The sequence below is a fragment of the Pseudomonas sp. BP11-1-1 genome (genome assembly GCF_052112105.1).
GTDB lineage: Bacteria > Pseudomonadota > Gammaproteobacteria > Pseudomonadales > Pseudomonadaceae > Aquipseudomonas > Aquipseudomonas alvandae.
Window position 1 is genome coordinate 623,877 of sequence record NZ_JAUTYU010000002.1, and the last position, 57,671, is coordinate 681,547.

At 60.8% G+C, this 57,671-nt stretch carries 51 protein-coding genes and 1 tRNA gene (2 of these 52 cut by a window edge); 21 read left to right on the forward strand and 31 right to left on the reverse strand.

Features of this window, described 5'->3' with window-relative positions; genetic code table 11:
- From Q7C33_RS06435 to Q7C33_RS06495, 13 genes are all read right to left on the reverse strand, one after another.
- A protein-coding gene (locus Q7C33_RS06435) for an alpha/beta hydrolase family protein (protein ID WP_407683024.1) crosses the window boundary here: on the reverse strand, positions 1–284 show its 5' end (the start). Its footprint begins 1,543 nt before the window's first position; only the first 284 of its 1,827 coding nucleotides appear in the window; the start codon lies at positions 282–284; the stop codon falls past the left edge of the window.
- Positions 250–1,380 (reverse strand): pyrroloquinoline quinone biosynthesis protein PqqE, encoded by a 1,131-nt coding sequence (gene pqqE, locus Q7C33_RS06440; protein WP_085987043.1) that lies wholly within the window; start codon positions 1,378–1,380, stop codon positions 250–252. Before pqqE ends, Q7C33_RS06435 begins: the two co-directional genes overlap by 35 nt.
- A complete protein-coding gene (gene pqqD, locus Q7C33_RS06445; RefSeq protein WP_030139251.1) occupies positions 1,373–1,648 on the reverse strand; it encodes a pyrroloquinoline quinone biosynthesis peptide chaperone PqqD in 276 nt (91 codons plus the stop codon). The genes pqqE and pqqD overlap by 8 nt, the downstream gene beginning before the upstream one ends.
- A complete protein-coding gene (gene pqqC, locus Q7C33_RS06450; RefSeq protein ID WP_030139250.1) occupies positions 1,645–2,397 on the reverse strand; it encodes a pyrroloquinoline-quinone synthase PqqC in 753 nt (250 codons plus the stop codon). The genes pqqD and pqqC overlap by 4 nt, the downstream gene beginning before the upstream one ends.
- Before the next feature lie 176 nt (positions 2,398–2,573).
- Positions 2,574–3,485 (reverse strand): pyrroloquinoline quinone biosynthesis protein PqqB, encoded by a 912-nt coding sequence (pqqB, locus tag Q7C33_RS06455; RefSeq protein ID WP_030139249.1) that lies wholly within the window; start codon positions 3,483–3,485, stop codon positions 2,574–2,576.
- A 79-nt stretch (positions 3,486–3,564) separates the two neighbouring features.
- Positions 3,565–3,639 (reverse strand): pyrroloquinoline quinone precursor peptide PqqA, encoded by a 75-nt coding sequence (pqqA, locus tag Q7C33_RS06460; protein ID WP_003177660.1) that lies wholly within the window; start codon positions 3,637–3,639, stop codon positions 3,565–3,567.
- A gap of 170 nt (positions 3,640–3,809) precedes the next feature.
- The gene (gene pqqF / locus Q7C33_RS06465) at positions 3,810–6,251 is read right to left on the reverse strand and encodes a pyrroloquinoline quinone biosynthesis protein PqqF (protein WP_407683025.1); all 2,442 of its coding nucleotides are present in this window, start codon (positions 6,249–6,251) and stop codon (positions 3,810–3,812) included.
- Positions 6,252–6,299: 48 nt separating this feature from the next.
- A complete protein-coding gene (locus tag Q7C33_RS06470; RefSeq protein ID WP_198797839.1) occupies positions 6,300–7,094 on the reverse strand; it encodes a carbon-nitrogen hydrolase family protein in 795 nt (264 codons plus the stop codon).
- 12 nt (positions 7,095–7,106) lie between these two features.
- The gene (locus tag Q7C33_RS06475; protein ID WP_198797838.1) at positions 7,107–8,789 is read right to left on the reverse strand and encodes a flavin monoamine oxidase family protein; all 1,683 of its coding nucleotides are present in this window, start codon (positions 8,787–8,789) and stop codon (positions 7,107–7,109) included.
- A gap of 276 nt (positions 8,790–9,065) precedes the next feature.
- Complete coding sequence (locus tag Q7C33_RS06480) at positions 9,066–9,527, reverse strand: Lrp/AsnC family transcriptional regulator (RefSeq protein ID WP_018607342.1); 462 nt, start codon at positions 9,525–9,527, stop codon at positions 9,066–9,068.
- A 35-nt stretch (positions 9,528–9,562) separates the two neighbouring features.
- Positions 9,563–11,992: a hypothetical protein gene (locus Q7C33_RS06485; protein ID WP_407683039.1), complete on the reverse strand. Its 2,430-nt coding sequence runs from the start codon at positions 11,990–11,992 to the stop codon at positions 9,563–9,565.
- 102 nt (positions 11,993–12,094) lie between these two features.
- Positions 12,095–12,736: a DUF1109 domain-containing protein gene (locus Q7C33_RS06490; protein ID WP_407683026.1), complete on the reverse strand. Its 642-nt coding sequence runs from the start codon at positions 12,734–12,736 to the stop codon at positions 12,095–12,097.
- Positions 12,733–13,305 (reverse strand): sigma-70 family RNA polymerase sigma factor, encoded by a 573-nt coding sequence (locus Q7C33_RS06495; protein WP_030139243.1) that lies wholly within the window; start codon positions 13,303–13,305, stop codon positions 12,733–12,735. The genes Q7C33_RS06490 and Q7C33_RS06495 overlap by 4 nt, the downstream gene beginning before the upstream one ends.
- A gap of 222 nt (positions 13,306–13,527) precedes the next feature.
- Here Q7C33_RS06495 and Q7C33_RS06500 point away from each other — a divergent pair, with 222 nt between their 5' ends.
- The 4 genes from Q7C33_RS06500 to Q7C33_RS06515 are packed head-to-tail and all read left to right on the forward strand — an operon-like array spanning position 13,528 to position 15,934.
- Positions 13,528–13,800: a BufA1 family periplasmic bufferin-type metallophore gene (locus tag Q7C33_RS06500; RefSeq protein ID WP_407683027.1), complete on the forward strand. Its 273-nt coding sequence runs from the start codon at positions 13,528–13,530 to the stop codon at positions 13,798–13,800.
- Between the two features lie 27 nt (positions 13,801–13,827).
- On the forward strand, positions 13,828–14,682 hold the full coding sequence (bufB, locus tag Q7C33_RS06505) for an MNIO family bufferin maturase (RefSeq protein ID WP_258648417.1): 855 nt from the start codon (positions 13,828–13,830) through the stop codon (positions 14,680–14,682).
- Positions 14,679–15,434 carry an HvfC/BufC family peptide modification chaperone gene (locus tag Q7C33_RS06510; protein ID WP_407683028.1) on the forward strand — a complete coding sequence of 252 codons (756 nt, stop codon included), beginning with the start codon at positions 14,679–14,681 and terminating at the stop codon, positions 15,432–15,434. Before bufB ends, Q7C33_RS06510 begins: the two co-directional genes overlap by 4 nt.
- Positions 15,435–15,460: 26 nt before the next feature.
- Positions 15,461–15,934, forward strand: coding sequence for a DoxX family protein (locus tag Q7C33_RS06515; protein WP_407683029.1), 474 nt, complete (start codon positions 15,461–15,463; stop codon positions 15,932–15,934).
- 59 nt (positions 15,935–15,993) lie between these two features.
- Here the strand turns inward: Q7C33_RS06515 and Q7C33_RS06520 are convergent.
- The 5 genes from Q7C33_RS06520 to rpsU all read right to left on the reverse strand — a co-directional run bounded on the left by Q7C33_RS06520 (position 15,994) and on the right by rpsU (position 24,520).
- Positions 15,994–16,070, reverse strand: a tRNA-Ile gene (locus Q7C33_RS06520).
- A gap of 15 nt (positions 16,071–16,085) precedes the next feature.
- Positions 16,086–19,829 (reverse strand): bifunctional diguanylate cyclase/phosphodiesterase, encoded by a 3,744-nt coding sequence (locus tag Q7C33_RS06525; RefSeq protein ID WP_217860480.1) that lies wholly within the window; start codon positions 19,827–19,829, stop codon positions 16,086–16,088.
- Positions 19,830–19,951: 122 nt separating this feature from the next.
- Positions 19,952–21,799, reverse strand: coding sequence for an RNA polymerase sigma factor RpoD (rpoD, locus tag Q7C33_RS06530; RefSeq protein ID WP_030139238.1), 1,848 nt, complete (start codon positions 21,797–21,799; stop codon positions 19,952–19,954).
- Between the two features lie 67 nt (positions 21,800–21,866).
- Positions 21,867–23,825: a DNA primase gene (dnaG, locus tag Q7C33_RS06535; RefSeq protein WP_030139237.1), complete on the reverse strand. Its 1,959-nt coding sequence runs from the start codon at positions 23,823–23,825 to the stop codon at positions 21,867–21,869.
- A gap of 479 nt (positions 23,826–24,304) precedes the next feature.
- On the reverse strand, positions 24,305–24,520 hold the full coding sequence (rpsU, locus tag Q7C33_RS06540; protein WP_002551877.1) for a 30S ribosomal protein S21: 216 nt from the start codon (positions 24,518–24,520) through the stop codon (positions 24,305–24,307).
- Between the two features lie 199 nt (positions 24,521–24,719).
- Here rpsU and tsaD point away from each other — a divergent pair, with 199 nt between their 5' ends.
- Positions 24,720–25,745: a tRNA (adenosine(37)-N6)-threonylcarbamoyltransferase complex transferase subunit TsaD gene (gene tsaD / locus Q7C33_RS06545; RefSeq protein WP_264426201.1), complete on the forward strand. Its 1,026-nt coding sequence runs from the start codon at positions 24,720–24,722 to the stop codon at positions 25,743–25,745.
- An 8-nt stretch (positions 25,746–25,753) separates the two neighbouring features.
- On the opposite strand, the gene plsY is transcribed toward tsaD, so the two are convergent.
- Positions 25,754–26,323, reverse strand: coding sequence for a glycerol-3-phosphate 1-O-acyltransferase PlsY (gene plsY, locus Q7C33_RS06550; RefSeq protein ID WP_003206189.1), 570 nt, complete (start codon positions 26,321–26,323; stop codon positions 25,754–25,756).
- Positions 26,324–26,397: 74 nt separating this feature from the next.
- Between plsY and folB the strand changes: the two genes are divergently transcribed.
- A complete protein-coding gene (gene folB / locus Q7C33_RS06555; RefSeq protein WP_030139235.1) occupies positions 26,398–26,751 on the forward strand; it encodes a dihydroneopterin aldolase in 354 nt (117 codons plus the stop codon).
- Positions 26,742–27,260, forward strand: coding sequence for a 2-amino-4-hydroxy-6-hydroxymethyldihydropteridine diphosphokinase (gene folK, locus Q7C33_RS06560; protein ID WP_030139234.1), 519 nt, complete (start codon positions 26,742–26,744; stop codon positions 27,258–27,260). The genes folB and folK overlap by 10 nt, the downstream gene beginning before the upstream one ends.
- A 17-nt stretch (positions 27,261–27,277) precedes the next feature.
- On the opposite strand, the gene Q7C33_RS06565 is transcribed toward folK, so the two are convergent.
- The 11 genes from Q7C33_RS06565 to Q7C33_RS06615 form a co-directional block, all read right to left on the reverse strand.
- Complete coding sequence (locus Q7C33_RS06565) at positions 27,278–28,504, reverse strand: multifunctional CCA addition/repair protein (protein ID WP_323154461.1); 1,227 nt, start codon at positions 28,502–28,504, stop codon at positions 27,278–27,280.
- Positions 28,505–28,568: 64 nt separating this feature from the next.
- On the reverse strand, positions 28,569–30,134 hold the full coding sequence (locus Q7C33_RS06570) for a SpoVR family protein (protein WP_030139232.1): 1,566 nt from the start codon (positions 30,132–30,134) through the stop codon (positions 28,569–28,571).
- On the reverse strand, positions 30,131–31,402 hold the full coding sequence (locus Q7C33_RS06575) for a YeaH/YhbH family protein (RefSeq protein WP_030139231.1): 1,272 nt from the start codon (positions 31,400–31,402) through the stop codon (positions 30,131–30,133). Before Q7C33_RS06575 ends, Q7C33_RS06570 begins: the two co-directional genes overlap by 4 nt.
- 103 nt (positions 31,403–31,505) lie before the next feature.
- Entirely contained in the window at positions 31,506–33,428 is a 1,923-nt protein-coding gene (locus Q7C33_RS06580) for a PrkA family serine protein kinase (RefSeq protein ID WP_030139230.1), read from the reverse strand.
- A 300-nt stretch (positions 33,429–33,728) separates the two neighbouring features.
- Positions 33,729–34,058 (reverse strand): thiosulfate sulfurtransferase GlpE, encoded by a 330-nt coding sequence (gene glpE / locus Q7C33_RS06585; RefSeq protein ID WP_030139229.1) that lies wholly within the window; start codon positions 34,056–34,058, stop codon positions 33,729–33,731.
- A gap of 33 nt (positions 34,059–34,091) precedes the next feature.
- Entirely contained in the window at positions 34,092–34,967 is an 876-nt protein-coding gene (locus Q7C33_RS06590; protein ID WP_030139228.1) for a symmetrical bis(5'-nucleosyl)-tetraphosphatase, read from the reverse strand.
- Positions 34,967–35,347, reverse strand: coding sequence for a Co2+/Mg2+ efflux protein ApaG (apaG, locus tag Q7C33_RS06595; protein ID WP_030139227.1), 381 nt, complete (start codon positions 35,345–35,347; stop codon positions 34,967–34,969). Before apaG ends, Q7C33_RS06590 begins: the two co-directional genes overlap by 1 nt.
- A 107-nt stretch (positions 35,348–35,454) precedes the next feature.
- Positions 35,455–36,273, reverse strand: coding sequence for a 16S rRNA (adenine(1518)-N(6)/adenine(1519)-N(6))-dimethyltransferase RsmA (gene rsmA / locus Q7C33_RS06600; RefSeq protein ID WP_323154463.1), 819 nt, complete (start codon positions 36,271–36,273; stop codon positions 35,455–35,457).
- Complete coding sequence (gene pdxA, locus Q7C33_RS06605) at positions 36,270–37,259, reverse strand: 4-hydroxythreonine-4-phosphate dehydrogenase PdxA (RefSeq protein ID WP_323154464.1); 990 nt, start codon at positions 37,257–37,259, stop codon at positions 36,270–36,272. The genes rsmA and pdxA overlap by 4 nt, the downstream gene beginning before the upstream one ends.
- Positions 37,256–38,572 (reverse strand): peptidylprolyl isomerase SurA, encoded by a 1,317-nt coding sequence (gene surA, locus Q7C33_RS06610; RefSeq protein ID WP_033864455.1) that lies wholly within the window; start codon positions 38,570–38,572, stop codon positions 37,256–37,258. Before surA ends, pdxA begins: the two co-directional genes overlap by 4 nt.
- Positions 38,553–41,351: an LPS-assembly protein LptD gene (locus tag Q7C33_RS06615; RefSeq protein ID WP_198797831.1), complete on the reverse strand. Its 2,799-nt coding sequence runs from the start codon at positions 41,349–41,351 to the stop codon at positions 38,553–38,555. The genes surA and Q7C33_RS06615 overlap by 20 nt, the downstream gene beginning before the upstream one ends.
- 130 nt (positions 41,352–41,481) lie before the next feature.
- Here Q7C33_RS06615 and Q7C33_RS06620 point away from each other — a divergent pair, with 130 nt between their 5' ends.
- Genes Q7C33_RS06620 through Q7C33_RS06630 form a run of 3 tightly spaced genes read left to right on the forward strand, consistent with a single transcriptional unit; the run spans position 41,482 to position 43,944 of the window.
- Positions 41,482–42,507, forward strand: a complete 1,026-nt coding sequence (locus Q7C33_RS06620; protein WP_030139222.1) for an aminoglycoside phosphotransferase family protein — start codon at positions 41,482–41,484, stop codon at positions 42,505–42,507.
- Positions 42,504–43,175: an N-acetylmuramate alpha-1-phosphate uridylyltransferase MurU gene (gene murU / locus Q7C33_RS06625; RefSeq protein WP_030139221.1), complete on the forward strand. Its 672-nt coding sequence runs from the start codon at positions 42,504–42,506 to the stop codon at positions 43,173–43,175. The genes Q7C33_RS06620 and murU overlap by 4 nt, the downstream gene beginning before the upstream one ends.
- A gap of 1 nt (position 43,176) precedes the next feature.
- Positions 43,177–43,944, forward strand: a complete 768-nt coding sequence (locus Q7C33_RS06630; RefSeq protein ID WP_030139220.1) for a TerB family tellurite resistance protein — start codon at positions 43,177–43,179, stop codon at positions 43,942–43,944.
- Positions 43,945–44,109: 165 nt separating this feature from the next.
- On the opposite strand, the gene Q7C33_RS06635 is transcribed toward Q7C33_RS06630, so the two are convergent.
- Positions 44,110–45,099, reverse strand: coding sequence for an alpha/beta hydrolase family protein (locus Q7C33_RS06635; RefSeq protein ID WP_030139219.1), 990 nt, complete (start codon positions 45,097–45,099; stop codon positions 44,110–44,112).
- Positions 45,100–45,173: 74 nt separating this feature from the next.
- Between Q7C33_RS06635 and Q7C33_RS06640 the strand changes: the two genes are divergently transcribed.
- From Q7C33_RS06640 to Q7C33_RS06690, 11 genes are all read left to right on the forward strand, one after another.
- Entirely contained in the window at positions 45,174–47,570 is a 2,397-nt protein-coding gene (locus Q7C33_RS06640; RefSeq protein ID WP_258648397.1) for a PAS domain-containing sensor histidine kinase, read from the forward strand.
- A gap of 62 nt (positions 47,571–47,632) precedes the next feature.
- Positions 47,633–48,262, forward strand: coding sequence for a response regulator (locus tag Q7C33_RS06645; protein ID WP_030139217.1), 630 nt, complete (start codon positions 47,633–47,635; stop codon positions 48,260–48,262).
- Between the two features lie 344 nt (positions 48,263–48,606).
- The gene (locus Q7C33_RS06650; RefSeq protein WP_030139216.1) at positions 48,607–49,731 is read left to right on the forward strand and encodes an ABC transporter ATP-binding protein; all 1,125 of its coding nucleotides are present in this window, start codon (positions 48,607–48,609) and stop codon (positions 49,729–49,731) included.
- A 49-nt stretch (positions 49,732–49,780) separates the two neighbouring features.
- Complete coding sequence (locus Q7C33_RS06655; protein ID WP_003206153.1) at positions 49,781–50,824, forward strand: ABC transporter substrate-binding protein; 1,044 nt, start codon at positions 49,781–49,783, stop codon at positions 50,822–50,824.
- Positions 50,825–51,027: 203 nt separating this feature from the next.
- Entirely contained in the window at positions 51,028–52,275 is a 1,248-nt protein-coding gene (locus Q7C33_RS06660; RefSeq protein ID WP_334598423.1) for an ABC transporter permease, read from the forward strand.
- A gap of 13 nt (positions 52,276–52,288) precedes the next feature.
- Entirely contained in the window at positions 52,289–53,113 is an 825-nt protein-coding gene (locus tag Q7C33_RS06665; protein WP_030139214.1) for an ABC transporter permease, read from the forward strand.
- 198 nt (positions 53,114–53,311) lie between these two features.
- Positions 53,312–54,460 (forward strand): iron-containing alcohol dehydrogenase, encoded by a 1,149-nt coding sequence (locus Q7C33_RS06670; RefSeq protein WP_202334997.1) that lies wholly within the window; start codon positions 53,312–53,314, stop codon positions 54,458–54,460.
- Positions 54,461–54,538: 78 nt separating this feature from the next.
- Positions 54,539–55,213, forward strand: coding sequence for a ribulose-phosphate 3-epimerase (gene rpe, locus Q7C33_RS06675; protein WP_202334998.1), 675 nt, complete (start codon positions 54,539–54,541; stop codon positions 55,211–55,213).
- On the forward strand, positions 55,210–56,028 hold the full coding sequence (locus tag Q7C33_RS06680) for a phosphoglycolate phosphatase (protein ID WP_030139211.1): 819 nt from the start codon (positions 55,210–55,212) through the stop codon (positions 56,026–56,028). Before rpe ends, Q7C33_RS06680 begins: the two co-directional genes overlap by 4 nt.
- 70 nt (positions 56,029–56,098) lie before the next feature.
- Positions 56,099–57,580, forward strand: coding sequence for an anthranilate synthase component I (gene trpE, locus Q7C33_RS06685; RefSeq protein ID WP_030139210.1), 1,482 nt, complete (start codon positions 56,099–56,101; stop codon positions 57,578–57,580).
- 85 nt (positions 57,581–57,665) lie between these two features.
- Positions 57,666–57,671, forward strand: the 5' portion of a protein-coding gene (locus Q7C33_RS06690; protein WP_407683030.1) for an aminodeoxychorismate/anthranilate synthase component II. 588 nt of this gene lie beyond the right edge of the window; the window shows 6 of its 594 coding nt (coding positions 1–6); it begins with the start codon at positions 57,666–57,668; the stop codon falls past the right edge of the window.

Here is a 57,671-nt window from a genome sequence, read left to right on the forward strand (position 1 = left end):
TGGTCGGCCTCGTTGACAAACAGCACGCCGTCATCGCTCAGGCAGAACGACCCGCCGCCATACTCATAGACCCGGCTGCGCACGCTGAAGCCATCCGGGGTCAGGCAATGCGCCTGGCCATCTCGCCAATGCCAGATCCGACAGGCTCCGTCCGCGGGGCGGTATTCATTCCAGAACAGACCTAGGGGCCCGAGTTGCAGTTCGGCAAAATCGATGCCTGCCGCGACAGCCTGGGCGGCGCTGAGCGGATCAGCCTTTAACGATGAGGCGTGAGTTTCGTTCATTGCGAAAGGCCAGTTGCTCGATGGTTTGCGTGGCGTGCTCGGCGTCTTCGCGAGCCTGGAGAATTATCCCATGGTGTTCGGATTTGCTGCACACCGGGTCGGCATTGCTGGCATCGCCCGTGAGCATGAACGCCTGGCAACGGCAGCCGCCAAAGTCCTTTTCCTTCTCATCGCACGAGCGGCAGGGCTCGGGCATCCAGTCGTAACCGCGGAAACGGTTGAAGCCGAACGAGTCGTACCAGATGTGCTGCATGCTGTGGTCGCGCACATTCGGGAACTGCACCGGCATCTGCCGGGCGCCGTGACACGGCAATGCCGTGCCGTCCGGCGTGACGGTGAGAAAAATGCTGCCCCAGCCATTCATGCAGCCTTTGGGGCGTTCTTCATAGTAGTCCGGCGTGACAAAGATCAGTTTGCACGGGTTGCCTTCGGCTTCCAGCTTGGCCCGGTATTCGTTAGTGATGCGCTCGGCCCGCACCAGCTGTTCCCGGGTCGGCAGCAGGCCGACGCGGTTGAGCTGCGCCCAGCCGTAGAACTGGCACGTGGCGAGTTCGACGAAGTCAGCTTCGAGGGCGATGCACAGCTCGATGATACGGTCGATCTTGTCGATGTTGTGCCGATGGGTCACGAAGTTCAGCACCATGGGATAGCCGTGGGCTTTCACCGCCCGGGCCATTTCGAGTTTTTGCGCGAAGGCTTTCTTCGAGCCGGCCAGCAGGTTGTTCACCTGCTCGTCGCTGGCCTGGAAACTGATCTGGATGTGGTCCAGGCCAGCCTTCTTGAAGTCGCTGATCTTCTGTTCGGTCAGGCCGATGCCTGAGGTGATCAGGTTGGTGTAGAAACCCAGCTTGCGCGCCTCGCCGATCAGCTCGGCCAGGTCCTGGCGCACCAGCGGCTCGCCGCCGGAAAAGCCCAATTGCGCGGCGCCCATTTCTCGCGCCTCGCGGAACACCTTGAACCACTGCTCCGTGCTGAGCTCCTTGCCTTGCTCGGCAAAGTCCAGCGGGTTGGAGCAGTACGGGCATTGCAGCGGGCAGCGATAGGTCAGCTCGGCCAGCAGCCACAACGGCAGGCCAACGGCGGGCTTCTCAGGCAAGGGTGATCCAGTGCTGTGCACGGGCGACCTCCATGAATTGCTCGATGTCGTCACCGAGCTCAGGCACACCGGGAAATTGTTTATCCAGCTCAGCGATGATTGCCGCCACATCGCGTTCGCCATCGATCAGGCCACCGATCAGCGCAGCGCTGTCGTTCAGCTTGATCATGCCTTCAGGATAGAGCAGCACGTGGCCTTTCTGGGCCGGTTCGTACTGGAAGCGATAGCCGGGGCGCCAGTTGGGGGTTTGGCTGCGATCGAAACTCATAGGGTAATTCCTTTATGCCAAACCCGTTGGTCGGTCACGGTGTGATAGGGCGGGCGATTCAGTTCGTAGGCCATGCTCATGGCGTCGAGCATGCTCCAGAGAATGTCCAGTTTGAACTGGAGGATTTCCAGCATGCGGTCCTGGCCAGCGCGCGTGGTGTAGTGCTGCAACGTGATCGCCAAGCCATGCTCCACGTCGCGCCGGGCCTGGCCCAGGCGGGTGCGGAAGTATTCGTAGCCGGTCGGGTCGATCCACGGGTAATGCTGGGGCCAGCTGTCGAGGCGCGACTGGTGGATCTGCGGGGCGAACAGTTCGGTCAACGAGCTGCTCGCGGCTTCCTGCCAATTGGCCCGGCGGGCGAAGTTGACGTAGGCGTCCACCGCGAAGCGCACGCCCGGCAGTACCAGTTCCTGGGAACGCAGTTGATCGGGGTTCAGCCCCACCGCTTGGCCCAGCCGTAGCCAGGCTTCGATGCCGCCGTCTTCGCCCGGGGCGCCATCATGGTCGAGCAGGCGCTGGATCCACTCGCGGCGGATCTCCCGGTCCGGGCAGTTGGCCAGGATCGCGGCATCCTTGAGCGGGATGTTTACCTGATAGTAAAAGCGGTTCGCGACCCAACCCTGGATCTGCTCGCGAGTGGCGCGGCCTTCATACATCGCCACGTGATAAGGATGATGGATGTGGTAATAGGCGCCCTTGGCACGCAGGGCCGCTTCGAACTCGGCGGGGGACAGGGGGGTGTCAGTCATTTTGGTTCTCCGGGAAATACCCGCGGGTTCTGTGGTGTCAGGGCAGGCCCCATCGCGAGCGCGCTCGCTCCCACACTGGTTGTGCTGTGAATCCAATATCAGTACGACTCGGACAACTGTGGGAGCGAGCTTGCTCGCGATGAGGCCCGCTGGTCCCCGCAGTCGTTCAGCCCTTCCTACAACTCGATACTCATCCCGTCGAAAGCCACTTCAACGTTCCTGCGCACCAGCTCGGCCCGCTCGGGCGAATCTTCGTCAAGGATCGGGTTGGTGTTGTTGATATGGATAAGGACCTTGCGCTGCTCGGGCAGTTGCTCCAGCACTTCGAGCATGCCGCCCGGACCATTCTGGGCCAGGTGGCCCATTTCCCGACCGGTACGGGTGCCGACGCCACGGCGCTGCATTTCATCGTCGTCCCACATCGTACCGTCCACCAACAGGCAATCGCTGCCGGCCATGATCTGTAGCAACGACTCGTCGACCTTGCCCAGGCCTGGGGCGTAGAACAGCTTGCCGCCGGTGCGCAGGTCTTCGACGATCAGCCCGATGTTGTCGCCCGGATGCGGGTCGAAGCGGTGCGGGGAATAGGGCGGGGCGGCGCTGCGCAGGGGCAGTGGCGTAAAGCGCAGGTTCGGGCAGGCGGCGATGGTGAAGCTCTGGTCGAGTTCAATGCGATTCCAACTCAACCCGCCGTTCCAGTGGGTCAGCATGTTGAACAGCGGGAAGCCGGTGCTCAGGTCTTCATGGACCATGTCGGTACACCAGACTTGGTGCGGGCAGCCTTCACGCAGGCTGAGCAGGCCGGTGGTGTGGTCGATCTGGCTGTCCATCAGGATGATCGCGCCAATGCCCGTGTCGCGCAGGGCCCGGCCAGGCTGCATAGGGGCGAAACCCTGGAGTTGGGCGCGGATGTCCGGTGAGGCGTTGCACAACACCCAGCTCACGCCGTCATCGGAAATCGCGATGGACGACTGGGTACGCGCCTGGGCCCGCAGGCTGCCGTTGCGAAAACCTGCGCAGTTGGCGCAGTTGCAGTTCCACTGGGGGAAACCGCCGCCGGCGGCGGAACCTAGAATCTGGACGAACATGGCCGCTCCATCTGCAAACCGAAATAAAAAACGCCCCGGATGACCGAGGCGTGGTGTTGCTTACTACCGCCTGCAGCTATCAACGGCTGGCGAAGTACATGGTGACTTCGAAGCCGATACGCAGATCGATATATGCGGGTTTGGACCAGGACATGGGAATACTCCTTTGGTTGGGATGCTTCGGTTAGATGGTACAGGTGGAGCCTATACATATAGTCCACCTCCGCAGGGAGATGTTCAGATGCTTAGGCGGCTATGTTACTAAATCTGACAAATTCGTTCGCCGCGATTCTTTGAGAAAGCTCGTTGCACGGTCCGTAACGATCAATGCCCCGCTTGCCAAGGCATTCCCGGACACGGCGCGTTGCTCAGGCAATACCGTCCGCCATGGGCGTCGGCCAGGCGCTGGGCCGCGTCTATCAAGTGTCTGCGCGTGATAGCTGTTATGGCGTCGGGTAACTGTTGAAGGTAGTCCGATGGACGACCGGCCAGCTTGCCTTGCCAGAGCACTTCGGCGACCTGGGCAACCGGCAGCACGGTACTTTGCAGCTGGCTGCCCAGGGCTTGTCGATGGCTGGCCAGGGTCGCATCGTCAATCTGCTCGATCAGCTCCACCAAGCCGTCCAGGAACTGCTCCATGTGCTCGACCAACTGCGCCGCCGACGCCGTGGGGGATTGCGCGCCCAGCAACAAGCCGGTCCGGCCGTCGATCTGTTTCAAGCCACTGAACACCGCATAGCCCAACTGCAACTCGACCCGCAGGCGTTGGTAGTACGGGGCTTGGCACAGATGGGCCAGCAGGCGCCACGCGGCTTCGTCGGCCAAATCCAGGGTGGGCGTGGGACAGAACAGCAGCACGGCCTGTTCGTCGCCTTGGGTCTGGAGCGAATGCCAGCGACGCATCGGCGCAGGCACGCTCGTTGTCGGGGCTTCCTCTCGGGCGATGCCAGGGACTCGCGCCAATACGGGACCGATGGCGGCCTGGGTGGCTGCCGACAGACCGACGGCCAAACCGTCCCAGTGGGCGTTTGCCCAGGCGCCTTGATCGCTGTCGGGTAAAGGTTGCGAGGATGGCCGTGGGGTTTGCTGACAATGATTCGGCAATTCGCGCAACAGCTGTCGGATCGGTATCAGCGGCGTGTCGTCCCGGGCCGGGCCGGGCGGCAGTGGCTGTCCCAGCTTCGTCAGCAAGTGCTCAAGGACCAACGGCATCGGTGCCTGCAAGCCGAGCAGTTTCAATAGCCATTGCTGGCCGCTGGGTTCAAAGGCGATGTCGACACCGGCCTGCCGGGCATCTTCCTGCAAGTCCGCCAACTGCCGATCAAGCCTGGATTTCAGACTGAGCGGGGTTTGTGCCGGCAATTGCCAGCGCAGATACACCGCACCCTCAGGTGAGGTGTCCGGCAATGCCTGGCTGAACTGCATGGGCGAGCGTTCCCGGCGGCCCCGGCTGCGGTCCTGGGCAAATGTGCGCAAGCCACGGTGGGCGCTGGTCTGGCCGCGGATCAAACCGGCGCGGGGTGGTTCACTGATGGTTTGCAGAAATGGGTTGGGCGCTGGCACGTGCCATTGTCCGGCGACGTTCTCCACGGGGTGCAGTTGCCTGAGGATTTCCCTGAGGCGTATCAAGTCTTTTTCCGACAGCGGACCTTCGCGTTCTTCGCAGTCCCAGCGGGCCAGTTGCAAGGCGGTCGCTGTTTCTTGCTGACGTTGCCGAAGCGAGGTGTATGCCTGGCGCAGTGACGCCCAGTCGTCCTGGGCGGTAAAAAAGCCCAGCCAGTCGCGCAGCAACGGCCGGCTATCGACGGGTGTTTCTCCGCTGTCGAGCTTGAGTTCGATATGCAGCAGCGCTTGGCCGGCAAATTCATACAACGCGGTGGCCTTGAGGCTGTCAGCCAGGCCTTGCTGGCGCAGTGTCGCGAGCAAGCCGCCAGGCTTAGGGTTGTTCAGCCAATGGCACAGGAAATCCAAGGCTCGGGGCGAGGCGGCGGGCAGCTGTTCGAAGGCGAACAGCAAATCGAGGCCGCCTTCCCGCGTCTGCTGATAACTGGCGTCGGCGGACGCCATGAGCCTCGGCGGTGCCTGCCGGAGCGCTGTTTCATGGGTGGGCACGTGCTCGCTGAATTGGATGGCCAGGGTCCGCAAGGCTTCGATGTCCTGCGGGCCAGCCAGGCTCAGGGTCATTTGGCCGCCCTGATAGAAACGCTGGTAGAAATCCCGCAGTGCCGTTTGGAATTCCTGCTGCGATACGCCAAGGCTGTCGCGATTGCCCGCATGAAACCCCAGTAGCGGGTGATTCGCCGCCAAACCTTCGTACAGGGCCATTTGTTGTTGGGCCGCTGCGTCCTGGGACCAGGCAATGAATTCAGCGTGGAGGACCTCACGTTCGCGTAATTGATCGTTTTGGTCCAGGCGCGGATGGACGAGCATATCGGCCAGCCGTTCCAGTCCGCCGGGCAGGGCTGCCGGTGGCAACTCCAGGAAAAAGTCGGTGGTGCGTTCGCTGGTGCGCGCATTGATTTGCCCGCCGTGACCTTGCACGTAGGCCATCAGGTGCTGTCCGGTAGGAAAGCGTTCTGTCCCCAGGAAGAAAAGATGCTCGAGGAAATGCGCCAGGCCCGGCCAAGCCTCGGGCGCATCGTGGCTGCCAGCCGCCACCCGCAACACAGCGGCGCAGCGCTTGAGGCCGGGAACATGACGCAATGTCACCTGCAGGCCGTTGGCCAGGGGTTCAATGTGGGGGCGGAGGGGATCGGGGACCGGCATGAGCGCTTCCAGGATGGGGATGCGCTCATGCTAGCGGATTAGGCCGGATCAGTGTTTAGGCAAGTCGCCATAAAGCGCGGGGCGACGGTCGTGCAGGTAGTTGTAGGCCGCGCGGGAGTCATCGATCAGCTGTCGATCGAGATCGCCCACGATCAATGCTTCGTCCAGGCCCGCCAACGCCGGCCGACTGCCGTCCGGTGCGGCGATGCTGCTCTGGCCGCAATACTGCAATTCGCCTTCGTGGCCGCAATAATTGGCGTAGGCGACGAAGCACTGGTTCTCGATCGCCCGTGCGCGCACGGTGACATCGGCGATGAACTCGTAGGGTTGCATGTTGGCGGTCGGCACCAGGATCAGTTCGGCGCCGGCCAAGGCCAGGCGCCGCGCGTTTTCCGGGAACTCCAGGTCATAGCAGATCAGGAAACCGAGCTTCCAGCCGTTGAGTTCCACGATCGGCAACGCCGCGTCGCCGGCGCTGAACATCGTGTGGTCCAAGTCACCGAACAGGTGGCTCTTGCGGTAGTTGGCCAGGCGTTCACCGTGGGCATCGATCAGTTGGACAGCGTTGTAGATCTGCCCGTCTTCACTGCGTTCAGGGTAGCCATAGAGAATCGCCAGGCCGGCCGCCTTGGCGATACGGCCGATCTGCTGCGCCCATTCACCGTTGTAGACCTCCGCCAGGACATTCACCGCGTCGACCCCGATGTTGTAGCCGGTGAGGAACATTTCCGGCACCACCAGCACATCCGCGCCCCTGGCTTCCAGCGCGATTTGATGCAGGCGCTGCAGGTTGCCGGCCGGGTCCATGGGCAACGGTGGGCATTGGTAAAGGGCTACGCGCATCGACAACTCCTTTTATTCGGGCAGGGCGATCGGACCGATTTCGTCGAACACATCACCTGGACCCGGGTTCTCGGGGTGAGTCTCACCGCCGAAGTGTTTCATGATTCCCCACACGGCGTTGAGCGAGGTCTGTACCGCCCCTTCAACCCAGGCGGGTGTCCATGAGACGTCGTCGCCGGCGATAAAGATCCCTTTTTGTTCGGCGGGCATGTCGTCCTGCATGAAATGCGCGTACATGCGCTGGTTATAGCGATAGTGGCCCGGCAAGGCGCCCTTGAATGCGCCGAGGAAGTAAGGGTCCGCTTCCCAGGACACGGTGATCGGTTCGCCGATGATCCGCGCGGCGATGTCCACCTTCGGATAAATCTTCTTCAGGGCATCGAGGGCCAGCTTCACCCGTTTTTCCACCGGATAAGGCAGCATTTTCAGCGCATCGCTCATCCACGAATAGGACAGGCAGATCACGCCCGGCTTGTCGTCGCCATTGTCGAACAGGTAGGTGCCGCGGGTGAGGCGGTCGGTGAGCGTCATGCTCATCAGGTCGCGCCCGGTTTCCGGGTCCTTGTCCTTCCAGAATGGCCGGTCGACCATCACGAAGGTCTTCGACGACTGCATGTAGCGGGTGCGGTCCAAGGCCATCCACAGTTTCTGCGAGAACAGCGCCTCTTCGCATTCGATCTGGGTAGTCAACAGCCATGTCTGGCAGGTGACCAGCACGGCGGCATATTCGCGCGTGTCGCCCCAGACGTCGGTGACGCTGAACCGGTCATTATCGGCCCGAGCGATGCGTTTCACACCGGCACGAGGCGCGCCCAGGTGCAGCGAATTGAGGCTGGTGCCTGCTGGCCAGTGTGCGCAACGTTCCGGGACATGTTTCCAGATACCGTGAGGCACCTGTTCCACACCGCCGACGACCAGGTGTTGGTGGTCATCGCAGTTGGTCATCACCACGCGAAAGATTTCCAGCATCGAGTTGGGGAAGTCCGAGTCCCAGCCGCCCGTACCAAAACCGACTTGGCCGAACACTTCGCGGTGCAGGAACGAGAGCTTGGCGAACGCCTTGGAGGTGGCGACGAAATCATAGAAGGTGCGGTCATCCCATAGCGGCACCAGGGTGTTCCACAGTTCCTTGAGACGCGGCACGTCGCGGTCGCGGATCGCTTGCTGGATCTCGCTGAAGCGTGAGCCAGCCTCCAATGCGTCGGCCCAGGCGTCGGCGACTTCCTGGAACAGCGCGGGAAGGTCGGCCATGCTTTCTGCATAGTAAGTCTGGCCTTCCAGGTCAATGACGGTGCTGCCCGAGGCCGAAGTCAACGGGTTGGGAAAGGGTTTGGTCTCCAGGCCCAGCTTGTCGACGTAGTGATAGAACGCCGTGGACGACACCGGGAACCGCATGCCGCCGAGCTCGGCAATGATGCCTTCGGCGCCGTTGAACGCCTGGGAGCGCAGGCGCCCGCCCATTTTCGACGCTTCGTAGACCACGGGCTTGAGGCCCAGCTTCATCAACTCGTACGCCGCCACCAGGCCAGCGATGCCGGCACCGACAATCGCCACTTCGGCGCCGTGATTATGTTCCGGAATGACGCCCAGGCCGGCCGGGTGTTCGATCCAGTCGTCAAAGGCGAACGGAAAATCCGGCCCAAAAATGGTGATGGGTTTCTTGCCGTCTGCTGGGTGGCGATTGTTCTTGTTCATGGCGGACCTTGATGGGCGACTCGACGCGACGTTCGCGTCTGAGTATAGGAAAAGATGCCAGCCATTCTAGAGAGGGAGAAACACGTTAATAAGACGCAATGTGTCGTCGTTTTGCGCTGTTTTTCGTCATTTGTAGCAATCTCGCAATCGTAATGACGAATCCTGGTCCCATGTGGGAGCGAGCCTGCTCGCGAAAGCGGTGGATCAGCCATGAGAATGTTGACTGACACACCGCTATCGCGAGCAAGCCCGCTCCCACAGGTTTTTGGGTTGGCTTTAGACCGGCTGGCCCCGATCGATCTTGCTGCTGAGGATGATCGAGGTGGTGGTTTTCTCCACCCCGTCCACGCTGCCGATCTGGTCCAGCAACTGATCCAGCTGCTCCGGCGAATCCGTGCGCAACCAGGCCACGTAATCGAATTCGCCGCTGACCGCGCATAACTGCTGGACCTGGGCCATCGCGCTCAGGCGTCGCAACACGTCCTTGCCGGAGCGTGGCTGGACCTTGATGCCGACATAAGCCTGCAAACCGCCATCGATCACTCGCTGCCCAAGGCGCACGCCATATCCGGTGATGACCTTGGTTTTCTCCAATCGAGCCAGGCGCGAGGTCACGGTCGTGCGGGCGATGCCCAGTTGCCGGGCCAGCATCGCAACACTTTCCCGCGCGTTGATTTGCAGCGCCGCGATCAGTTGGCGATCGATTTCGTCGAGGACGGGAGGGCGGGTATCAGTCAAGGTCAGCTCCGGCGCATGCATCAATGGCGGGCATGTTACAGGCTCCGGCGTTCGAAGTAGCGGGTGGCAGGCAAGGCCAGCGCTCGCCAAGCCGGGGCGAGGTGCGCCTGGGAAGACCTGAGCCAAAGACCGTCCTGGCCGATCAGAGGCTCGGCCGGCAACTGCAGCAAGTCGCCCATTGAGAACGCCTGCACCGAACCTCGGTCGTCATTGCCTTCAATTTCCCAATCGCGCTTGAAACAGCGTACCTGTAGTTGTTGCTCGTCGAAGCTTTCAAACAACGGCCGATGACCCAGCCACCGCGGGTGTATCCGCAGCGTATGGTCTTGGACATCGAGCAGCAGCAACTGCCAGCCCCGGTAGTTTCCACAGAGTTCTGTCACGTCGGTTGCCATGCAGGTCAACGCCAGATATCGGCTATTGGATGACCAGGCCATCGACGGCGCCAGGTCAACCAATGCACAGCCCGACGCCGTCAACAGGTGCCCGCCGAGGCGAGGCGTACCGGCACGCACCCAACTGTCGGCGTATTCCGTTTCGCTGCCGAATAGCCAGGCGGCATCCTGGTCATTCGGCGCGGGTTGGATGAAGTCGCCGTCGGCGGTGGCCGCTTGGGGGCGGTCCACCAGGCGCCGTGGCTCAACGATGTGGAGCTGCGAATCTTCCGGCTGTAGCTGAACGGTGTTGTAGAACAGCCGGGAGTGTTCATTGGAACGGAAGAACGAAGCGTCACCTCCGACCTGTGGCGCGACGACGTTGAAGCGCATTAATGGGCTGCTTTCCAGATCGTTATCAAGACGACCTTCGACGACCGCCAGGCTCAAGCGGCCATCGCGGAAATCGAGTATGCGCTCCACCCACAGGGCGGGCCCTTGCAGCAGGCGTCGTTCCTGCAAGTCTGCGACCACCGCGTGGGTCGCCACTGTCGTTGCGTGCTCAAAGGGCAGCAGCGCCAGGTAGCGCCCGCAATCGGAGACCCGATGATCAAGCAACCAACTTCCCGGCAAGGACCAATCGCCGATCTGGCAGCGATAACTTCCGAGTCCGTCGGGGTTGTCGCGCATCCAGGTCAGACAAGCGCGTTTGCCGTCCAGCATCGACTGTGTCTCGATGCACGAGTTTCCTCGCCGGCCGCGACTGTCCAGCGGCATGACGATGGACATCCGGGTCAGCTTGAATTCACCAACCAGCACGCGACCCTGGGCGTCGTGACCTGTCTGGGTTTCGGTATCGCTGTGGATGCTGTCCAGGCGATAGCCGTAACGGCCGGAGCTCGGTCGCGGATAGTCGAGGTACGTGCCGATGTGCACACGGTTCGCCTCGAGGCTCAGCAACTCGTGCCAGTAAAAGGAAGGCTCGGCGGCGCTTTTCACCCAGGGCGAGGGCAGGGCGCGCCAGCCATTTTCCGCTTGCCACAACCAATACTGATCGCTGTCCGCATCGTTGGCTTGCTCTCGGGCCAGACACACCAGCGCGGGTTCAGTGGCGCCCCAGACCAAAGGTGCATCGGCTGCCATGACCAGCCCCGACGGCTGCCCGTCGACGCTGATGGCATAGTGCGGGGAATACAGCGGCGCCAATGGCTGGTCCAGATCACGGAAGGTCGCGGGCAGCAATAGATCGCCCTCCAGGCGATGCTGGCCGTCGGCGCTGGGCCGCTCGAAGGTGGGCGCTACATTGTCCGGGTGCCAGCCTGGTTCAAGCCACAGATCCGCGACGGGAACCAGGTCCGCCACCTGTGCGGTTTGCAGCAGATCCTCCAGCCGCGCTTGGCGAGCGCCGTTGTCCACCAGGGGGCTATGACGGCCGATCAGTTCGTCAGGATTGAAAGAATCCAATTCCCAGAACTCGCTTTCGGCGCAGCGGTAGACCTTGCGCTGTTGACGGTCGAGGATGACCAGCCCCCACTCCTGCCGGGACGGCACGGGCGCGGCGAAATAACGGCTGTCGCTGGAAAACATCGCCGAAGAACCAAGCCCTTGCAGAAGCACGCCGTCGGGGAACAGATAATCGCAATGAACAGGGCCGCCCATGGCGATTTCGCTGTGGTTGAACTGCCGGATTGGTTCGCCTTCAGGCGTCAATTGCGGCTCGCTGCCACCCCAGGCGCTTGGCCCTTTGGTGGCAACCAGCGCGAGCCCAAGGCGTCGCTCCCATTTGCTGACGCAGGCAAGGCCGACGATGATCGCGACGATCGCTACAAGGATGCCCCACCACTCGGGCAGCGCCCGGCCCAGGCTGAAGCCCAGGCCAAACACCGCTCCGACTGTCAGCCGGGCAATGCCTCGGCCCATCGGCTGAAAGCCCAGCCGCGCGGCCAGCCCCATCAGCAAACCGAGCAATACCACCGCCAGCAAGGCCAGCGGCGGCGGCAGGATGGTGACGAAGAAGGCTGGCACCACCAGGATGCCGAGTTGCCAGAAGAGTTCGAGGAACAGTCGGGACAGGCTGGGGCTGGTGATGATGGAGGTCTCGGTGGGATGGGGTTTCTTGTCGTAGGTGAACCGACACTAAGTAGAGGCGCGTGGCGTCGCAGTCGTAGGGCCCTGGAAAAACCGAAGGGCCTGCTACCAGCGCAGCCAGCGTCGCCCGAGCAGCGCGCCCAGTATCGTCGGCACCAACATGCCCAACAAGTACCAGACTGCCCAAAATGGGACCTGCATTTCGGGACAATGAAGAGAATAGGCAATCGTCGCCATTGAGCCTGCCAGCAGTCCGCCGCAGGCTCCTGTAAGCGTCAGGTTCGTGGGAGCGAGGCCGCGCAGAGCCCAGAACACCGCGATGAATCCCGGAATCGACAGCAGGGTTATATTGAGCGCGCACACCCGCCAGGTATCGCCCAGAATGACGGCGACGCGATCATCAGGTGCGGTCACCATGAGGACATAGATCGCGCCAACCCACACCGCAGTGACAGCTGCGACGATGAGGATTTTACCGGGTCCCGAGGCCACTCCAGGCCTGGCCAGCCTCATGACCATGCCCAGCGTGCCGATCATCAGGCAGAGCGGAAACGCGATCTTGGCCCAGAAAATCGGTGTCGCCATGACCTGGCCCAAGTCTGGGCGCACGCCTTTCAGTGCGACCACCAGAAAAAGGGCGCCCAGGAGGCCGGCCAGCACCGCGATACTGAATCGCTTGGCGGGCGCCCTTCGATCGACCGGGGTCACGCCCGAGGCGAGCAGGGAAATCAAATCATCAGTCTTCATCGTGCACCTCTCACTCTCGACGCCAGGGCTTTCAGCCCTCGGTGTATCCCTATCTTCACCGCAGACTCGGATAACCCCGTCGTTTGAGCGGCTTCCGTCACAGACAGCCCTTCCAGTTTCACGCGTACGATAGGTAGACGCTGGCGTTCAGGTAGTTGCTCAAGCAACTTGCCCAGGTCGCGACTGGCCTGCGCAGGTTCAAGATGCGGCTCGGCAAACAGCTCTGCCGCATCGTCGAGGGAGTCATTGAACACGTCATGGCGTGATCTCCCACGGAAAAAGTCGATGAGCTTGTAACGCGCAATGGCAAAGACCCATGCCGTCAACGGTTGATCTGCTTGATACGTCTGGCGCGCATTATGAACGGCCAGTAAAACCTCTTGCAGCAGATCTTCGATGTCTCCGGGGCGCTGTTGAAGCCTTGAGCGTAAAAAGCCGCGAAGATGACCGCTTAGCTCCGATAGAAACGTGCGATAAGCCCTTTCGTCTCCATCCAGGCCGGAGAGAAACAAGGCCTGAAGATGGAGCTCTCGGCTGCGCAAAGCATCGTTATCCGTAGTTCGTTCCATCGTTCGCTCTGGTTACACGAAAGGGAAAATTATCTCGTTGCTGCTAATGCCGGCAGCGAATCTTACATGCGGCTTCCCGGCGTGAGGCATTTTTTGCTGGCCCCAAAAATATTTTGTGGTCGCTGTAACCGAATCCGGAACGGCATCGAACTACTTGGTGGATCGCAAACACAATGCCCAAGCATTGATGCAGCGACCAACCCATTTTCTGGAGAGCACATCATGAACAACCTCAAACTTGCCGCCCTCGCCGTTGCCTTCTCTTCGTTCGCCGCCGGTGCCATCGCCGCAGAAACGCCTGCCGCAGTAGGCGCCATGGAAAAATGCTACGGCGTTTCCATGGCCGGCAAGAACGATTGCAAAGCGGGGGCAGGCACGACCTGTGCGGGCACCGCCAAAATGGACTATCAGGCCAATGCCTGGAAAAACGTGCCTGCCGGTACGTGCACCTCCATCAAGACGCCAAAAGGCATGGGCTCTCTTACGCCTATGTAATCGCAGTGCCAAGGGGGTTCACCGATCATGAAAAACGTATTCCAGATGGGGGCCGGACTCGGCCTGAAACCGAACCATTACTCCGATGCGCTTGACTGCGCTGCCGAGGGACTCTGGTTCGAAGTTCATCCGGAAAACTACATGGTTGAAGGTGGCCCCCGTCTCGCGTGGCTGGAGGCAATCGGGAGCCAGCACCCGCTGTCGCTGCACGGTGTTTCACTTTCACTGGCTGCCGATTGCCCACCGGACGAAAGCCATCTGAAGCGTTTCAAGGCACTGGTCGACCGTGTACAGCCTGCATTGATTTCCGAACATCTGGCCTGGTCCGCATGGCGTGGCCAATATCATCCTGATCTGTTGCCATTCCCTCGTACAGTCGAGGCATTGCAGCGCATAGCAAGCAATATCCAACGAACACAAGACGCTCTGGGACGTTCGATTGCCATTGAAAACCCCACTCATTATCTGAGTTTGCCGGGGCATGAATTCAGCGAAATAGAGTTCCTGACCGAACTGAGTACAAGGACTGGCTGCGGGTTGTTGCTGGACATCAATAACGTCCATATCAGCGCGCATAACCTGGGCTTCGATGCGTCGAAGTATCTGGATGCCTTTCCGGCCAAGGCGATCATGGAAATACATTTGGCAGGCCACGCAGTGGATCCGGGGGACACGCAACTACTGATCGATACTCACGATGCGCCCATCGCTGATGATGTCTGGTTGTTGTATCAACGCGTTATCGACCGGATCGGCAGGCGCCCGACCTTGATCGAGCGCGACGACAATATTCCCGGGTTCGATGTCTTGCTGGCTGAACGAGACAGGGCGCAGGGGTTGTTGAGCATCGGCAGCCGGCGTATATCGGAAGTGACGATATGAACACCTCGCTGGCAAGTTTCCAGGATGCGTTCGTCGACGCGTTATATGAGCGACATTCGACTGGAATGACCGCGCTGATCGAACAGCCCGGTTTCATGGTGTACCGCAATACTGTTCTCAAAGGATCGGTGGACGCATTACTGGCGAACTTTCCCACCGTCGAACGCTTGGTCGGTACAGAGTGGCTCAAGGCTGCCGCGACGCTTCATGCCCGGCAGGCGCCCCCGACCGATTCCCGGTTGTTGCATTACGGGGCTGGATTCCCGGATTTTCTCGACGCTTTCGAGCACGCGCGGGAAATGCCTTATCTGGGCGACGTCGCCCGCCTTGATCTGCTCTGGACGCACGTCCATTGCGCCGAAGATGAACCCGACGTCGATCCGAGCGAACTGGCGAAGCTGCCCCCACAGGACTTGGCCCGCAGCCGACTCACACCGAAGGCCGCTTGCCGGTGGGCGTGGTTCCCGGACAACCCCGCCTACACCCTTTGGCGGTTCAATCGTGAAGGGCGGGACATGCCCGATGAACTCGATTGGCGAGGCGAAGGAGCGCTGCTGACGCGCAAGCAAGGCAAGGTTCTTTGGCAGGCCGCCAGTGCTGCCGATTGCAGGTTCCTGGATGCCTGCGCAGCCCATCTACCGCTCGAACAGGCCGCGGAAAAGGCCCTTGAGGTTCAGCCTGACCTGGATTTTTCAGAACTCATTACCCGCTTATTCAGCGCCGACGCGTTCGCCTCTGTAAGCATCCCATAACCGCAACTTAGCCAGCGGAGCAGATCATGGACGCCATAAGAAATCCTTCGTCCACAGCCGACAAATCCTTGCGGGGCATGTGGAACAGCATCGCAGACCGACTTGGCGCGATGCTGGGTGACTCGTTGTTGGTGCTGGTTGCGCGGCTATCCATCGCAGCCATCTTCCTGATGTCAGGGCGTACCAAGGTCAGTGGTTTTCTGACGATCACGCCCAGCACCTACGAGCTGTTTCGCACAGAATACGCACTGCCGCTGGTCACACCGGAACTGGCCGCGCACCTGGCAACCTACAGTGAGCATCTTTTTCCAGTGCTGCTTGTGCTAGGCCTGTTCTCGCGACTGTCGGCATTGGCATTGCTGGGCATGACGTTTGTAATCGAGGTGTTTGTCTACCCTGACGCCTGGGCAACCCACCTTTCCTGGGCAGGCTTGCAATTGCTCATCGTCGCCCGCGGCGGCGGTGCGATCTCGCTGGATCGATCACTTGGCATCAAGTGATTCATTAAATCCTTGTACCCTGGAAACGACGAAAGCCGCGCAATGCGCGGCTTTCAATTTGGTGGGCCCACACGGACTCGAACCGTGGACCAAAGGATTATGAGTCCTCTGCTCTAACCAACTGAGCTATGGGCCCTCAGTAGGCCGCGGATTATAGCGACGGTTTCTCGGCTGTGCTATCCGAAAAATCCGATACGGTCATACGCAGAAACGTTGCGGCGAATTCCTCGGCGCAGAGGGGCAGGCTGACGATGTAGCCCTGGATCTGTTCGCAGCCTTCTTCGGTGAGGAATTGCTGTTGGGCCAGGGTTTCGACGCCTTCGGCGATGATGGTGAACTGCATGCTGCGCCCCAGGGCGATGATTGCTCGCACAATGGCGGCATCGTGGGGGTCGTCAGGCAGACCGCGGACAAATGACTGGTCGATCTTGAGGATGTCCAGCGGCAGTCGCTTGAGATAGCTCAGGGAGGAATAGCCGGTGCCGAAGTCGTCGATGGCCAGTTGCACGCCGAGTTTCTTCAGTTGGTGCAGTACCGTCAGCGCCTCTTCGGCCTGGCTCATGATGAAGTTTTCAGTAATTTCCAGTTGCAATAAGCCAGGCTCAAGCTGGTTTTCCCGCAGCAGTTGCTCGATGCGGCCCAGCAGGTTGGGTTGGCGCAGTTGGGCTCCCGCGAGGTTGACCGACAGCGGGCCGAGGCTTTCATGGTTGCTGTTCCACTCGCAGAGCTGGCGGCATGCGCTTTCCAATACCCAATCGCCGATCTGCAGGATCATGCCGTTTTCTTCCGCCAACGGGATGAAATGTTCGGGCGGCACGTCACCGAAGGTCGGGTGCGTCCAGCGAATGAGCGCTTCGGCGCCCACCAGCCGGTTGTCGGCGAGACTGATTTTCGGCTGGAAGGACAGCGACAGCTCGTTGCGTTCAATGGCCCGTCGCAGTTCGTGTTCCAAGGCGACGCGTTCGCTGGCCTGGGCCGTGAGATCGCGGGTGTAGCTTTCAACCCGGTTGCGACCCTTGGCCTTGGAACGGTACATCGCCGCATCGGCATTCTTGACCAGCGTGGCGACATCGCCGCCGTCTTGCGGATACAGGCTGGTGCCGATGCTGGCGCTGATGAAAAACTCATGTTCGCCGGCCTGGAATGGCGCGGCGAAGCAATTCAAGAGTTTATGCGCGATGTGCTCGGCATCGCTGGGCTGTTGCAGGCCGGGCAACAGGATGATGAATTCGTCACCGCCCAGTCGCGCGACCGTGTCGATATCGCGCAGTTGTTCTCGCAGTCGCACGGCGATGCCCTTGAGGAGCAGGTCGCCGACCGGGTGCCCGAGGCTGTCGTTGATGTGCTTGAAACGGTCCAGGTCGAGAAACAGGACCGCGCCCTGGCCGCCGTTTTCCTGCTGGTTGTTCAGGGCCGTCAGCAGACGGCTTTCGAACAGGGTGCGATTTGGCAGGCCGGTCAGCGGGTCGTGGTGTGCCTGGTAGTCGAGGCGAGCCTGGGCGTGCTTGAGGCTGGAGATGTCAGCGAACACCGCGACGAAGTGCGTGATCTGTTGTTCGCGGTTGCGGACGGCGCTGATCGTCAGCCAGCTGGGGTAGAGTTCGCCGTTCTTGCGGCGGTTGGAGATCTCGCCCTGCCAGTGCCCTTCGGCCGTCAATTGATGCCACATCGCCGCATAGAACGCGCTGTCATGCAGGCCGGACGCGAGCAAGCGAGGCGTATGACCCAAGGCTTCGGTTTCGCTGTAGCCGGTGATCTCGGTGAAGGCGCGGTTCACGGCGCTGATGTGCTGCTGCGTGTCGGTGATCAATACGCCTTCGGCGGTGCTTTCGAAGACCGTGGCGGCCTGTTGCAGTTTTTCCTGCATGAGGTGGCGTTCGGTGATGTCCCGGGCGATGGTCAGCATGCAGTCTTCGTTGCCGATGGGCAGCGGACGGCTGGACACCTCGCAGAGTCGGATCTGCCCGTCGTTGCGGCGGATATGGCAGCTGAAATCCTTGACGAAGCCGTCCCGTTGCAACAGGTCGAGCATCTGCTTGCGTTCGTTGAGGTTGACCCAGATGCCCAGGTCGAGCGTCGAACGGTCCACCGAAAGCGCGCTGTTGAAACCGGTGATACGGCTGAAACCGTCGTTGACCTCGATCAGCAGGCCATCGCTCTGCCGGGACAGTAGCAGGCCATCGGGCGAGGCGTGGAAGGCCTTGGCGAACTTCTCTTCGGAGGTCTGCAACTGTTGCTGGGTTTCCTTGAGCTGGCTGATATCACGGACCACCACGACCAGCGCCGGGGTGGTGTCGAGGTCAAACGGTTCCGCGGAGATCAACCCGGTGAAGACCTGGCCGTTACTGCGCCGAAAGGGCATCTCCAGGTTGCGAATACTTCCGGCTTGCAGACGCTGCAACAGGCTCGGGCCCACACCCTGTATGCCCCATATATCCAGGTCGGTGGCGCTCTTGCCTACCACCTGGTCGGCGCTCAGGCCGATCTGCTCTTCAAAGGCTTTGTTGACTTCCAGCAGGCAGCCGTCCAGCAGCCGGGCGATGACCAGAATGTCCGGGCACTGGCGAAACACCGATCCGAACTTCTGTTCGGACAGGCGCAACGCTTCCTCGGTGTGCTTGGCTTCACTGATATCGATCATCAACCCGCGCATCAATGGCTCATGGCCGTGTTCGATCAGGCTGACGATGTCCCGTACCCACAGGCAGCGACCGTCGGCGGTTATCACCCGGTAGTCGATGCAATGGTCGCGCCCGGCAAGCACCTCGTGGTCGCAATAGGTCTGCGCGCGGATGAGGTCGGCCGGGTGAATGATGTTGCGCCAGAACCCCGGGATGAGCCAATGGCTGAGCGGATAGCCGAGCAATTCTTCGGCGTGGGGCGAGACGTAGCTGTAGGTGAAGTCGCTGACCCGTGCTTCCCAGGCAATCGCCGATAGACTTTCGACCAGTCCGCGATAGTGGTATTCGCTGCTGCGCAGCTCTTGCTCCAGGTCGACTCGCCTGGCTATCTCGGAGCTGAGGCGGCGGTTGATGCGAATCACCACTGCCAGGATACCCACCAGTAGAAGCAGCCCTGGCAGGCCGTACAGCAACAAATCTGACCAGAACTGCCGATAGTCGCGCACGTTGCCGATCCATTTTTCCTGGATTTCGCTGACCTCGGCGGGGGACATGTCCGCCATGACCTTGTCCAGGATACTCACCAGAATCTTGTTTTCCTGCGGGACGGCCATCGCGAGCTGATAACGATAAGGGGTCTCGCCACTGACATAGAGTCCGTCGAGCTTGAGTTGGCGCAAGCTCCAGACGCTGGACGCCAAGTCGCCGACGACGGCATCCACCTCATCGGTTGCCAACGCCTGCAAGGCTGAGCTGACGTTGGGCAGTGCCACCAGGTTCAGGTCGGGGTGGTGATTGCGCAACAGTTCGTGGGGGGCATAGTTCTCCACAACGGCGATTTTCAGACCGTAGAGGTCTTCAAGATTGCGCGGCTGGGCGCCGCCGTGATGGGCCAGGATGACAATCGGAAAGTCCAGGTATGGGCGGGTGAAAGCCAGGTAGTTCTGCCGTTCAGGGGTGGACATGATGCCCGGCAGGAGATCGATCCTGCCCTGTGCGACCTGTTCCAGCACGACGGTCCAACTCACCGGTTCAATGGGCGTCAACGTGACAGCCAGTCGCCGGCGAATGATTTCCACGTAATCGGCGGCCAAGCCCTGGTAGCGGCCCTGATCGTCGCGAAACTCGAACGGTGGCCACGAGGCATCGACGCCCAGGCGCAGGTCGGGGTGGTCCTTGAGCCAGCGGTGCTCTTCATCGGTGAGCGTCAACGCGCCGGCCGTCGCGGTCCAGGTCATCAGTGACAGCAAAAGCACGGCCGTCAGTCTGGGCATCACGGTCTCGTCATGGCTTGGGAGGATGTTTCGAGTGTAGACGGGCAACAGGGCGGGAGGGCAACGAAGGGCGTTTTATCTGCAGATAGCAAAACCCCCGGCAGGGCCGGGGGTTTTGAAGGTCACTCGTCGAGGAAGGAGCGCAGATGCTCGCTTCGCGTCGGGTGGCGCAGTTTGCGCAACGCCTTGGCTTCGATCTGACGAATCCGCTCACGGGTTACATCGAACTGCTTGCCGACTTCCTCAAGGGTGTGGTCGGTATTCATGTCGATGCCGAAGCGCATGCGCAGCACCTTGGCTTCACGGGCAGTGAGGCCGGAAAGTACTTCGCGAGTCGCTTCCTTGAGACTCTCGACAGTGGCGACATCGATCGGAGACTGCATGGTGGAGTCTTCGATGAAGTCACCCAGATGGGAGTCTTCGTCATCACCGATCGGGGTCTCCATGGAGATCGGCTCTTTGGCGATCTTCAGTACCTTGCGGATCTTGTCCTCAGGCATTTCCATGCGTTCGCCCAGCTCTTCCGGCGTCGGTTCGCGACCCATTTCCTGCAACATCTGCCGGGAAATGCGGTTGAGCTTGTTGATGGTCTCGATCATGTGCACCGGAATACGGATGGTGCGAGCCTGGTCGGCGATCGAGCGAGTGATCGCCTGACGGATCCACCAGGTGGCATAAGTCGAGAACTTGTAGCCGCGACGGTATTCGAACTTGTCCACCGCCTTCATCAGGCCGATGTTGCCTTCCTGGATCAGGTCGAGGAATTGCAGGCCGCGGTTGGTGTACTTCTTGGCGATGGAGATCACCAGACGCAAGTTCGCTTCGACCATCTCTTTCTTCGCGCGACGGGCCTTGGCCTCGCCGATCGACATGCGACGGTTGATGTCCTTGATCTCGGCGATGCTCAGGCCAGTCTCGGCCTCCAGCGCGCTCAGCTTCTGCTGGCAACGAACGATGTCCGGTTGCAGGCGGGCAATGGCTTCGGCGTACTTGCTCTTGCCTTTGGCCAATGCATCGGTCCAGCTTTCGTCGACTTCGTGGCCAGGGAACTGGCGCAGGAAGTCTGCACGCGGCATGCGCGCATCACGAACGCACAGCTGCATGATGGCGCGTTCTTGCTGGCGCAGGCGATCCAGGGCGCTACGAACACGCTCCACCAGGCCTTCGAACTGCTTGGGCACCAGCTTGATCGGCATGAACAGCTCGGCCAGCGCCAACAGCTCGGCGATGGCCTGCTTGTTGCTGCGACCATGCTTCTTCAGCGCCTTGCGGGTGATTTCCATCTGGTCGGCCACGGCGCCGAAGCGCTGGGCAGCGATGATGGGATCCGGACCACTTTCGGCTTCTTCTTCGTCGTCGCTGGCTTCGGCGTCTTCGTCATCGGTGTCATCGTCGGCCTTGGCGGCTTTCGAGTCGATCGGTGGCGGCACTTCGGCGGCAGGCGGCGCAATGCCGTCATCCGGGTCGATGTAGCCACTCAGAACGTCGGACAGGCGGCCACCTTCGGTGGTGACGCGGGTGTACTCCGAGAGAATATGGTCAACCGTGCCAGGGAAGTGCGCGATCGCGCCCATCACTTCACGGATACCTTCTTCAATACGCTTGGCGATTTCGATCTCGCCTTCACGTGTGAGGAGCTCTACCGTACCCATTTCACGCATGTACATGCGCACGGGGTCCGTGGTGCGACCAATGTCGGTCTCGACCGCTGCCAACGCTGCGGCCGCTTCTTCAGCGGCCGCCTCGTCGGTATCGGCGTCGGCCAGCATAAGGGCATCCTTATCTGGAGCAACCTCGAATACGTTGATCCCCATGTCGTTGATCATGCGGATGATGTCTTCCACCTGTTCCGGATCTGAAATATCCTCCGGCAGGTGGTCGTTGACCTCCGCGTAAGTCAGGTAGCCCTGCTCACGACCCAATAGGATCAACTCTTTGATACGAGACTGCTGTTGCGCTTTTCCGGACATAACACCCTATCCACTGAAGGTCTTGGCGGGCAAAAAACAAGCCGAGGATTATACCTGAGCTGTGACCTCACGCGCCAGTTGAGGTCGGGTTTGATGCGCAAACATTGCGGCTGAGTAAATCCCGCAATTGGTTTTTCTCTTCGCTGGTCAACTCGCTCTGGCGAGCTTTGCGCAGAAGTTGTTCCAGGTTTCGCTCGCGTTGGCGGGCGGACAAGCTAGTAATGGTGTCGAAAAACTGTTGTTCAAGGTTGTCTCCCTCTATCAGCCATTCCTTCTCGGCCAGCGCCTTCAACAGGCGCCCTTGCTCGGTGCCGTGCCACCGCGCGATCAACTGGAATGAGTTTAGCTTGGGGTTCTTCTGCACGGCTTCAAGGAGTGCCACCAGCAATTGTGTGTTGCTGTGGTCCTCGGCGGCGAAGTGCCCGGCGTCCTCTACTTTCCCGGCCAGTTGCGGGTGATGCAGCAAAGTGCGCAAGGCGGCCAGTGTTGGTGGTTCGACGGCGGCCGGCACGCGCGGGGCACGTGGCTGGTCGCGATCGCCGCGCTTGCCGTTCTTGTCCCAGGGTTTCTTGTCCCATTTCTTGCCGCCACCGGCGTTCTTTTTCGGCGTCCATTCCTGCTGCGGGGCGTAATCCTGCTGGGGTTGATGATAGTCGGCGAAATCCGGCATCGCGTCGTAATCAATGCCTGGGTCATAGGCTGGCGGCGCCTCTTGAGGGGCGCTGTGGGCCAGTTGATTCATCGCTTCGTTGTTGAGGCCGGTGATTTCGCTCAGGCGTTGACGCATGAGCGTGCGCAGGTTGGCGCCCGGCACCTTGTCGATCAGCGGCGCTGCGAGGGTGGCCATGTGCGCCTTGCCTTCGAGGGAGCGCGGATCGGCTTCTTCGGTCAGTTGCTGGAAAAAATAATCGGCCAGCGGCTGCGCGTGCTGGTTGATCCGTGCACGAAATGCATCGGTACCTTCGGAGCGCACCAGGGTGTCCGGGTCTTCGCCCTCGGGCAGGAATAGAAAGCGTGCGCGTCGCCCGTCCTGCAAACATGGCAACGTTGCCTCCAGCGCACGCCAGGCGGCATTGCGCCCGGCCTGGTCTCCGTCGAAGCAGAACAGCACGCTCGGCACCACGCGAAACAGGCGCTTCATGTGTTCTTCGCTGGTGGCCGTGCCCAAGGTTGCAACGGCGTTGCGCAAGCCTTGCTGGGCCAGGGCGATGACGTCCATGTAGCCTTCGACGACAATGATCTCGTCGAGGTTGCGGTTGTTCTTGCGCGCTTCGTACAGGCCATAAAGCTCCTGGCCTTTATGGAACACCGGCGTTTCCGGGGAGTTCAGATACTTAGGTTTGTCATCGCCCAGTACCCGACCGCCAAAGGCGATGATTCGCCCGCGCGTATCGCGGATCGGGAACATCACGCGGTCACGGAAGCGGTCGTAGCGCTTGCCGGTCTCGGCATTCTCGACCAGCAGGCCGGCATCGATCATCGCGCGCTGCTGCAGTGTGTCGCTGCTTAAATGCTTGTACAGATTGTCCCAGCCGGGCGGGGCGAAGCCGAGGCCGAAATCACGGGCAATCTCGCCGGTCAGGCCGCGGCCCTTGAGATAATCCACCGCCGCCTTGCGGGCCGGATGGCTTTTCAGGGCCTGGCGATAAAAATCAGCCGCGGCGGTCAGCAGTGGATAAAGCGGCGAGTCGGTCGGTTGGCGCGGCTTGTGCTGCCGACCGCTTTCCTCGCGAGGGATTTCCATGCCAGCGGCTTTGGCCAGTTCTTCGACAGCCTGGGGGAAGTCCAGGTTGTCGTGGTCCATGATGAAGCCGAGGGCATTGCCGCCCGCGCCGCAGCCAAAGCAGTAGTAGAACTGCTTGTCGGGGCTGACGCTGAAAGACGGGGTTTTTTCTTTGTGGAACGGGCAGCAGGCCGTGTAGTTCTTGCCCGCTTTCTTCATTTGCAGGCGAGAGCTGACCACATCGACGATGTCGGTGCGGTTCAGGAGGTCGTCAATAAAGCTCTGGGGAATCAGCCCGGCCATGGCGTTCTCATCATCACTGCGCGAAAAAGGGCCCGAGATCAGCAGGCGTCATCGGTTCCTGGTTTTGAGGCACGGAAAACAGGTGGCTCGACCGGGTCGTCTGCTTCATTGCTGTCGGGAAGTGTATCTGCCGATTATCCACTGACGTTAATGACTATCAGTATTCGACTGTATGAATGTGTTGCGCTGAGTCCGGTAACGGCCGGTCTGGCCACGGATAGCTCATCAAGCGGGCACGCAAGCGGGTGCCTTGGGCTGATCGTCGTTAGAGGAATCAGGGTGTGCTCGTCAGTAGCCTTGGAAGGCTCGTCAGAAGAGACGTGCACCGCTGGCAAAAGAGCCAGGTCTGACGCGGTGAAGCGGGTTGTCTAGGTCGCGTCTGCGGCTTTGACAGTGAAGCATCAAGCGTTTTCCGCAAATGCCATAAGCCCGGCTTGAGGGCCGGGCTTGGCAAGAAGCTTGCGACGGACGTCTGTGTATTAGTACAGACGTACGGCGCGGCGCTGTTCGCGCTGAACTTTCTTGGCGTGACGCTTAACAGCGGCTGCTGCTTTGCGCTTACGCTCGGAAGTCGGCTTCTCGTAGAATTCGCGGCTACGAACTTCAGCCAGAACACCGGCTTTTTCGCAGGAGCGCTTGAAACGACGCAGAGCTACGTCGAAGGGTTCGTTCTCTTTTACTTTGACGGCTGGCATCCAGAGCTACCTTCATTCATTACCGGGGTCAACATCCTCGCGGCAAAAGAGCACTTGAAGACGTCGGTTTTTAAGGGTTGCGGATGTTAACCCCTCAACGCTCGGAATGCAAAGCCTCTGATCGAAAACCGCTGGTCGGGGCACAACGCGGCGACTATTATGCGCGCCTTCGAATTCAGCCTCTACAAGGCGCAAACCCATGCTAGTACTGGGATTAGAAACATCCTGCGACGAAACCGGCGTTGCTCTCTACGACAGCGAGCGTGGCCTGCTGGCCGATGCTTTGTTCAGTCAAATCGACCTGCACCGCGCCTATGGCGGCGTGGTGCCCGAGCTTGCGTCCCGTGACCACGTCAAGCGCATGCTGCCCTTGATCCGCCAGGTCCTGGCCGAAGCCGGCTGTGTGCCGACCGAGATCGATGCCATCGCCTATACTGCAGGGCCGGGCCTGGTCGGCGCGCTGCTGGTCGGCGCTTCCTGTGCCCAGGCGCTGGCCTTTGCCTGGGGCATTCCGGCCTTGGGCGTGCACCACATGGAAGGTCACCTGCTGGCCCCAATGCTGGAACCGCAACCGCCGGAATTTCCGTTCGTCGCTTTGTTGGTGTCGGGTGGTCATACGCAGCTTGTCCGCGTGGACGGAATCGGTCAGTACGCCCTCATGGGGGAGTCGCTCGATGATGCCGCCGGGGAAGCTTTCGACAAAACCGCGAAGATGATGGGCCTCAATTATCCGGGCGGACCGGAAATCGCACGGCTGGCAACCCAAGGGGTTGAAGGACGTTTCGTCTTCCCTCGTCCGATGTGCGATCGGCCTGGCCTGGATTTCAGCTTCAGCGGCCTGAAAACCTTCGCGTTGAATACCTGGCAGCAGTGCGTCAGCGCCGGGGACGACAGTGAGCAAGCCCGTTGCGACATCTCCCTGGCATTCCAGCAGGCCGTGGTGGAGACTTTGACCATCAAGTGCAAGCGCGCCTTGAAACAGGCCGGGCTCAAGCGCTTGGTCATCGCCGGCGGGGTGAGTGCCAACAAAGCCTTGCGACTGTCGTTGGAGAAAATGCTTGGCGATATGAAGGGCGACGTTTACTACGCCCGACCGGAGTTCTGCACAGATAACGGCGCGATGATCGCTTTTGCCGGCTGCCAGCGGTTGCAGGCCGGCCAGCAGGAAAGCTTGGCGATCAGTGTGCAGGCGCGTTGGCCCATGGAGCAGTTGGCGCCGCTGTGAAGCGTCATTTAAAAATGCCGTTCGCGCCCGGCGAACAGGTCGCGTAGATTGCCCCGGTGGCGCCAGACGATCAGTGCAACCAGCGCGGTCATTGGCAACAGGGCCGCCGGTTCCTGCCAGGCTAGCAACGGCAGGGTCAGCGGCGTGGCGATCAGCGCGGCCAGGGAGCTGGTCCGAGTCAGGTAGAAGGTCAGCAGCCAGGCGCAGACAGCCAGCAGGGCGGCAGGGGGATAAAGACCCAGCAGCATGCCGGCGGCGGTGGCGACACCCTTGCCGCCACGAAAGCGGAAGTACAGCGGGAACAGGTGGCCGATAACGGCGCAGACGCCGATCCAGGCCTGTTGTTGCAACGAGAGCCCTGCAAGGCTGGCGATCAATACCGGGACAAGGCCTTTGCAGAGGTCGCCAAGCAGGGTCAGGATGGCGAGTTTGCGTCCGGCCAGGCGCAGCATGTTGGTGGCGCCGGCATTGCCCGAGCCACTCATTCGCGGATCCGGTCGACCGGTCAGGCGGCTGAGCAAAATGGCGAAGGACAGTGAGCCGAGCAGGTAGGCGAGGATCGCCAGTAACCAAAACATGCTAACCATTCCGGGCGAGGACGCCCTGATTCTAACGGCGCATTGCGCCCTTGTCGTGCTGCGGAGAAAAGTGCTTGGACAGAGTGTTTATCGAGGGCCTGGAAGTCGACACGGTAATCGGTGCCTACGACTGGGAGCGAGGCATCCGACAGTGCCTGCGGCTTGACCTGAGCTTCGCCTGGGACAACCGCCCGGCCGCCGCGGGCGACGACCTTACCCTGGCTCTCGATTACGCCAGCGTTTCGGCGCGTATCCAGGCGTTCGCAGAGCTGGCGCAGTTCCAGCTGGTCGAGACCTTTGCAGAGCGTTTGGCCAAGGAGCTCATGGACGAGTTCGAGATTACCTGGCTGCGCCTGAAAGTAACCAAGCCTGGCGCCGTTCCGGCTGCCAGTGGGGTTGGCGTGGAGATCGAGCGCGGATGTCGCTGACACAGGTTTTCCTCGGGCTCGGCAGCAATATCGAGCGCGAAACCCATTTGTCCGCAGGGCTTGAGGCATTGGCCGGTTTTTTGGTCGATATGCGCTGCTCGGCCGTGTTCGAGAGCCAGCCGGTAGGCATCAAGAGCGGTCCGTTCTTCAATTTTGTCGTGTCGGCCTTCACTGACCTACCGCTGATGGAGCTGGATCGCCGGCTCAAATTCATCGAGGCCGACAATGGTCGTTACGCGCCGGACCGCAAGGGTTTGCCGTTGGATATCGACGTGTTGTTGTATGGCGAACAGGTTGGCAACTTCGATGGGTTGATCCTTCCGCGCGCGGAAATCCTCAAGAATGCCTTTGTGCTATGGCCTTTGTCGTTGATTGCGCCGGATCGGATTCATCCGGGCGTGGGCAAGAGCTTTGCAACGTTGTGGGAAGAAGCACAGATCGACCAGGTGCTAGCGCCGGTGGCATTCGAGTGGCGAGGGAAGCAGCTTACGCCGTTGGATCTGCTGTAAAGCGGCGGCCGACGTCGTCAGCTCGCCGCTTCCTTGTAAGCCTTCAGTGTCTTGAGGCGCTCACGCTTGATCGCCTCACCGAGTTCCGGTCCCTTGAAGCCTTTCTCCAGCAACGGTTGCACCGCTACTGCCCGGGCCGCTGACGCAGCGCCCCGCAGATAATCGGCCTGTGGATAACTTCGCTCTTCAAGCCCCTTGCGTCCGCGTGCGTCCATCTCGCATGCGGCGATGAACTCCTCGAAGCGCTGGGGGCGCCGGTACACATCGAAACTCTGCAGCAGCTCAAGCAAAGTGGATGCCTTGAGTTCCAGCGCGCGATGACCATGGGTGTGGTATTGGCCCACCAGTAGCGCCAATTCCTGACAGTCGCGGGGCGCCTTGAAACGCTCGTTGACCGCTTTGATCAGTTTCAGCCCGGTGTGTTCATGGGCGATGTGGCGTGGCCATTCATGCTCGGGCGTCAGGCCTTTTCCCAAATCATGCAACAGGCAAGCCCAACGGACCGACAGCGGCTGCTTGAACCGTGCTGACTGTTCCAGCACGCCCAGGGTATGGGCGCCTGTGTCGATTTCGGGATGATGGGCTTCAGGTTGTGGTACGCCGAACAATGCGTCGACTTCGGGCATCAGGATCTTGAGCGCATCACAGTCACGAAGCACTTGAATAAATACCTGCGGCTGGTTTTCCATCAGCGCGCGTGAGATTTCTTTCCAGCTGCGTTCTGCCGTCAATGCTTCCAGCTCGCCTGAATCGCTGAGTTGGCGCATCAGCTCAAGAGTCTCGTCTGCAACCTTGAAGCCCAGCGGGGCATAGCGCGCGGCAAAACGAGCAACACGCAGGACCCTGAGGGGATCTTCGGCGAAAGCTGTGGAAACGTGACGCAGCATCCGTGCTTCGATATCTCGCTGGCCATGATAGGGGTCGATGAGATTGCCATGATCATCCTCGGCAATCGCATTGATTGTCAGGTCCCTGCGGATCAGGTCTTCTTCGAGCGTCACCTCGGGGCTGGCATGGAACACGAAGCCGCCATAGCCCCTGCCGCTCTTGCGTTCCGTGCGGGCGAGGGCATATTCCTCGCCTGTCTTCGGGTCAAGAAATACCGGGAAATCAGCCCCTACGGGGCGGAAGCCCTTGGCGAGCATTTCCTCGGCGGTGGCGCCCACGACGACCCGATCGATGTCGGTGACGGGAATCCCCAGCAGGCGGTCGCGAACGGCGCCGCCAACTTTGTAGATCTGCATAAAAAACCTCCGTTGGGCCGACAGGATAAACCTTTACGCCGGACCGCCGGAGGCGAAAACGCTATCAAAGATGTATGACGGCCAAGTCCAGGCGGCCGTAGTCTCCTTCGGCTTGTTCATTTCGCGGGGGGACATGATGGGTTTTCATCACCTGTTCGCCTTGCAGGGTTTCGAGGTGGATATCGAATCCCCAGAGGCGATGCAGGTGCTTGAGGACTTCATCGGTTGAATCGCCCAGCGGCTTGCGATTGTGCTGTTGATGACGGAGCGTCAGCGAGCGATCCCCACGGCGGTCGATGCTGTAGATCTGTACGTTGGGTTCGCGATTGCCCAGGTTGTACTGCGCCGCCAGGGTTTCACGGATGATGCGATAACCGCTTTCATCATGGATCGCGGGTACCAGCAGGTCGTCCTTCTGATCATCGTCAAGGATGCTGAATAGCTTCAGGTCGCGGATCACTTTGGGCGAAAGGTACTGCAGGATGAAGCTCTCATCCTTGAAGCTGCTCATCGCGAATTTGATCGTGGACAACCAATCCGACCCGGCCAGCTCAGGAAACCAGCGACGATCCTCTTCGGTTGGGTTTTCACACATCCGCCGAATGTCGCGGTACATCGCAAAGCCCAGCGCATAAGGGTTGATGCCGCTGTAATAGGGGCTGTCGAAGCCGGGTTGGAACACCACGCTGGTATGGGATGTGAGGAACTCCATCATGAAGCCGTCGGTGACCAGGCCCTCGTCGTACAGGTCGTTCATCAGTGTGTAGTGCCAGAACGTCGCCCAACCCTCGTTCATGACCTGAGTCTGGCGCTGCGGATAGAAATACTGGGCGATCTTGCGCACGATCCGCACGATTTCCCGCTGCCAAGGCTCCAGCAGCGGCGCATGCTTTTCGATGAAATAGAGGATGTTTTCCTGGGGCTCGGCAGGGAAGCGCGCGTTGTCCTTCTCGCTGTATTTGTCCGCGCCCTTGGGGATGGTCCGCCATAGGTCGTTGATCTGCTTCTGCAGATGTTCTTCCCTGTCCTTTTGCCTGCGCCGCTCTTCTTCAGCGGAAATCGGATAGGGGCGCTTGTAGCGGTCCACGCCGTAGTTCATCAAGGCATGGCAGGAATCCAGCAAGTCCTCCACGGCGTCGATGCCGTGGCGCTCTTCGCACTGCATGATGTACTGCTTGGCAAATACCAGGTAATCGATGATCGAGCTGGCATCGGTCCACGTACGGAACAGGTAGTTGCCCTTGAAGAAACTGTTGTGCCCATAGCACGCATGCGCCACCACCAAGGCTTGCATGCAGATGGTGTTTTCTTCCATCAGGTAGGCAATGCACGGGTCGGAGTTGATCACGATTTCGTAGGCCAATCCCATCTGGCCTCGGCTATAGGATTTTTCCGTACTGAGAAAATGCTTGCCATAGGACCAGTGGTGATAGCCCAGCGGCATGCCGACCGACGCATAGGCGTCCATCATCTGCTCGGCGGTGATCACTTCAATCTGGTTCGGGTAGGTGTCCAGGGCATAACGGTCCGCGATACGACTGATTTCGCGGTCGTAGGCCTGGATCAGTTCAAATGTCCATTCGGAACCGGTGGAGATGGGCTGGCGCTTCTGCTCTTTTTTGGCGGTCATGTCACTAACCTGCGCTGGAAGAGTTCACGGAAGACCGGGTAGATATCCCCGGCCGAGACCAGTTGCTGTTGGGCAAACGTGTCGGAAAAGGCTTCGGCGATGCGTTCGTATTCGTACCACAGGGCCTGATGTTCGCGTGGAGTTATTTCCACATAGGTGTAGTACTGGACGAACGGCATGATCTGGTTGATCAGGATGTCGCGGCAAATGGGCGAATCGTCGTTCCAGTTATCCCCGTCGGACGCCTGCGCCGCATAGATATTCCATTCGTTGGCTGGATAACGTGCGGCCATGATTTCCTGCATCAACTTCAAGGCGCTGGAAACAATGGTGCCACCGGTTTCCCGGGAATAGAAAAATTCTTCTTCGTCGACCTCCCGGGCGCTGGTGTGGTGACGGATGAACACCACGTCGATCTTGTCGTAGTTCCGCTTCAGGAACAGGTACAACAGGATGAAGAAGCGCTTGGCAATGTCCTTGGTCGCTTGGGTCATGGAGCCGGATACGTCCATGAGGCAGAACATCACGGCCTTGGAACTGGGGTTTGGCTGCTTCACCAGCAGGTTGTACTTGAGGTCGAAAGTATCCAGGAACGGCACGCGGTGGATGCGCGCGCTGAGTTTCTCGATCTCCGCTTCCAGGTCCTGAATGTCGCCGAAGTTATCGGGTTCCTCGCGCTTGAGACGGGCCAGTTCTTCCTTGGCTTCGCGCAGTTTCGCCCGGCTGCTACCTGACAGGGCGATGCGGCGGGCGTGGGCTGAGCGCAGGGTGCGGATGATGTTGATGCGCGAGGGGTTGCCCTCGTTGCTGATACCGGCCCGCACCGTCTTGAAGGTGTCTGTGCCCGTCAGGTTGCGTTTGACCAGGTTCGGCAACTCCAGGTCCTCGAACATGAATTCAAGGAATTCCTCCTGGGTAATCTGGAACACGAACTCGTCCATGCCTTCGCCGGAATTGCCAGCCTTGCCAGGGCCTTTGCCTCCGCCCCCACCGGGTGGGCGAGGGATGTGCTCGCCGCTGGTGAATTCCTTGTTTCCAGGGTGCACGACGGTCTGCTTGCCGCCGCGGCCATGGTGAAGCACCGGCTCGTCGATGTCGCGACCGGGAATGCTGATTTGTTCGCCGTGTTCCATGTCGGTAATGGAGCGGCGGCTGACCGCCTCTTCGACGGCTTTCTTGATGTGATCACGGTAGCGCCGCAAAAAACGCTGGCGGTTCACCGTGCTCTTGTTCTTGCCATTGAGGCGTCGGTCGATCACATAGCTCATAGGCCCCTCCGGGGGAGCTTCAAGTCGTGAGCTACAAGCTGCGAGCAAAAGCAGGCTCACGCGCTTTTCTCTTGCAGCTTATAGCTTGTAGCTTGTCGCTGTACTACTGCGATTTCCGGACCCGCAGGTACCACTCGGACAGCAGTCGTACCTGTTTGTCGGTGTAGCCACGTTCGACCATGCGTGTAACGAAGTCGTTGTGTTTTTGCTGGTCCTCCTTGCTGGCCTTGGCGTTGAAGCTGATGACGGGCAGCAGGTCTTCGGTGTTGGAGAACATTTTCTTCTCGATGACCACCCGCAGCTTCTCGTAGCTGAGCCACGTAGGGTTCTTGCCGTTGTTGTTGGCCCGGGCGCGCAGGACGAAGTTGACGATCTCGTTGCGGAAATCCTTCGGATTGCTGATGCCCGCCGGTTTCTCGATCTTTTCCAGTTCCTCGTTGAGCGCCACGCGATTGAGGATCTCGCCGGTTTCCGGATCGCGGTATTCCTGGTCCTGAATCCAGAAATCTGCGTACAGCACGTAGCGATCGAAGATGTTCTGACCGTATTCGCTGTAGGATTCCAGGTAGGCGGTCTGGATTTCCTTGCCGATGAACTCGATGTAGCGGGGCGCCAGGTATTCCTTGAGGAAGCGCAGGTACCGCTCGCGGGTTTCCGCCTGGAATTGTTCCTGCTCGATCTGTTGCTCAAGCACATACAACAGGTGGACCGGGTTGGCGGCGATTTCATGCGGATCGAAGTTGAAGACCTTGGACAGGATCTTGAACGCGAAACGAGTGGAGAGGCCGTTCATCCCTTCGTCCACGCCCGCGTTGTCGCGGTATTCCTGGATCGACTTGGCCTTTGGATCGGTGTCCTTGAGGTTTTCGCCGTCGTAGACCCGCATCTTCGAATAGATGTTGGAGTTTTCCGGCTCCTTGAGGCGCGACAGCACGGTGAACTGGGCCAGCATCTTCAGTGTGTCGGGCGCGCAATGGGCCTTGGACAGCGAGCTGTTGAACAGCAGCTTGTCGTAGATCTTCACCTCGTCGGTGACCCGCAGGCAGTAAGGCACCTTGACGATGTAGATCCGGTCGATGAAGGCTTCGTTGTTCTTGTTGTTGCGGAAGGTGTGCCATTCCGATTCGTTGGAGTGCGCCAGCAGGATGCCGCTGAACGGAATCGCCCCCAACCCCTCGGTGCTGTTGTAGTTACCTTCCTGGGTGGCGGTCAGCAACGGGTGAAGCACCTTGATGGGCGCCTTGAACATTTCGACGAATTCCATCAGGCCCTGGTTGGCCCGGCACAGCGCGCCAGAATAGCTGTAGGCGTCGGCGTCGTTCTGTGGGAATTCCTCCAGCTTGCGGATATCGACCTTGCCCACCAGGGCGGAAATGTCCTGGTTGTTTTCATCCCCAGGCTCGGTCTTGGCGACCGCAATCTGGTTGAGGATCGATGGGTAGAGCTTGACCACCCGGAACTGGCTGATGTCACCGCCGAACTCGGCCAGGCGCTTGGTGGCCCATGGCGACATGATGGTGTTGAGGTAGCGGCGCGGAATGCCGAAATCTTCCTCGAGAATGGCGCCATCTTCGGTGGCGTTGAACAGCCCCAGCGGGGACTCGAACACCGGCGACCCCTTGATGGCATAAAAGGGCACTTTCTCAATCAGTTGCTTGAGCTTCTCGGCCAGTGATGATTTACCGCCGCCGACGGGGCCGAGCAGGTAGAGGATTTGTTTCTTCTCCTCCAGGCCCTGGGCGGCATGGCGGAAGTAGGACACGATCTGCTCGATGCATTCCTCCATCCCGTGGAAGTCGGCAAAGGCCGGGTAGCGGCGGATCACCTTGTTGGAAAATATCCGCGAGAGCCTCGAGTTGGTCGAGGTATCCAGCAGTTCCGGTTCTCCAATGGCCAGCAACAGACGCTCCGCGGCCGATGCGTAGGCACTGCGGTCCTGCTTGCAGAGTTCGAGGTATTCCTGCAGCGAGTACTCCTCCTGCCGCGTGGACTCGAAACGTTGCTGGAAGTGGCTAAAAATACTCATGACGTCACCTCGCTCGATACGTGGAGCCGGTGTCGGATCAATCAGTCGATGCTGGACAGCCGCTGGGAACCCAGTTGCCGTTTTACCCCCCAGAATGCTTCCAGGAATATCGACTCCTGGAAGCTGACTCCCGATGACCCGCGCGCCGGTGTACCGGCTCTCCCCTGTTTTGGATGGCCTGAGGCTAAGGATAGTTCGGAATCTGAGAGGTAAAGGTGGAATACGTAATTAGTTATGGCAGACCGTTCGTCTGCCATCGCCCAAGCCCGCGGTTCGCGTGGGCTTGCACGGCATAAAAAATTATTCGTGGGAGCCTTGCTCGGTTTCTCCAGGGTAAGTCGAGCGCCACAGCTCAAAACCACCGTCCAGGCTGTAGACGTCACTGAAGCCCTGGCTGATCAAGTAGGCCGCCGCACTCTGGCTGGAGTTGCCGTGGTAGCAGACCACGATGGTAGGCGCATCGAGATCAGCGGCCTGGATGAAAGCATGAAGGGAATGATTATCCAGATGCTTGGAGCCACTGATGTGCAAAACTGCGAAAGTGGCGGGGTCGCGCACATCGACGACGACGGCGCCCTGTTCACGCAGGGCGTGGGCCTGTTCGGGAGGGATGCGTTTGAATTCGGTCATTTAGGACTCCTGTGGCCTGAAGCGCAAAGCCGATCAAAGGGCAGTGCCGGCCGGCAATGATGCGGTGGTCGATAGATGTGGTTTGGGGCGGCCTTTATCGTCGCAATCGCAGCGCAGCAGTTCGCCGGTGTCGACGTTCATCAGCGTCAACGCGCTGCCCCATACGCAGCCGGTATCGAGGGCAAAGACCCCGGGCTCGTCGCTTTGACCTTCAAGGGCCGCCCAATGACCAAAAATGATCTTCAGGTTACGGGTCTTGCGTTCCTTGTGCTTGAACCATGGCGCATAACCGGGTGGGGCGGTCTCGATGCCTTCCTTGCCCTTGAGATCCAGCTTGCCGTCGCGTGTGCAGAAACGCATGCGGGTGAAATAGTTGGTAATGACCCGAAGGCGGGCCGCGCCGGTCAGGTCATTGTCCCATTTGACCGGTTCGTTGCCGTACATGCCGTCCAGGTAGGGGCCGAACAGGTTGTCGTCCCGTAGCGCCTGCTCCACTTCGCTCGCGCACTTTAATGCCTTGCGCAGGGACCATTGGGGCGGAATGCCGGCATGGACCAGTGCAAGGTTGCGCGTCTCGTCGTAATGCATGAGCTTTTGCTGGCGCAGCCATTCGAGCAGCTCGACGCAATCAGGCGCGTCCAGGATCTCTTTCAAGGTATCGGATTTTTTCAGGCGCTCGATGTTCTGCCAGGCGGCCAGCAAGTGCAGGTCGTGGTTGCCAAGCACGCAGACCAGCGAATCGCGGATGCCATGGAGAAAGCGAAGGGTTTCGAGTGATTGCGGGCCGCGGTTGACCAGGTCGCCCACCAGCCACAGCGTGTCTTTTTGTGGATCAAACGCTACCCGTTCCAGCAGGCACCTGAGCGGGTCTAGGCAGCCTTGCAGGTCGCCCACCGCATACGTGGCCATCAGTGCAGCGCTCCGGGCACCGCCAGGCGAAAGGGCTTGATGATGGCGTCGAAGCGTTTACCGTCTTCGGCCAACATCTGGTAGGTACCCTGCATGGTGCCGACCTGGGTGGTCATCACCGTGCCGCTGCTATAGCTGTGGCTTTTACCTGCGTCGATCAACGGTTGCTGGCCGACCACGCCCTCGCCGCGGACTTCCTCGACGTGTCCGTCGCCATCGGTGATGACCCAGTGTCGCGACAATAGCCTGGCCGGCAAAGAGCCGTTGTTGCGCACCGTGATGGTATAGGCGAAAGCGAAACGGTTGTGTTCGGGTTGCGACTGTTCTGCCAGAAAGCGGGTGGCGACGCTGACGTCGACCTGATAACGAGGATCGGACATGCAAAAAGGCCTTAAGCGGGACGCGGACATGACTCAAGAGATTAGTCTAGGCCACGTATCGGGTAGTAAACCAGACCGGCGTACTGCCCGATAGCGGTCGTGGCCTGTTAGTTGGCAGCCGTCGTGGGCGTGACTTGTTCGCTGAGCTTGTCGGCCAGGCGCACGAAAGCCGCCAGGTCCAGCTGCTCGGGACGCAGGCTGCCATCGACGCCGGCGGCTTCGATTTCGGCGCTGCTGAGCAACAGCTTCAAGGTGTTGCGCAGGGTTTTGCGACGCTGGTTGAAGGCTTCGCGCACGACGCGTTCCAGCAAGCGATGATCCTTTGCCGGATGCGGCAGGACCGCGTGGGGGACAAGCCGGACGATGGCGGAGTCGACTTTCGGTGGTGGGTTGAACGCGCCAGGCCCCACGTTGAACAGGTGATCCACGCGGCAGTGGTACTGGACCATGATCGACAAACGCCCCCAATCGCCGCCGCCAGGACCGGCGGCGAGGCGCTCGACCACTTCCTTCTGCAGCATGAAGTGCATGTCGCGGATCAGACTGGCATTGTTCAGCAGGTGAAAAATCAGCGGCGTGGAGATGTTGTATGGCAGGTTGCCCACGACTCGAAGGCTGCCCGGCGCGGCGTTCAGGCTGTTGAAGTCGAATTTCAGCGCGTCGCCTTGGTGCAGGTTGAAGTTGCTCTTGCCGGCGAATTGCTGGTTAAGGATCGGGACGAGGTCCTTGTCCAGTTCCACCACGTCCAGTTGTGCGCCGCTGCCGAGCAAACCTTCGGTCAGGGCACCTTGGCCCGGCCCGATCTCGAGCAGGCGGTCATCCACCTTGGCATTGATGGAGCGCAGGATGCGATCGATCACGCCAGCGTCATGCAGGAAGTTCTGGCCGAAGCGCTTGCGCGCACGGTGTTGGTATTGCTCGGTCATAAATGGGTCTCGGCCATCTGGTAGGCGGTTTCCAGTGCGACTTGCAGGCTGCCGGTGTCGATCCTGCCGCTGCCGGCCAGGTCCAGGGCAGTGCCGTGGTCCACCGAGGTACGGATGATGGGCAGGCCCAGGGTCACGTTGACCGCCGCGCCGAAGCCTTTGTACTTCAGCACGGGCAGGCCCTGGTCGTGGTACATCGCCAGCACCGCGTCGCAGTGCTCCAGATATTTGGGGGTAAACAGAGTGTCGGCCGGCAGCGGGCCACGCAAATCCATGCCCTCGCTGCGCAAGCGTTCCAATGTAGGTTCAATGATGTCGATTTCTTCGCGGCCCAGGTGTCCGCCTTCGCCGGCATGGGGGTTCAGCCCGCACACCAGGATACGAGGCTGGGCGATGCCGAATTTTTCCCGGAGGTCGGTGTGCAGTATCCGCGTGACCCGTTCCAGGCGTTGCGATGTTACGGCGTCGGCGACATCCTTCAGGGGCAGGTGAGTGGTGACCAGCGCCACGCGAAGGCCTCGGGTGGCGAGCATCATCACCACTTGCGCGGTCTGGGTCAGGTCGGCCAGGAACTCCGTGTGGCCGGAAAACGGTATGCCGGAGTCGTTGATCACGCCCTTGTGCACCGGCGCGGTGATCATGCCAGCGAAGGCTCCGTCCAGGCAGCCCTGGCCTGCGCGGGTCAGCGTGTCCAGGACGAACGCCGCGTTAGCGGTGTCCAACTGTCCCGTCACGACCGGGGCGCCCAACGGGGTATCCCAAACATACAGGCAGCCGGCAGGCGCCGGAGCATCGGGCCAGGCATCCGGCGTGACCGATAGCAGGTCGACCGCCACCCCCAACTGCGCGGCCCGCTCAATGAGCAGGTCGCGGCTGGTAATGGCAATCAGGGGGTGCGGCTGGGCTTGCGAGGCGAGCAGCAGGCAGAGGTCGGGACCAATGCCGGCTGGTTCGCCGGGGGTCAGCGCGAAACGCTTGGGTTTCACTGCGCTGCCTGGTCTGCGCCAGGGAGTTTGATTTCGACGTAGGCTTCGTCGCGAATCTGGCGCAGCCAGGTTTGCAACTCTTCGTCGTATTTGCGGTTACGCAATACCGTCATGGCCTGCTGCTCGCGCGCCTGGGTCGTGCTGTCGGTGGCGCGGCGGCCAAGGACTTCCAGCACGTGCCAGCCATAAGGGCTCTTGAACGGTTTGGACAGTTGGCCCTGCGGTGTTTCGGCCATGACCTGGCGGAATTCGGGAACCAGCGCATTCGGGTCGACCCAGTTCAGGTCGCCACCGTTCAGGGCCGAACCCGGGTCTTCCGAGAAGCTCTTCGCCAGCTCGGCGAAGTCCTCGCCAGAAGTGATCCGTTCGTAAAGCTTCTCGGCCAAACGCTTGGTTTCGGCTTCGCTGCGGATTTCACTCGGCTTGATCAGGATGTGGCGAACATGTACTTCGTCGCGAACCTGGGTGCCGCCACCGCGTTTTTCCAACAGCTTCAGGATGATGAAACCGCCGGGTGTACGGGCTGGCTGGGTGATGTCACCCACGGCCATGGAACTGAGCTCGCGGTCGAACGGAGGGGGCAGCTGAGCGGCTTTGCGCCAGCCCATGTCGCCGCCTTCCAGCGCGTTCTCGCTGGCGGAACGCGCCACGGCCATCTGGCCAAAGTCAGCGCCTTGCTTGAGTTGCTGGTAAACGTCCGTCGCCTGGCGATACGCACTCTGGATCGCTTCGGAGTTGGCGCTTTCCGGAGTGGGGATCAGGATGTTTGCCAGGTGCAACTCTTCGGACAGCTGCATTTTGCCCAGGTCGGAAGCGAGAAAGTTCTTCACTTCCTGCTCGGACACCTGGATGCGTTCGGCCACACGACGCTGACGTACACGGCTGATGACCATCTCGCGACGGATCTGGTCGCGGGCGTCGTCAAAAGACAGGCCGTCGCGAGCCAGGGCAGCGCGGAACTGGTCGATGGTCATGTTGTTGCGCTGGGCAATGGTGCCGACAGCCTGGTTCAGCTCTTCATCGGTGATGCGGATGCCGGAACGTTCGCCAATCTGCAATTGCAGGTTTTCAACGATCAGGCGCTCAAGCACCTGCTGGTCCAGCACGCCCGGTGGTGGCAAGCCACCGCCACGCTTGGCAATGGTTTGCTGGACTTCATGGACACGCTGGTCCAGTTGGCTTTGCATGACCACGTCGTTGTCGACGATGGCCACGACCTTGTCGATGGATTGCACCGCGGCGTTGGCCGCGGTACCCAGGAACAGCGCGCCCAGCATCAGCGGGCGCAGACAATCAGAAAGCTTGGTCTTCACGTTCACGATAACCTTGAATGCCTTTGTCGAGGAAACTCTCTACCTTGGCGCCGGTGAGGCCGCCGAGTCCCTTCAGAACAATTTGGAGGAAGACGCCGTGGTCGCCTTTTTCGTTTTCCGGGGCGGCTTGACTGAACTCTTCATAGTCGACCCAGTAACGGTTGATCAGGCGCAGTTTCCAGCAGCAGTTGTCGTATTCGAAACCACCAAAGGCTTCCAGGGTACGGTTGCGGTTGTAGTCATACTGCCAGCGGCTGATGGCGTTCCACTGCGGCACGATCGGCCAGATGACCGAGAAGTCGTGCTGCTTGATCTTGTAGTAGTCCTTCACGTAACCGGGTGTACCCGGGGTGCCGTAGTCGCCACCGCCCACTTGCCATTGACCTGTGGCCTCGTCGTAGCGGACCTGGTCGTTGCGATAGCGATAACCGGCGTTGATGACTTTGTTCGGGTTGTCTTCCGGCTGGTAGTGGAACATCGCACTGCCCGAACGAGGGCTGTGAGTATCCGGATCCCAGTTGTAGGTCGCCGTGGTGCGCCAATCGCGGTTCCAGCGATATTCGTATTCCAAGGCGTACGGGGAAACGTCGGACTTGGCGTCTTCGCGAGTCTTGAAGTCGATGCCTGGCAGTTGGACTTCGCGATCCTTGAAGTACAAGGCCTGGCCAACGCTGACGCGTTGACGCTCGAAACCGTTTTCTTCGATCCAGCGGCTGGTCACGCCCAGGGACAGCTTGTTCTCGTCGCCGACACGGTCGGAGCCAGTGAAGCGGTTATCCCGGAACAGCGAGGAATAGCTGAAGGTCGATTCGCTGGTATCGAACACCGGGATATCGCTCTGGTCCTTCTCTGGTACATAGAGATAGAACAGGCGGGGCTCCAGGGTCTGGCGGTAGTTGGTGCCGAACCATTGGGTGTCGCGGTCGAAATACAGGCCGCTGTCGATGCTGGCGATTGGAACGCCACGGCTCTGGCTACTGCTGTAGGTGCCGCGCAGGCGATCGGCTTCGGCGTTCTGCGCCGCGACCTGCGATTTGCCCCTGCTGTCCAGGTCCAGATCATATTGGGTGTACTGGTATTTGAGCGACGGCTTGATATAGCCGTAGCTTGCGGTCATCGGCAGGCTCATCACAGGGGCCAGGTTCAGGCGATCGCCGTTAGCCCTGGCCAAGCCGCGGATGTTGTTGTCGAGGAACGGCTCAGTATTTCCGTCTTCGTCGGTGTAGTTACCGGTCCGCAAATCACGATCAAACCGCACCAGCTCGGTCTTGTACGCGAAATCCAGACCATACGGATGTTCGGGCAGAGAGCCGTTGAAAGTGATCTGAGGCAGGCGATTATAAGGCGTGACCTTCGAAATCGTCGCCATCTGGTAAGCCTGGGCATTCAACCGCGCGGTGTAGTTGTCACCGCGATAGCTGACGGCACCTTGCTGGTTCACATAGTCCCGCGATTCCACGCCGATCTGGTCGGTCTGGAGATCCTGGAAGTAGTACGGATCGCTGATCTTGGTGTAGTCGACTTCCGTCAGCACGCGCGAATCGAGGCCGCCCTTGTGCTGCCAGTTGTACATGTAGCGGGTCTTGTCGTAGTCGGTCTGCCCGCTACGCTCATCGTCTTCATCGTTGAGGTACGCGGCGCCGAACTGACCTTCACTGGATTTGGTCAGGTAACGGAATTCGCCTTCCATCAACATTCCGCGCTTGCCCATGTAGCGTGGGTACAACGTGGCGTCGTAGTTTGGCGCCAGGTTGAAATAGTACGGGGTGACCAGCAGTAAGCCGGTATCGCTGCCGCTGCCAATGGTCGGCGGCAGGAAGCCGGACTGGCGACGGTCGTCGATCGGGAAATAGATGTACGGCGTGTACAGGACCGGAATGTCCTTGACCCGCAATGTCACGTTGGTTGCAGTACCGAAACCGGTGGCCGGGTTCAAGGTGATGTTGTTGCCCTTGAGTGTCCAGGCGTTGCTGCTCGGTTCGCACGTGGTGTACGTACCGTCCTTGAGGCGGATGATCGCGTTCTCGGCGCGCTTGGCATAAAGCGCATTACCGCGGATGCGCGACTTGTGCATCACGTATTCGGCGTTGTCGACCTTGGCTTCGCCGGTGTCCAGCTGCACATCGGCGTGGTCGCCGACGATCAGCGCACCGTTGTCGCGAACCCGTACGTTGCCATTCAGCTCGCCACGGTTCTCGGCCTGGTACAGGCTGGCCTCGTCGGCTTCGACCTGCATGCTGCCCTGGCGCATGACCACGTCACCGGCCAGGGTCGCTACCTGCTGCTCCTGCTCGTAGCGCGAGGCCTTGGCGCCCAGGAAGGTCGGGGCATCGCTTTTGGCCGTCTTGTCGTTCATGCCAGGACGCGTCGGTTCGATATACGCGCCAGCGCAGTAGGGACCGGTTTCAGCCAGTTGAGCGGGCGTGAGGTTCTCGCGCGGAACCCAGTCCAGGTGACTGTAGTCTGCACTGCGCGACTTCAGGCCACGGCCCTTGGCTTCGGTGACCAGCATCGGCTTTTCACCGGCTTCTTCGCCAGAACCGCTTTCGGCCGGGGCGCTGCCGCTATCGGCTACTGCGCTGCCTTCATGCACGGGGCGCGGCGGCAATGCAGCGGCCGGCGTCTTGGGTGAACAGTCCCAGGCACCCGAAGCGGAGACGGAGCAGTCATACTGCTGCGCCGCGACGACGAATGAAGAGGCCAAAGGTTGCAGGGCCAGCAGACTGCCGGTGACCAGCAACGGAAATTTTTTACGAAACGCGGGGGATTTCAATGCCATCTTATTAGTCCGGGCTTCCTGCGTGCCATCTGCCCGCGGTGTGGGCCGCACGCCTCTCGATGGTCTGAAAAAGATGCTGGATAATAAAGCATGACCCGCTTGACGGCTAGCGCCGTCGGAGACCCTTGCAATGCCTGACCAAGATGTACGCTTGCAACACCTGAAAGTTTGGCTCGATGAGCAACTACCGATCCTTTTCACCCAGCAAGGTTGGGGCGCCGTGCCCCCGGCCACATTGACCGCGGCCAGCAGCGACGCGAGTTTCCGGCGGTATTTCCGTTGGGAAGGCGCGGGCCGCAGCTTGATCGTGATGGACGCGCCGCCGCCACAGGAAAACTGCAAACCCTTCGTCGATATTGCTTTTTTGCTGGCGAAATCCGGCATCAACGTGCCAAAAATTTATGCTGAAGACCTCGAACGCGGTTTTCTTTTGCTCAACGATTTGGGCAACCGGACGTATCTGGACGTGATCGACGGCGAAAATGCCGACGATTTGTTCCGCGATGCCCTGCAAGCCTTGTTGGCGTTTCAGCAACTGCCGATGGTGGCGCCACTGCCCAGCTATGACGTTGCTTTGCTGCGTCGCGAACTGGAGCTGTTCCCGGAGTGGTACGTCAAGCGCGAGCTGGGCATCGAACTCGATGCGACCCAGCAACAACTTTGGCAGCAAGCGTCCGAGCTATTGATCAACAGTGCCCTGGCCCAACCGAAAGTACTGGTGCACCGCGACTACATGCCGCGCAACCTGATGCTCAGCGAGCCCAATCCAGGCGTGCTGGATTTCCAGGATGCGGTTTATGGCCCGGTGACCTACGACGTGACCTGTCTGTTCAAGGACGCCTTCCTCAGTTGGCCCGAGGAGCGTGTGCGTGGTTGGCTGGAAAATTACTGGCAAGAAGCCGGTGCCCTCGGCATTCCGGTCCAGCCGGATTTCGAGGATTTCCTGCGCGCCAGCGACTTGATGGGCGTACAGCGCCATCTGAAGGTGATCGGCATCTTCGCGCGTATCTGCCATCGCGACGGCAAGCCGAGATACCTGGGTGATGTACCGCGGTTCTTCGCATATATAGAAGCGGTCATCGCTCGTCGTCCTGAATTGGCGCCGCTTGATGAACTGCTTTGCAGCCTGCGGCAATCGGCCGGAGCGACCGCATGAAGGCGATGATCCTGGCGGCAGGCAAGGGCGAGCGCATGCGGCCCCTGACGCTGACCACGCCCAAGCCTTTGATCCGCGTCGCCGGCGTTCCCTTGATCGAGTATCACCTGCGCGCGCTGGTTGCCGCCGGCTTCAGCGAGGTGGTGATCAATCACGCCTGGCTCGGCCAACAGATCGAGGATTACCTGGGGGACGGCTCGCGGTTCGGCGTGCGCATTGCCTATTCGGCGGAAGGCGAGCCACTGGAAACCGGTGGCGGCATCTTCCGCGCGCTACCGCTGTTGGACGACGAAGCGTTCGTGGTGGTCAATGGCGACATCTGGACCGACTTCGATTTCGGCACCTTGCATCGGCCGCTCGACGCCATGGCCCATCTGGTGTTGGTGGACAATCCCGAGCATCACCCCGGCGGGGATTTCATCCTGGCCGACGGAAAGGTTCATGAAGGCGCGCCGACGGCCGACAAACTGACCTATAGCGGGATCGCAGTCCTGCACCCGCGGCTGTTCGACGGTTGCGTTGACGGCGCGTTCAAGCTTGCGCCGTTGCTGCGCCGGGCCATGGCCCTGGAGCAGGTCAGCGGCGAACGCCTGGACGGGCATTGGATAGATGTCGGAACTCATGAACGCTTGGCGCAGGTTGAAACATTGATAGAAGCGAGCCGTTGATATGTGGTGGCCAGGGACTCTGATCGGAGCGGGAGCGGGCTTTGCCATAGCCAGCATCCCGGGGGCCATGCTCGGCGCATTGTTGGGACAGGCGCTGGATCGGCGCCTGGACCTGCACAGCTGGGCGCAAGTGCGTGAGCGCCTGGGCGGTCGTCCGGCGTTGCGCAATGATGAATTGTTGTTCGTGTTGCTCGGACGCCTGGCGAAAAGCGATGGGCGCGTCGTCGATGGGCATATCCAGCAGGCTCGCCAAGAGATGCGCGCGCTCGACTTGAGCGAGCCGGCGCAACGTCGCGCCATCGCGGCGTTCAACCGGGGCAAGTCCGAGCACGATCGCTTGCGCGGTTATCTGCGCCGCCTCGCCCTCCAGCCCCATGCGGCTGAAGGCGTGCTACGGGCTTGCTGGCGGATGGTGTGGGCCGATGGCCGCGCAGGTGCGAGTGAGCGCGAGTTGCTTGCCCAATGGGGCAAGTGGTTGGGCTGGACGCCGCAGCAGGTCCAGGCGCTGGCGATCGATTACGAACCGCAGAAACTGTCGCGACCCAACAGCGGCGTGACTTACCAGGAGGCGTTGCGGCTGCTGGGCGTTTCCGCCACCAGTGAGCCGTCACAGATAAAGCGGGCTTACCGTCGGCTGCTCAGCCGCCACCACCCGGACAAGATCGCCGGTAGCGGGGCGACGCCCTTGCAGGTGCGTGAAGCGACTGACAGGACCCGGGAGCTGCATAACGCCTATAGGCTGATTCGCGAACGGCGGGACTTCCGCTAGCCGAGCGCCGAGCAATTGTGGCGACGGGATTTATCCCCGCTGGAGTGCGAAGCGCTCCCAAAACCATTCATCAGGGAATTTCTGACACCCGCATCGACAATTTGGGGCCGCTTCGCACCACGGCGGGGATAAATCCCTCGCCACAATAATGGTTCACTTGAAGCGTTAGTCCGTTTGTGGATTCAACCAACCCCGAACCCGCCGGAACAACTGTTCCTGCTCCGCCGTTGCGTTGGGCAACGCCTTGAGGGCGACCTGGCTGAAATTCGATCCCTTCAATCGCTTGCTCGCTTGCAGGCGTTCCAAGGCCGCGTTGCGATCCAGCGGCTTGTCCATGTAGAAGATATCGGCGGTGGCCAGCTTCAGGGTGGGCGTCAGTTCGGCCAGGCCCGGCGTGGCGGTGACGGGCGTTTGGGCCGCGACCATCACGAAGCGTTCGATCTGCGCGGGCTGCTTTTCGCTGAGGTAGCGCGCCGCCCAATAGGCACCAGTGCCGTGGCCCAGCAGCACGATGCTGCGGGCGCTCTGCTGTTCGGCGTAGGCCAGCGCCGCATCGATGCGGGCAAAAATCCGTTCGGCGTCGGCCTTGGCATGTTCTTCACCGGTTTCGGCGATGGCGGGATCTGCCGCATCGGCTTCGCCCCCGGCCACTTGCTCAATGGGGGCGGCGGTGGTGGCGTCCGGCGCTGCGGCCGCTACGTCCGCCGGTTTGGTTTCGGGCGGTGTTTCCACGGTGCGGGGTGCGATGACGTCGCTTTGTAGGTCCGGCAGCGTGATGCTCAGGCTGCCCCATTCGGCATCCGGCAACTTTTTGCGCAATGGGCTGATTGCTTGAGGCCAGTCAGCTGTTTCGCCTGCGCCGGGGATTATGATGACCGCGCCCTTGGGATCGCTGGTGTTGGCTGGCTTCCACAGCGCAAGAAAAGCATCGCTGCCGGTTTGTAGCTGTTGTTGTTCCTGGGACGGGACCTTTCGTGCAAGCGCCGCCGCTTCTTCCTGGCTACGCTCGAGCAAGGGTTGACGTTCGGCCGGCTTCTCTTCGGCGGGTTGTTCCGCAGCGGCGGGGGCTGGTTCGCCGGCGTGCACAGAAAATGCACTCGGCAGGATCAGCGACAGGCACAATGCTGGCAACGCCAGGCGATAAACAGAGGGCATCGGATATTCCATGACCAGAAGTATTTCCGGCAGCCTAATGGGTTGGTCAGTATTTGTCAGTGCGTGAGACTTCGATGATGCGTTTTTGCTGCCTGTGGGTTATCGGCTGTTTATGGCTTCCCTTGATGGCCTGGGCCGCGCCTGCGCCGCAGACCCATGACGTGCAACTCAATGGCGTCCAGCGCCAGTGGTTGGCGGAGCATCCGCAGCTACGGGTCGGCCTGGTGCTGCAGGCACCGTACGCGCAATACGACCGGCGCTTGCAGCGTTTGTCCGGTACCAACGTCGAGCTGATGCAGTGGTTGGGCAAGGCTTTGAACGTCGAACTGACCTGGCGCAACTTTCAGGACGTTGCGCAACTGGAAGAGGCGGTGCGTGATGGCGAGGTGGATGTCGCCCCAGGCCTGACCCAGACTCCGGTGGGGCTCAGGCTCTGGCAATTTTCCGACCCTTATATGCGTGTACCGCAACTGATCGTCGGCGCGCAGAAAGGCGCCGAAGGCGTGGAATTGGAGAAGCTCGACACTCAGAGCCGGGTTGCGGTGCGCATGCCCAGCGCCACCGCCGACTATCTGCGCAGCAACTATCCGGCGCTCAATTTGCAGGGTGTGCCGATGGAGCGTGAAGCCTTGCAGCTGTTGCTGACCCAGCAGGCCCGATACGCGGTGGTCGACGAGGCGCAGCTTGGACGGCTGATGGTCGAGCCCGAATTCGCCGAGCTGGCGGTGGTGGGCGACATCGGTTCGCCGCAATTGCTGCGGGTGGCCACACGCCGGGACTGGCCGCAGTTGGCCGAGATCATCGACAGCGCCTTGCAGGCCATCCCGGCGAAGGATCTGGAGCAACTGCACAGCCGCTGGCTCAAGCCAAAATATCCGCGCCTGACCGAGACCCCGGGCTTCTGGCAGAACCTGACGCTGTTGCTCCTGGCAATGCTGCTCAGCAGCGTGGCCATCGTATTCTGGCAGCGCCGCCAGCAGCGCTCGGTGGAGCGTCGCCTGCGTGCCGCGCGGGAAGACATCGCCCAACGCACCGCCAGCGAAGAAGCCTTGCGCTTGACCCAGTTTTCCATCGACCAGAGCACCGTCGGCATCCTCTGGGTCAACTGGGACAGTCATGTGCGCTACGCCAACCGTGCTGCCGAAACCATGCTCGGCTACGCGCAGGGCGCGATCATCGACCGGCCGCTGATCGACTTCGAGCCGGGCCTGCACATGGACCGCTGGCTGAACCTGTGGAAGCGTGCCCGTGCCAGTGAGGAGGGGCCACAGAGTTTCGAGACCGAGTGTGTGCGAGCGGACGGGAGCATCCTGCCGGCCGACGTTTCCTTGAGCTTCCTGCGTTTTCGTGATGCCGAATACCTGGTGGTCTACCTCAACGATGTGACGGAACGTCGACGTGCGCTGGCGGCTCTGCGCGAAAGCGAGGCGCGCCTGCAGGGCATCGCCGCCAACGTTCCGGGAATGGTCTTTCGCCTGGAGCGGGCATCGGTGACCGGACAGATCGACTTTGCCTACATCAGTGAAGGCAGCGAAAGCCTGGTGGGTTATTCCCCGGCAACCCTGGCCCGTAGCGATACCGGGCTGCGCAGTCTGGTGCACCCCGAAGACAAGTCTGGCTATCACCGTTCCCAGGACCAGGCGCTGGACAGCGACAGCGATTGGTCTTGGCAGGGACGTATCCTGACCCGCGAAGGCCTGGAGCGCTGGGCCGAGATCAAGGCGATCACCCGTCGCCTCGAAGATGGCGCCTACGTCTGGGACGGTATCGTCTGGGACATCACCGAAAGCAAGCGCATCGAACTGGAGCTGGCCAGTTCCCGGGAACAATTGCGTGAACTGTCGGCGCACCTGGAAAGCGTACGGGAAGAGGAAAAGGCGCGGATCGCCCGGGAAGTCCATGATGAACTGGGTCAGATGCTGACGGTACTGAAGCTTGAAACTTCGATGTGTGAATTGGCCTACGCACAACTCGATCCGGGCCTGCAGGAACGGCTCAACAGCATGAAGCGCCTGATTGCCCAGCTGTTCCAGTTGGTACGCGACGTGGCGACGGCGCTGCGCCCGCCGATCCTGGACGCCGGTATCGCCTCGGCCATCGAATGGCAGGCCCGGCGTTTCGAGGCGCGTACGCAGATCCCTTGCCTGGTGCAAGTACCTGACAACCTGCCGCCCTTGAGCGACGCCAAGGCCATCGGCCTGTTTCGGATACTCCAGGAGGCGCTGACCAATGTGATGCGCCATGCCCAGGCGCATACCGTAGAGTTGACGCTGGTGCAGGAAGACGACCAGTTGTGTCTGACAGTCAGCGATGACGGTGTAGGATTCATTACTGACGCGGGACGGCCAACATCCTTTGGCCTGGTTGGCATGCGTGAGCGCGTGTTGATCATGGGCGGGCAGTTGACCCTCGACAGTGAGCCGGGGGAGGGCACGACCTTGTCGGTGCGCGTGCCATTGCATGAGGCTTGATGGGATACACAAAACCTGTGGGAGCGAGCCTGCTCGCGAAGATCCTGAACCTGGAGAAGAACGTGATCCGTGTACTGGTAGCCGAAGACCACACCATCGTCCGCGAAGGCATCAAGCAGTTGATCGGCTTGGCCAAGGATCTGGTGGTGGTGGGGGAGGCGAGCAATGGCGAACAGTTGCTCGAGACCCTGCGCCACGTGCCCTGCGAAGTGGTGCTGCTGGATATTTCCATGCCGGGGGTCAATGGCCTGGAGGCGATCCCACGGATCCGGGCGCTGAGCAATCCGCCGGCGATCCTGGTGCTGTCGATGCATGACGAGGCGCAAATGGCCGCGCGCGCCCTGAAGGTCGGTGCCGCCGGCTACGCCACCAAGGACAGCGACCCGGCCTTGCTGCTCATGGCGATTCGCAAGGTCGCCGCGGGCGGGCGCTACATTGATCCGGACCTGGCCGACCGCATGGTCTTCGAAGTTGGCCTGACCGACGCCCGGCCGCTGCACTCCCTGTTGTCGGAGCGCGAATTTTCGGTCTTCGAACGCCTCGCCCAGGGCGCCAACGTCAACGACATCGCCCAGCAGTTGGCCTTGAGCAGCAAGACCATCAGCACCCACAAGGCGCGGCTGATGCAGAAGCTCAACATCACTTCGTTGGCTGAATTGGTGAAATACGCGATGGAGCACAAGTTGCTCTGACCCCCATCATCGTCCCCTTGTGGGAGCGAGCTTGCTCGCGATAGCGTCAGATCATTCAGCACATAGGTAGCTGACAGACCGCCATCGCGAGCAAGCTCGCTCCCACAGGGTTAGTGTTGGCATATCCATTTGCGACACGCCCCAGCAGCGCTTTTGCCCCTACTTGCAGCTCGCCGCTCGAAACCCACCGCTGCATTTATCCAATCCCGCCATCCGTGTAGGGCAATCCCTACCCCGACTCTTCCATCCGGCTGAGGCGATTCTCTCCTGCGCCCCGATTTGCGCGGGCCCCAGGCTCCACTAGGCTTGATTCACAAGCAGTCATCAATACAAAAGGTGCGGGTATGAGCCAGGTCGATTCAAGCGCGGGGACCAGCGATGTGCTGGTCAGCTTTCGTGGTGTGCAAAAGAGCTACGACGGCGAGAACCTGATCGTCAAGGACCTCAACCTGGACATTCGCAAAGGCGAATTCCTGACCCTGCTCGGACCTTCCGGCTCCGGCAAGACCACCAGCCTGATGATGCTCGCCGGGTTCGAGACCCCGACCGCTGGCGAGATCCAGTTGGCTGGCCGCTCCATCAATAACGTGCCGCCGCACAAGCGCGACATCGGCATGGTGTTCCAGAACTACGCGTTGTTCCCGCACATGACCGTGGCCGAGAACCTGGCCTTTCCCTTGACCGTGCGCGGCTTGAACAAGAGCGACGTCGGTGACCGGGTCAAGCGTGTCCTGAGCATGGTGCAGTTGGACAGCTTTGCCCAACGCTATCCCGCACAGTTGTCCGGCGGCCAGCAGCAGCGGGTGGCCCTGGCCCGGGCGCTGGTGTTCGAACCGCAGTTGGTCCTGATGGATGAGCCTCTCGGCGCGCTGGACAAGCAATTGCGCGAACACATGCAGATGGAAATCAAGCATCTGCACCAGCGCCTCGGCGTGACCGTGGTCTACGTGACCCACGACCAGGGCGAAGCCCTGACCATGTCCGACCGCGTAGCCGTGTTCCACCAGGGCGAGATCCAGCAGATTGCCCCGCCGCGCACACTCTACGAAGAACCGAAAAACACCTTCGTCGCCAACTTCATCGGCGAAAACAACCGCCTCAATGGACGCCTGCACAGCCAGACCGGCGATCGCTGCCTGGTGGAGCTGGGGCGCGGAGAGAAAGTCGAGGCCCTGGCCGTCAATGTAGGCAAGCCTGGCGAGCCGGTCACGCTGTCGATCCGGCCGGAGCGGGTCAGTCTCAACGGTTCTAGCGAACAATGTGTCAACCGCTTCTCAGGGAGGGTGGCGGAATTCATCTATCTGGGCGACCACGTCCGGGTTCGCCTGGAAGTCTGCGGCAAGAATGACTTCTTCGTGAAACAGCCGATTGCCGAGCTCGATCCCGCGCTCGCCGTCGGGGACGTGGTTCCGCTTGGCTGGCAAGTCGAGCATGTGCGTGCGCTCGATCCCCTTCTAGAGGCGAACTGATCGCCCCCTGCTGTACCAACACCAACCCTGCACGTGGAGAGAACAATAAATGTTGAGATCCCTGAAGTTCACAGCCCTGACACTGGGCATGATGGGTGCGGCAAGCGCGATGGCGGCGGGCCCGGACCTGACCGTGGTGTCTTTCGGCGGGGCGAACAAGGCGGCTCAGGTCAAAGCCTTCTATGCACCGTGGGAAGCGGCCGGCAATGGCAAGATCGTGGCGGGCGAATACAACGGCGAAATGGCCAAGGTCAAGGCCATGGTCGATACCAAGAGCGTTTCCTGGGACCTGGTGGAAGTCGAGTCCCCGGAATTGTCCCGTGGTTGTGACGAGGACATGTTCGAACAACTGGATCCGGCCCTGTTCGGCAAAGCTGAAGATTACGTCAAGGGCGCCATCCAGCCTTGCGGCGTAGGGTTCTTCGTATGGTCGACCGTGCTGGCCTACAACGCCGACAAACTCAAGACCGCCCCGACCAGTTGGGCCGACTTCTGGGACACCAAGCAATTCCCCGGCAAGCGCGGCCTGCGCAAGGGCGCCAAGTACACCTTGGAATTCGCCCTGATGGCGGACGGCGTAGCGCCGAAAGACGTCTACAAAGTGCTGGCCGGCAAAGATGGCCAGGACCGCGCGTTCAAGAAACTCGACGAACTCAAGCCAAACATCCAGTGGTGGGAAGCCGGCGCCCAGCCGCCGCAATACCTCGCTTCCGGTGACGTGGTCATGAGCTCGGCCTACAACGGCCGGATCGCCGCGGTACAGAAAGAAAGCAATCTGAAAGTGGTGTGGAACGGCGGCATCTACGACTTCGACGCCTGGGCTATCCCCCGTGGCCTGGACAAGACCCGCGCCGAAGCTGCGAAGAAATTCATCGCCTTCTCGGTGGCTCCGCAGCAGCAGAAGACCTACTCGGAAAACATCGCCTACGGCCCGGCCAACACCCAGGCCGTGCCGTTGCTCGCCAAGGATGTCCTGAAAGACATGCCGACCACCCCGGAAAACATCGCCAACCAAGTGCAGATCGACGTCAGCTTCTGGGCTGACAACGGCGAGCAACTGGAGCAGCGCTTCAACTCCTGGGCGGCGAAGTAACCCGACGGTCTGAAACTGGACGAGATCCATGAGGGAGCGAGCTTGCTCGCGATAGCGGTCTGTCAGGCACATCAATCTTGAATGTGCCGCAGCCATCGCGAGCAAGCTCGCTCCCACAGGCTCTTTCATCGACCCGGGTGTTTCAAAAGAACAGAGGCGGCTCGCCGCCCCTGTAACGATCAAGAAGATTTGCGGAGTTCGCCATGGCCATCGCCGTTCCAATGAACGCGGGCACCAGCCCCACACTCAAGCAGCGGCTCAAGCGCGCCGAGCGGGTCAACCGCTGGAAGGCCCAGGCCCTGATCGCGCCGCTGGTACTGTTTCTGCTGCTGGTGTTCCTGGTGCCGATCGTCGCGCTGCTGTTCAAAAGCGTCAGCAACCCGGAAGTCGTGGGCGCCATGCCGCGCACCGTCGCTGCCGTCGCAACCTGGGACGGACGCGGTTTGCCCGGCGAGCCGGTGTACAAGGCTGCCAGCGAAGATCTGGCTGAAGCCCGCAAAAATCAAACGCTGGGCGACTTGTCCAAGCGACTGAACATGGAATCGGCCGGCTATCGCAGCCTGCTGACGAAAACGGCCCGGGCGCTGCCGTTCGCGACTGAGCCCGCCTCTTATAAAGAAGCATTGGAAGGCCTCGACGAGCGTTGGGGCGATCCGGCGTACTGGCAAGTGATCCGCCGCAACACCAGTAACGTCACGCCGTATTACCTGTTGGCGGCTGTCGACCACCGCATCGACGATCTCGGCGAACTGGCGCCAGCCACCCCCGACCAGGCGATCTACCTGGACATCTTCACCCGTACTTTCTGGATGGGCCTGGTGATCACCGCGATCTGCCTGGTACTTGCCTATCCGCTGGCCTACCTGCTGGCGAACCTGCCGTCGCGTCAAAGCAACCTGCTGATGATCCTGGTGCTGCTGCCGTTCTGGACTTCGATCCTGGTGCGGGTGGCGGCGTGGATCGTGCTGCTGCAGTCCGGTGGGTTGATCAACAGCGCGTTGATGGCCATGGGTGTCATCGATAAACCGCTGGAGCTGGTGTTCAACCGCACCGGCGTCTACATCTCGATGGTCCACATCCTGCTGCCGTTCATGATCCTGCCGATCTACAGCGTGATGAAGGGCATCTCGCCCACCTACATGCGGGCGGCGATTTCCCTGGGCTGCCACCCGTTTGCCAGTTTCTGGCGGGTCTACTTCCCGCAGACCTATGCAGGTGTCGGCGCCGGGTGCCTGTTGGTGTTCATCCTTGCCATCGGCTACTACATCACCCCGGCGCTGCTGGGCAGTCCGAACGACCAGATGGTCAGCTATTTCGTCGCGTTCTACACCAACACCAGCATCAACTGGGGCATGGCGACGGCGCTCGGCGGGCTGCTGTTGCTCGCGACCATCGTGCTTTATCTGATTTACAGCTGGCTGGTGGGCGCCAGTCGCCTGCGCCTGAGCTAAGGGGAGATCTGAAATGCTGAGTCCTTACATGTCCCCCGTCGAACGGGTGTGGTTCTACAGCTTGCGCATACTTTGCGGGCTGGTCCTGTTGTTCCTGATCCTGCCGGTGCTGGTGATCATTCCGTTGTCGTTCAACTCCGGCAGCTTCCTGGTCTATCCGCTGCAGGGCTTTTCGTTGCAGTGGTATCACGACTTCTTCGCTTCGGCGGAGTGGATGCGGGCCTTGAAGAACAGCATCATCGTTGCCCCGGCGGCTACATTGCTGGCGATGATCTTCGGTACGCTGGCGGCCATTGGCCTGACTCGCGGCGATTTCCCGGGCAAGGCGCTGGTGATGGCCCTGGTGATTTCCCCGATGGTGGTACCGGTGGTGATCATCGGCGTGGCGAGCTACCTGTTTTTCGCACCGCTGGGCATGGGTAACAGCTTCTTCTCCTTGATCATCGTCCACGCCGTGCTGGGCGTACCGTTCGTCATCATCACGGTCTCGGCGACGCTGCAGGGTTTCAACCACAACCTCGTCCGGGCAGCTGCAAGTCTCGGGGCGTCGCCATTGACGGCGTTTCGTCGGGTGACCCTGCCGTTGATCGCCCCAGGCGTGATCTCTGGAGCGCTGTTCGCCTTCGCGACGTCGTTTGACGAGGTGGTCGTAACCCTGTTCCTGGCCGGCCCCGAGCAGGCAACGTTGCCACGGCAGATGTTCAGCGGTATCCGCGAAAACCTCAGCCCCACCATCGCGGCGGCGGCGACGTTGCTGATTGCCTTCTCGGTGATCCTGCTGCTGACCCTGGAGTGGTTGCGTGGGCGTAGCGAGAAGCTGCGGACCAGCCAGGTCTGAGGCCTGCGTTGGCCCTGTGGGAGCGGGCTTGCTCGCGAAAGCGGTGTATCAGTCGACATAAATGTTGAATGTTCCGCCGCTTTCGCGAGCAAGCCCGCTCCCACATTGAATTTGCGGTGTATCTGAGCTCAATCGCGGACAACCCTCAATCCCGAGCTATCCTTGTGCCAGCCCATACTCGAACAAGAGGCCGCGCACATGAGTCTTTCCTCATTCAAGATCGCCCACAAACTGATCACCGGTGCCGCTGCCATCGAGCAACTGGCCGCCGAGTTGACGCGCCTGGACGTCGACAATCCACTGATCGTGACCGACGCAGCGCTGGTCAAGTCCGGCACGGTGGAACTGGCGCTGCAGCACCTGGGCGGACGCGACTACGAGATTTTCGACCGGGTCATGCCAGACCCGGAAATCGCCATCGTCGAAGATTGCATGCAAGCCTACCGCGACGGTGGCCATGATGGACTGATCGGCCTGGGCGGCGGCAGTGCCATCGATATCGCCAAGTGCGTGGGTGTCTACGCCGGTTACCACGGCGAGCTGCAGGATATGTTCGGTGTCGATCAGGTGCCGCGCAAAGGCCCGCCGATGATCGCCATTCCTACCACCGCCGGTACCGGTTCGGAAGTGACCAACGTGGCGATCCTCTCCGACAAGGCCGCCCAGCTGAAAAAAGGCATCGTCAGCGATTATCTGTTGCCGGATGTGGCGCTGGTCAGCCCGCAGATGACCCTCACATGCCCGCGCGGCGTAACGGCTGCCAGTGGCGTCGACGCGCTGGCGCATGCCATCGAGGCCTACCTGTCGCTCAACGCCTCGCCGATTACCGATGCACTGGCCATTGGCGCAATCAAGCTGATCACCCGGGCTCTGCCCAAGGCCTACGCCAACCCTAACCATCTGCAAGCCCGCGAAGACATGGCCACCGCCAGCCTGATGGCCGGCATGGCCTTCGGCAATGCCGGGGTTGGGGCTGTGCATGCGCTGGCATATCCGTTGGGCGGGCGTTTCCATGTATCCCACGGGGTCGCCAATGCGTTGCTGCTGCCCTATGTAATGGCGTGGAACAAAATGGCCTGTGTCGAGCGCATGCGCGACATCGCCGAGGCCATGGGCATCAGGACCGCTCACCTGAGCGACCTTGAAGCCGCCGACGAGGCTGTCGATGCGATGGTCGCCTTGTGCGCCGCGGTGCAGATCCCCCAAGGCCTGAGCGGCCTGGGCGTGACCGAGGACGTGATCCCGTCCATGGCGGTGGAGGCTGCGGGGATCGAGCGCCTGATGCGCAACAATCCGCGCCAACTGAGCGCCGCCGATATCGAGAAGATCTACCGCGCGGCGTATTGATCGACTGTCACGGTGGGCGCGCCAAATCTTGAGGTATACAATGCGCGCCATCGTGATTTCGCTCAAAACAGGTGCGTCATGCAGCCCTTTGCTATTGCTCCGTCGATTCTCTCCGCCGACTTCGCCCGCCTGGGCGAGGAAGTGGACAACGTTCTGGCCGCCGGGGCCGACATCGTGCACTTCGATGTCATGGACAACCACTATGTACCCAACCTGACCATCGGCCCGATGGTCTGCGCGGCGCTGCGCAAGTACGGCATCACCGCGCCGATCGACGCGCACCTGATGGTCAGCCCGGTGGACCGCATCGTCGGTGATTTCATCGAGGCGGGCGCGACCTACATCACCTTCCACCCGGAAGCCACGCTGCATGTTGATCGCTCCCTGCAACTGATCCGCGAAGGCGGTTGCAAGGCCGGCCTGGTATTCAACCCGGCTACGCCGCTGGACGTATTGAAATACGTGATGGACAAGGTCGACATGGTCCTGCTGATGAGCGTCAACCCTGGCTTCGGCGGGCAGAAATTCATCCCGGGCACCCTCGACAAGCTGCGTGAAGCTCGCGCATTGATCGATGCCTCTGGGCGTGACATCCGCCTGGAAATCGACGGCGGCGTGAACGTGAACAATATCCGTGAAATTGCTGCGGCCGGCGCCGACACCTTTGTCGCCGGTTCGGCGATCTTCAACGCGCCGAACTACCAGGAGGTGATTGCAAAAATGCGCGCCGAACTGGCCCTGGCGCGTCCATGAGCGGCTTCGAGCAGCTGTTTCCCGGCAGCCTGCCGCGCCTGGTGATGTTCGACCTGGATGGCACGCTGGTCGATTCGGTACCGGATCTCGCGGCCGCCGTGGACAGCATGCTGCTCAAGCTCGGACGCCCACCCGCCGGCATCGACGCGGTGCGCCAGTGGGTGGGCAACGGTGCGCCGATGCTGGTGCGCCGGGCCCTGGCCAACCACATCGATGCCCAAGGCGTCGATGAAGCCGAAGCCGAACGGGCGATGGAACTGTTCAATGAAGCCTACGAAGGCAACCACGAACTGACCGTGGTCTACCCCGGTGTGCGTTCCGCGCTCAAATGGCTGCACAAGCAAGGCGTGGAAATGGCGCTGATCACCAACAAGCCGGAGCGCTTCGTCGCGCCGCTGCTGGACCAGATGAAAATCGGCCGTTATTTCCGCTGGATCATCGGCGGCGATACGTTGCCGCAGAAAAAACCCGACCCTGCGGCGCTGTTCTTCGTGATGAAAATGGCCAACATCCCGGCCTCACAGTCGTTGTTCGTCGGTGATTCGCGCAGCGATGTACTGGCGGCGAAAGCGGCAGGCGTCAAGTGCGTGGCGTTGAGCTACGGTTATAACCATGGCCGGCCGATCGCCGAAGAGTTTCCGACGTTGGTGATCGATGACTTGCGTCTGTTAATTCCCGGTTGCCTGGACCCGGCCGCTGAGATAACGTTGCCCGACGCTGTTCAATCCTCTTCTGGAAACGCCATCGTGGTGGTCACTCGCAAACTCTGGATGAAAGTCATGAAGGCCCTGGCCCGCTGGCGTTGGCGCGCCTGACTTGATCCTGGCCGGTTATCCGGCGCGTTTGCATACCTGACTGTCAGCTCCTCTTGCCACGAGGCACCCCATGATCCGCGAAGAATTCCTGCGTCTAGCCGCTGCCGGCTACAACCGCATCCCGCTCGCCTGCGAAACCCTGGCCGACTTCGACACGCCGCTGTCGATCTACCTCAAGCTGGCCGACCAGCCCAACTCCTACCTGCTCGAATCGGTGCAGGGCGGCGAGAAATGGGGCCGTTATTCCATGATTGGCTTGCCGTGCCGTACGGTGCTGCGGGTGCATGGCCATCGCATCAGCGTGACCCACGACGGCGTCGAGATCGAAAGCCTCGACGTCGAGGATCCGCTGGCGTTCGTCGAATCCTTCAAGGCCCGCTACAACGTGCCAACCATCCCGGGACTGCCCCGTTTCAACGGTGGCCTGGTCGGATATTTCGGCTACGACTGCGTGCGCTACGTGGAAAAACGTCTCGGCACCTGCCCGAATCCTGACCCGCTGGGCGTGCCGGACATCCTGCTGATGGTCTCCGACGCTGTGGTGGTCTTCGATAACCTCGCCGGCAAGATGCATGCGATTGTCCTGGCAGACCCGTCCCAGGAAGATGCCTACGAGCAAGGTCAGAAAAGCCTGCAGGCGCTGTTGGAAAAGCTCCGTCAACCGATCACGCCGCGCCCAGGCCTGGATTTCAGCAAGCAGTCGGCCGCCGATCCGGTGTTCCGTTCCAGCTTCACCCAGGATGACTATGAACGGGCCGTCGATACCATCAAGGAATACATCCTTGCCGGTGACTGCATGCAAGTGGTGCCGTCGCAACGAATGTCCATCGACTTCAAGGCGGCGCCCATCGATCTCTACCGGGCGTTGCGCTGCTTCAACCCGACGCCCTACATGTACTTCTTCAATTTCGGCGATTTCCACGTCGTGGGCAGTTCGCCGGAAGTGCTGGTGCGGGTCGAAGACAACCTGATCACCGTGCGACCGATCGCCGGTACTCGCCCCCGTGGCGCCACGGGAGAGGCGGACCGGGCCCTCGAAGAGGACCTGCTGTCGGACGACAAGGAAATCGCCGAGCACCTGATGCTGATCGACCTGGGGCGCAACGACACCGGGCGTGTCTCGGAGATCGGTTCGGTAAAACTCACCGAAAAAATGGTCATCGAGCGCTATTCCAACGTGATGCACATCGTGTCCAACGTTACCGGGCAGTTGAAAGCCGGGTTGACGGCCATGGACGCCTTGAGGGCGATCCTGCCGGCCGGCACGTTGTCGGGCGCACCGAAAATCCGGGCGATGGAAATCATCGACGAACTGGAACCGGTCAAGCGCGGTGTGTACGGCGGGGCGGTGGGTTACTTCGCCTGGAACGGCAACATGGACACCGCCATTGCGATTCGTACCGCGGTCATCAAGAACGGCGAACTCCACGTACAAGCTGGCGGTGGCATCGTTGCTGACTCGGTGCCGGCATTGGAGTGGGAAGAAACCCTGAACAAGCGTCGGGCGATGTTCCGTGCCGTGGCGTTGGCGGAGCAGACTTCAGGCGACTGAAGCCCTCCCTCGACAACCTGTGGCCAAGGGCTTTCCCGCCCCAACGGCCGTTTTTAAAGTCAGTGAATCAAAAGGTTGCTACGCCATGTTG

Bases quoted from the DNA above. Each gene is read 5' to 3' on its own strand.
- pqqD (WP_030139251.1), bottom strand. From the start codon at position 1,648: ATGAGTTTCGATCGCAGCCAAACCCCCAACTGGCGCCCCGGCTATCGC.
- pqqC (WP_030139250.1), bottom strand. From the start codon at position 2,397: ATGACTGACACCCCCCTGTCCCCCGCCGAGTTCGAAGCGGCCCTGCGT.
- pqqB (WP_030139249.1), bottom strand. From the start codon at position 3,485: ATGTTCGTCCAGATTCTAGGTTCCGCCGCCGGCGGCGGTTTCCCCCAG.
- pqqF (WP_407683025.1), bottom strand. From the start codon at position 6,251: ATGCCGGTCCCCGATCCCCTCCGCCCCCACATTGAACCCCTGGCCAAC.
- Q7C33_RS06470 (WP_198797839.1), bottom strand. From the start codon at position 7,094: ATGCGCGTAGCCCTTTACCAATGCCCACCGTTGCCCATGGACCCGGCC.
- Q7C33_RS06475 (WP_198797838.1), bottom strand. From the start codon at position 8,789: ATGAACAAGAACAATCGCCACCCAGCAGACGGCAAGAAACCCATCACC.
- Q7C33_RS06490 (WP_407683026.1), bottom strand. From the start codon at position 12,736: ATGAAGACTGATGATTTGATTTCCCTGCTCGCCTCGGGCGTGACCCCG.
- Q7C33_RS06495 (WP_030139243.1), bottom strand. From the start codon at position 13,305: ATGGAACGAACTACGGATAACGATGCTTTGCGCAGCCGAGAGCTCCAT.
- Q7C33_RS06500 (WP_407683027.1), top strand. From the start codon at position 13,528: ATGAACAACCTCAAACTTGCCGCCCTCGCCGTTGCCTTCTCTTCGTTC.
- bufB (WP_258648417.1), top strand. From the start codon at position 13,828: ATGAAAAACGTATTCCAGATGGGGGCCGGACTCGGCCTGAAACCGAAC.
- Q7C33_RS06510 (WP_407683028.1), top strand. From the start codon at position 14,679: ATGAACACCTCGCTGGCAAGTTTCCAGGATGCGTTCGTCGACGCGTTA.
- Q7C33_RS06515 (WP_407683029.1), top strand. From the start codon at position 15,461: ATGGACGCCATAAGAAATCCTTCGTCCACAGCCGACAAATCCTTGCGG.
- Q7C33_RS06525 (WP_217860480.1), bottom strand. From the start codon at position 19,829: ATGCCCAGACTGACGGCCGTGCTTTTGCTGTCACTGATGACCTGGACC.
- rpoD (WP_030139238.1), bottom strand. From the start codon at position 21,799: ATGTCCGGAAAAGCGCAACAGCAGTCTCGTATCAAAGAGTTGATCCTA.
- dnaG (WP_030139237.1), bottom strand. From the start codon at position 23,825: ATGGCCGGGCTGATTCCCCAGAGCTTTATTGACGACCTCCTGAACCGC.
- rpsU (WP_002551877.1), bottom strand. From the start codon at position 24,520: ATGCCAGCCGTCAAAGTAAAAGAGAACGAACCCTTCGACGTAGCTCTG.
- tsaD (WP_264426201.1), top strand. From the start codon at position 24,720: ATGCTAGTACTGGGATTAGAAACATCCTGCGACGAAACCGGCGTTGCT.
- plsY (WP_003206189.1), bottom strand. From the start codon at position 26,323: ATGTTTTGGTTACTGGCGATCCTCGCCTACCTGCTCGGCTCACTGTCC.
- folK (WP_030139234.1), top strand. From the start codon at position 26,742: ATGTCGCTGACACAGGTTTTCCTCGGGCTCGGCAGCAATATCGAGCGC.
- Q7C33_RS06565 (WP_323154461.1), bottom strand. From the start codon at position 28,504: ATGCAGATCTACAAAGTTGGCGGCGCCGTTCGCGACCGCCTGCTGGGG.
- Q7C33_RS06570 (WP_030139232.1), bottom strand. From the start codon at position 30,134: ATGACCGCCAAAAAAGAGCAGAAGCGCCAGCCCATCTCCACCGGTTCC.
- Q7C33_RS06575 (WP_030139231.1), bottom strand. From the start codon at position 31,402: ATGAGCTATGTGATCGACCGACGCCTCAATGGCAAGAACAAGAGCACG.
- Q7C33_RS06580 (WP_030139230.1), bottom strand. From the start codon at position 33,428: ATGAGTATTTTTAGCCACTTCCAGCAACGTTTCGAGTCCACGCGGCAG.
- glpE (WP_030139229.1), bottom strand. From the start codon at position 34,058: ATGACCGAATTCAAACGCATCCCTCCCGAACAGGCCCACGCCCTGCGT.
- Q7C33_RS06590 (WP_030139228.1), bottom strand. From the start codon at position 34,967: ATGGCCACGTATGCGGTGGGCGACCTGCAAGGCTGCCTAGACCCGCTC.
- apaG (WP_030139227.1), bottom strand. From the start codon at position 35,347: ATGTCCGATCCTCGTTATCAGGTCGACGTCAGCGTCGCCACCCGCTTT.
- rsmA (WP_323154463.1), bottom strand. From the start codon at position 36,273: ATGACCGAGCAATACCAACACCGTGCGCGCAAGCGCTTCGGCCAGAAC.
- Q7C33_RS06615 (WP_198797831.1), bottom strand. From the start codon at position 41,351: ATGGCATTGAAATCCCCCGCGTTTCGTAAAAAATTTCCGTTGCTGGTC.
- Q7C33_RS06620 (WP_030139222.1), top strand. From the start codon at position 41,482: ATGCCTGACCAAGATGTACGCTTGCAACACCTGAAAGTTTGGCTCGAT.
- murU (WP_030139221.1), top strand. From the start codon at position 42,504: ATGAAGGCGATGATCCTGGCGGCAGGCAAGGGCGAGCGCATGCGGCCC.
- Q7C33_RS06630 (WP_030139220.1), top strand. From the start codon at position 43,177: ATGTGGTGGCCAGGGACTCTGATCGGAGCGGGAGCGGGCTTTGCCATA.
- Q7C33_RS06635 (WP_030139219.1), bottom strand. From the start codon at position 45,099: ATGCCCTCTGTTTATCGCCTGGCGTTGCCAGCATTGTGCCTGTCGCTG.
- Q7C33_RS06640 (WP_258648397.1), top strand. From the start codon at position 45,174: ATGATGCGTTTTTGCTGCCTGTGGGTTATCGGCTGTTTATGGCTTCCC.
- Q7C33_RS06650 (WP_030139216.1), top strand. From the start codon at position 48,607: ATGAGCCAGGTCGATTCAAGCGCGGGGACCAGCGATGTGCTGGTCAGC.
- Q7C33_RS06655 (WP_003206153.1), top strand. From the start codon at position 49,781: ATGTTGAGATCCCTGAAGTTCACAGCCCTGACACTGGGCATGATGGGT.
- Q7C33_RS06660 (WP_334598423.1), top strand. From the start codon at position 51,028: ATGGCCATCGCCGTTCCAATGAACGCGGGCACCAGCCCCACACTCAAG.
- Q7C33_RS06665 (WP_030139214.1), top strand. From the start codon at position 52,289: ATGCTGAGTCCTTACATGTCCCCCGTCGAACGGGTGTGGTTCTACAGC.
- Q7C33_RS06670 (WP_202334997.1), top strand. From the start codon at position 53,312: ATGAGTCTTTCCTCATTCAAGATCGCCCACAAACTGATCACCGGTGCC.
- rpe (WP_202334998.1), top strand. From the start codon at position 54,539: ATGCAGCCCTTTGCTATTGCTCCGTCGATTCTCTCCGCCGACTTCGCC.
- Q7C33_RS06680 (WP_030139211.1), top strand. From the start codon at position 55,210: ATGAGCGGCTTCGAGCAGCTGTTTCCCGGCAGCCTGCCGCGCCTGGTG.
- trpE (WP_030139210.1), top strand. From the start codon at position 56,099: ATGATCCGCGAAGAATTCCTGCGTCTAGCCGCTGCCGGCTACAACCGC.